Annotated in this window: 50 protein-coding genes (1 of these 50 running past the window's edge); 16 read left to right on the plus strand and 34 right to left on the minus strand. The window is 58.6% G+C overall.

Annotated features, from left to right (window positions below; all coding sequences use genetic code 11):
* Positions 1–506 precede the first annotated feature (506 nt).
* A complete protein-coding gene (locus C7534_RS12870; RefSeq protein WP_109786100.1) occupies positions 507–1,241 on the minus strand; it encodes an XRE family transcriptional regulator in 735 nt (244 codons plus the stop codon).
* A gap of 212 nt (positions 1,242–1,453) precedes the next feature.
* Here C7534_RS12870 and mutS point away from each other — a divergent pair, with 212 nt between their 5' ends.
* Positions 1,454–4,021: a DNA mismatch repair protein MutS gene (gene mutS, locus C7534_RS12875; RefSeq protein WP_177412242.1), complete on the plus strand. Its 2,568-nt coding sequence runs from the start codon at positions 1,454–1,456 to the stop codon at positions 4,019–4,021.
* Between the two features lie 142 nt (positions 4,022–4,163).
* Entirely contained in the window at positions 4,164–4,502 is a 339-nt protein-coding gene (fdxA, locus tag C7534_RS12880) for a ferredoxin FdxA (RefSeq protein WP_109785998.1), read from the plus strand.
* 463 nt (positions 4,503–4,965) lie between these two features.
* Here fdxA and rpoS read toward each other — a convergent pair whose 3' ends face one another.
* From rpoS to C7534_RS12920, 8 genes are all read right to left on the minus strand, one after another.
* Positions 4,966–5,973, minus strand: coding sequence for an RNA polymerase sigma factor RpoS (rpoS, locus tag C7534_RS12885; protein ID WP_059407844.1), 1,008 nt, complete (start codon positions 5,971–5,973; stop codon positions 4,966–4,968).
* 106 nt (positions 5,974–6,079) lie between these two features.
* Positions 6,080–6,937: a peptidoglycan DD-metalloendopeptidase family protein gene (locus C7534_RS12890; protein ID WP_109785999.1), complete on the minus strand. Its 858-nt coding sequence runs from the start codon at positions 6,935–6,937 to the stop codon at positions 6,080–6,082.
* Between the two features lie 211 nt (positions 6,938–7,148).
* A complete protein-coding gene (locus tag C7534_RS12895; protein WP_175649021.1) occupies positions 7,149–7,784 on the minus strand; it encodes a protein-L-isoaspartate(D-aspartate) O-methyltransferase in 636 nt (211 codons plus the stop codon).
* 41 nt (positions 7,785–7,825) lie between these two features.
* Entirely contained in the window at positions 7,826–8,575 is a 750-nt protein-coding gene (gene surE / locus C7534_RS12900) for a 5'/3'-nucleotidase SurE (protein WP_046029231.1), read from the minus strand.
* The gene (truD, locus tag C7534_RS12905) at positions 8,563–9,621 is read right to left on the minus strand and encodes a tRNA pseudouridine(13) synthase TruD (protein ID WP_109786000.1); all 1,059 of its coding nucleotides are present in this window, start codon (positions 9,619–9,621) and stop codon (positions 8,563–8,565) included. The genes surE and truD overlap by 13 nt, the downstream gene beginning before the upstream one ends.
* Positions 9,618–10,091 carry a 2-C-methyl-D-erythritol 2,4-cyclodiphosphate synthase gene (gene ispF, locus C7534_RS12910; RefSeq protein WP_109786001.1) on the minus strand — a complete coding sequence of 158 codons (474 nt, stop codon included), beginning with the start codon at positions 10,089–10,091 and terminating at the stop codon, positions 9,618–9,620. The genes truD and ispF overlap by 4 nt, the downstream gene beginning before the upstream one ends.
* Positions 10,092–10,144: 53 nt before the next feature.
* Positions 10,145–10,990: an S-formylglutathione hydrolase gene (gene fghA, locus C7534_RS12915; protein ID WP_109786002.1), complete on the minus strand. Its 846-nt coding sequence runs from the start codon at positions 10,988–10,990 to the stop codon at positions 10,145–10,147.
* An 8-nt stretch (positions 10,991–10,998) separates the two neighbouring features.
* Positions 10,999–12,111 (minus strand): S-(hydroxymethyl)glutathione dehydrogenase/class III alcohol dehydrogenase, encoded by a 1,113-nt coding sequence (locus C7534_RS12920; RefSeq protein ID WP_027924991.1) that lies wholly within the window; start codon positions 12,109–12,111, stop codon positions 10,999–11,001.
* Positions 12,112–12,218: 107 nt separating this feature from the next.
* Between C7534_RS12920 and C7534_RS12925 the strand changes: the two genes are divergently transcribed.
* Positions 12,219–13,115 (plus strand): LysR substrate-binding domain-containing protein, encoded by an 897-nt coding sequence (locus tag C7534_RS12925; RefSeq protein WP_046029220.1) that lies wholly within the window; start codon positions 12,219–12,221, stop codon positions 13,113–13,115.
* On the opposite strand, the gene ispD is transcribed toward C7534_RS12925, so the two are convergent.
* The 23 genes from ispD to rpsB all read right to left on the minus strand — a co-directional run bounded on the left by ispD (position 13,112) and on the right by rpsB (position 39,243).
* Positions 13,112–13,819 (minus strand): 2-C-methyl-D-erythritol 4-phosphate cytidylyltransferase, encoded by a 708-nt coding sequence (ispD, locus tag C7534_RS12930; RefSeq protein ID WP_046029218.1) that lies wholly within the window; start codon positions 13,817–13,819, stop codon positions 13,112–13,114. The two genes, C7534_RS12925 and ispD, sit on opposite strands and share 4 nt — an antisense overlap.
* Positions 13,816–14,094, minus strand: a complete 279-nt coding sequence (gene ftsB / locus C7534_RS12935; protein WP_109786003.1) for a cell division protein FtsB — start codon at positions 14,092–14,094, stop codon at positions 13,816–13,818. The genes ispD and ftsB overlap by 4 nt, the downstream gene beginning before the upstream one ends.
* A 171-nt stretch (positions 14,095–14,265) precedes the next feature.
* The gene (gene eno, locus C7534_RS12940; protein ID WP_046029212.1) at positions 14,266–15,555 is read right to left on the minus strand and encodes a phosphopyruvate hydratase; all 1,290 of its coding nucleotides are present in this window, start codon (positions 15,553–15,555) and stop codon (positions 14,266–14,268) included.
* Between the two features lie 163 nt (positions 15,556–15,718).
* Positions 15,719–16,564: a 3-deoxy-8-phosphooctulonate synthase gene (gene kdsA / locus C7534_RS12945; protein WP_046029210.1), complete on the minus strand. Its 846-nt coding sequence runs from the start codon at positions 16,562–16,564 to the stop codon at positions 15,719–15,721.
* Between the two features lie 5 nt (positions 16,565–16,569).
* Positions 16,570–18,201 (minus strand): CTP synthase, encoded by a 1,632-nt coding sequence (locus C7534_RS12950; RefSeq protein ID WP_046029209.1) that lies wholly within the window; start codon positions 18,199–18,201, stop codon positions 16,570–16,572.
* 274 nt (positions 18,202–18,475) lie between these two features.
* Entirely contained in the window at positions 18,476–19,789 is a 1,314-nt protein-coding gene (gene tilS, locus C7534_RS12955) for a tRNA lysidine(34) synthetase TilS (RefSeq protein WP_109786004.1), read from the minus strand.
* Between the two features lie 123 nt (positions 19,790–19,912).
* Complete coding sequence (locus C7534_RS12960; protein WP_109786005.1) at positions 19,913–20,860, minus strand: acetyl-CoA carboxylase carboxyltransferase subunit alpha; 948 nt, start codon at positions 20,858–20,860, stop codon at positions 19,913–19,915.
* 152 nt (positions 20,861–21,012) lie between these two features.
* Positions 21,013–24,534, minus strand: a complete 3,522-nt coding sequence (gene dnaE / locus C7534_RS12965) for a DNA polymerase III subunit alpha (RefSeq protein ID WP_109786006.1) — start codon at positions 24,532–24,534, stop codon at positions 21,013–21,015.
* Positions 24,535–24,610: 76 nt separating this feature from the next.
* Complete coding sequence (rnhB, locus tag C7534_RS12970; protein ID WP_046029204.1) at positions 24,611–25,252, minus strand: ribonuclease HII; 642 nt, start codon at positions 25,250–25,252, stop codon at positions 24,611–24,613.
* Positions 25,249–26,379, minus strand: a complete 1,131-nt coding sequence (gene lpxB / locus C7534_RS12975; RefSeq protein ID WP_046029202.1) for a lipid-A-disaccharide synthase — start codon at positions 26,377–26,379, stop codon at positions 25,249–25,251. Before lpxB ends, rnhB begins: the two co-directional genes overlap by 4 nt.
* Before the next feature lie 2 nt (positions 26,380–26,381).
* Positions 26,382–27,158 (minus strand): acyl-ACP--UDP-N-acetylglucosamine O-acyltransferase, encoded by a 777-nt coding sequence (gene lpxA / locus C7534_RS12980; protein ID WP_046029200.1) that lies wholly within the window; start codon positions 27,156–27,158, stop codon positions 26,382–26,384.
* The gene (gene fabZ / locus C7534_RS12985) at positions 27,155–27,595 is read right to left on the minus strand and encodes a 3-hydroxyacyl-ACP dehydratase FabZ (RefSeq protein WP_007907157.1); all 441 of its coding nucleotides are present in this window, start codon (positions 27,593–27,595) and stop codon (positions 27,155–27,157) included. Before fabZ ends, lpxA begins: the two co-directional genes overlap by 4 nt.
* Positions 27,596–27,703: 108 nt before the next feature.
* On the minus strand, positions 27,704–28,759 hold the full coding sequence (gene lpxD, locus C7534_RS12990) for a UDP-3-O-(3-hydroxymyristoyl)glucosamine N-acyltransferase (RefSeq protein WP_077430792.1): 1,056 nt from the start codon (positions 28,757–28,759) through the stop codon (positions 27,704–27,706).
* Positions 28,760–28,761: 2 nt separating this feature from the next.
* Positions 28,762–29,265, minus strand: a complete 504-nt coding sequence (locus tag C7534_RS12995) for an OmpH family outer membrane protein (protein WP_008028980.1) — start codon at positions 29,263–29,265, stop codon at positions 28,762–28,764.
* Between the two features lie 45 nt (positions 29,266–29,310).
* Positions 29,311–31,701: an outer membrane protein assembly factor BamA gene (gene bamA, locus C7534_RS13000; protein ID WP_109786007.1), complete on the minus strand. Its 2,391-nt coding sequence runs from the start codon at positions 31,699–31,701 to the stop codon at positions 29,311–29,313.
* 74 nt (positions 31,702–31,775) lie between these two features.
* Positions 31,776–33,128 (minus strand): sigma E protease regulator RseP, encoded by a 1,353-nt coding sequence (gene rseP / locus C7534_RS13005; protein ID WP_109786008.1) that lies wholly within the window; start codon positions 33,126–33,128, stop codon positions 31,776–31,778.
* A gap of 53 nt (positions 33,129–33,181) precedes the next feature.
* The gene (gene ispC, locus C7534_RS13010; RefSeq protein ID WP_109786009.1) at positions 33,182–34,372 is read right to left on the minus strand and encodes a 1-deoxy-D-xylulose-5-phosphate reductoisomerase; all 1,191 of its coding nucleotides are present in this window, start codon (positions 34,370–34,372) and stop codon (positions 33,182–33,184) included.
* Positions 34,369–35,175 carry a phosphatidate cytidylyltransferase gene (locus C7534_RS13015; protein WP_109786010.1) on the minus strand — a complete coding sequence of 269 codons (807 nt, stop codon included), beginning with the start codon at positions 35,173–35,175 and terminating at the stop codon, positions 34,369–34,371. The genes ispC and C7534_RS13015 overlap by 4 nt, the downstream gene beginning before the upstream one ends.
* Entirely contained in the window at positions 35,175–35,930 is a 756-nt protein-coding gene (uppS, locus tag C7534_RS13020; RefSeq protein ID WP_046029189.1) for a polyprenyl diphosphate synthase, read from the minus strand. Before uppS ends, C7534_RS13015 begins: the two co-directional genes overlap by 1 nt.
* Before the next feature lie 13 nt (positions 35,931–35,943).
* Positions 35,944–36,501, minus strand: coding sequence for a ribosome recycling factor (frr, locus tag C7534_RS13025; RefSeq protein ID WP_046029188.1), 558 nt, complete (start codon positions 36,499–36,501; stop codon positions 35,944–35,946).
* Positions 36,498–37,241, minus strand: a complete 744-nt coding sequence (gene pyrH, locus C7534_RS13030; protein WP_003172271.1) for a UMP kinase — start codon at positions 37,239–37,241, stop codon at positions 36,498–36,500. Before pyrH ends, frr begins: the two co-directional genes overlap by 4 nt.
* A 209-nt stretch (positions 37,242–37,450) precedes the next feature.
* Positions 37,451–38,314: a translation elongation factor Ts gene (gene tsf, locus C7534_RS13035; protein ID WP_027604480.1), complete on the minus strand. Its 864-nt coding sequence runs from the start codon at positions 38,312–38,314 to the stop codon at positions 37,451–37,453.
* 191 nt (positions 38,315–38,505) lie between these two features.
* Positions 38,506–39,243 (minus strand): 30S ribosomal protein S2, encoded by a 738-nt coding sequence (gene rpsB, locus C7534_RS13040; RefSeq protein WP_003219330.1) that lies wholly within the window; start codon positions 39,241–39,243, stop codon positions 38,506–38,508.
* A gap of 371 nt (positions 39,244–39,614) precedes the next feature.
* On the opposite strand from rpsB, the gene map reads away from it, so the two are divergent.
* From map to C7534_RS13080, 8 genes are all read left to right on the plus strand, one after another.
* Positions 39,615–40,397 carry a type I methionyl aminopeptidase gene (map, locus tag C7534_RS13045; protein ID WP_046029187.1) on the plus strand — a complete coding sequence of 261 codons (783 nt, stop codon included), beginning with the start codon at positions 39,615–39,617 and terminating at the stop codon, positions 40,395–40,397.
* A gap of 45 nt (positions 40,398–40,442) precedes the next feature.
* Entirely contained in the window at positions 40,443–43,145 is a 2,703-nt protein-coding gene (locus tag C7534_RS13050; RefSeq protein WP_046029186.1) for a [protein-PII] uridylyltransferase, read from the plus strand.
* A 153-nt stretch (positions 43,146–43,298) separates the two neighbouring features.
* Entirely contained in the window at positions 43,299–44,498 is a 1,200-nt protein-coding gene (gene dapC, locus C7534_RS13055; RefSeq protein WP_109786011.1) for a succinyldiaminopimelate transaminase, read from the plus strand.
* A 253-nt stretch (positions 44,499–44,751) separates the two neighbouring features.
* A complete protein-coding gene (locus C7534_RS13060; protein WP_109786012.1) occupies positions 44,752–45,492 on the plus strand; it encodes a hypothetical protein in 741 nt (246 codons plus the stop codon).
* Between the two features lie 317 nt (positions 45,493–45,809).
* The gene (locus C7534_RS13065) at positions 45,810–46,172 is read left to right on the plus strand and encodes an ArsC family reductase (RefSeq protein WP_046029180.1); all 363 of its coding nucleotides are present in this window, start codon (positions 45,810–45,812) and stop codon (positions 46,170–46,172) included.
* 33 nt (positions 46,173–46,205) lie between these two features.
* Complete coding sequence (dapD, locus tag C7534_RS13070) at positions 46,206–47,240, plus strand: 2,3,4,5-tetrahydropyridine-2,6-dicarboxylate N-succinyltransferase (protein ID WP_109786014.1); 1,035 nt, start codon at positions 46,206–46,208, stop codon at positions 47,238–47,240.
* 137 nt (positions 47,241–47,377) lie between these two features.
* Positions 47,378–48,583 carry an aminotransferase class V-fold PLP-dependent enzyme gene (locus C7534_RS13075; RefSeq protein ID WP_109786015.1) on the plus strand — a complete coding sequence of 402 codons (1,206 nt, stop codon included), beginning with the start codon at positions 47,378–47,380 and terminating at the stop codon, positions 48,581–48,583.
* A complete protein-coding gene (locus tag C7534_RS13080; RefSeq protein ID WP_109786016.1) occupies positions 48,580–48,990 on the plus strand; it encodes a SufE family protein in 411 nt (136 codons plus the stop codon). Before C7534_RS13075 ends, C7534_RS13080 begins: the two co-directional genes overlap by 4 nt.
* A 91-nt stretch (positions 48,991–49,081) precedes the next feature.
* On the opposite strand, the gene tcdA is transcribed toward C7534_RS13080, so the two are convergent.
* On the minus strand, positions 49,082–49,900 hold the full coding sequence (gene tcdA, locus C7534_RS13085; RefSeq protein WP_109786017.1) for a tRNA cyclic N6-threonylcarbamoyladenosine(37) synthase TcdA: 819 nt from the start codon (positions 49,898–49,900) through the stop codon (positions 49,082–49,084).
* Between the two features lie 212 nt (positions 49,901–50,112).
* Between tcdA and C7534_RS13090 the strand changes: the two genes are divergently transcribed.
* The 4 genes from C7534_RS13090 to C7534_RS13105 all read left to right on the plus strand — a co-directional run bounded on the left by C7534_RS13090 (position 50,113) and on the right by C7534_RS13105 (position 55,315).
* On the plus strand, positions 50,113–52,704 hold the full coding sequence (locus C7534_RS13090) for a glycosyltransferase (RefSeq protein ID WP_059181551.1): 2,592 nt from the start codon (positions 50,113–50,115) through the stop codon (positions 52,702–52,704).
* 197 nt (positions 52,705–52,901) lie between these two features.
* Entirely contained in the window at positions 52,902–54,053 is a 1,152-nt protein-coding gene (dapE, locus tag C7534_RS13095) for a succinyl-diaminopimelate desuccinylase (protein WP_077430794.1), read from the plus strand.
* The gene (locus C7534_RS13100) at positions 54,053–54,862 is read left to right on the plus strand and encodes a putative RNA methyltransferase (RefSeq protein WP_046029165.1); all 810 of its coding nucleotides are present in this window, start codon (positions 54,053–54,055) and stop codon (positions 54,860–54,862) included. Before dapE ends, C7534_RS13100 begins: the two co-directional genes overlap by 1 nt.
* A 75-nt stretch (positions 54,863–54,937) precedes the next feature.
* Entirely contained in the window at positions 54,938–55,315 is a 378-nt protein-coding gene (locus C7534_RS13105) for a hypothetical protein (RefSeq protein ID WP_046029164.1), read from the plus strand.
* Between the two features lie 135 nt (positions 55,316–55,450).
* Here the strand turns inward: C7534_RS13105 and C7534_RS13115 are convergent, their stop codons facing one another.
* Positions 55,451–55,660: a cold-shock protein gene (locus tag C7534_RS13115; RefSeq protein WP_010462862.1), complete on the minus strand. Its 210-nt coding sequence runs from the start codon at positions 55,658–55,660 to the stop codon at positions 55,451–55,453.
* 237 nt (positions 55,661–55,897) lie between these two features.
* Here C7534_RS13115 and plsB point away from each other — a divergent pair, with 237 nt between their 5' ends.
* Positions 55,898–57,671: the 5' portion of a glycerol-3-phosphate 1-O-acyltransferase PlsB gene (gene plsB, locus C7534_RS13120; protein ID WP_046029161.1), read on the plus strand. 710 nt of this gene lie beyond the right edge of the window; only the first 1,774 of its 2,484 coding nucleotides appear in the window; it begins with the start codon at positions 55,898–55,900; its stop codon lies off the right edge, out of view.

Raw genomic sequence — 57,671 nt, forward strand, 5'->3', positions numbered from 1 at the left:
TGTTGAACAGACATAAAAAATCCGATGCCAGAGGTCTGGCATCGGATTTTCGGGGAAGCCCGGCTGGGACTCAAATACTTAAGTGAACAGCATTAGGCGTAGTTCCGGGCTTTTCAGTAATGCGGCCCTTCGTTGACCTTTCGGCGCTACTGGCGCGGTACGAGTCCATTCATATTGTTTTTCCGACCGCGGTCCCTGCCCGCCGGATAACTGCTTCTGGTGCTTTACGCTGCACACCCGGGTCAGTTGCCAACCCTCTGAACCGTTGAGGCCGGTTCATCGCTGCCTTTGTGGTGGAACTAAAGAACTTCGTTTCGAGCTGCTTTGTTGAGCGGCTTGAGACAAAGAATATGCATGGATGCATATACAGTCAATGCACTAATGCATTTATTTATGCATTTTATATGCGCTGCCGCATGAAAACCCCCGCAAACAAAGGCGTTGCCGGTTTTCGATAGGCGAAAAAAAACCCGCCGGGTGGCGGGTTTTATCTGAACGTAGCGAGGTTAGCGGGCGTACATGCCCCACCAGAAGACATGGCCGAGGATGACGATCTGCTCTTCCTGGATTTCCTGGAAGGTGTAGTCCTCGTCCGGATGCTCATCGCGATTGAAGCTGCGCAGGCGAATGCCGGTCGGCAGGCGATATAGCTGCTTCACTCGCAGTTGGCCGTTATGGTTGATCGCATAAAGGTCGCCATCCACGATGTCGCCGATCCCGCACTTGCCCGCGTTCACCCCAACGGTTGCACCATCGCGCAGCACGGGCAACATGCTGTTGCCACGCACCGTCACGCATTTTGCCTGGTCGAATTGCACGCCGTTGTGGCGCAGGCTGCGTTTGCCGAAGCGCAGGCTAGAGCGCTCGCTCTCTTCGATGACGAATCTTCCTGATCCAGCAGCCAATTCAACCTCGCGAAGAAAGGGGACCGACACCTCGTCATCATCGACCGGCGTATCGTCGTCCCACAGACTTATGTCCTTGAGTTCGGAATGTGATTGATCGCGCCCGGCATTGGCGGTCGCCGACACGTCCGTACGGCCGCGCAACTGATCGGTGCTCACGGCGAAGTACTCGGCGATCTTCGAGATGTGTTTATCCGAGGGATCGACGATCTTCCCGCTGAGGATCCGCGAGAGAGTGGATTGAGGCACGCCGGTACGACGGTGAAGCTCCGTGGGGGAGATCCCGTGCTGATCGAGCAGTGCTCTTAAAACGGTAGAAACATTGCGTTTTTGCATAACGCGCATAGTGCTTGTTCTTTTCACTGAAGACAAATGCTGTTTTGCATAAAGCGTGCATATCCAGCGCAAATGTGCCACAGGGCTTTCATGCCTGCGTCGGGCGGACCGCCCATGGTAATCTTGCGCCCATCGCGGAAAAGCCGGGCCAATGCCCCTCCTTTGCCCTACACCTTTCAACGAGTTTTCCTGAATTTCCGATGAATAAAGCCATCTCCGATTTGTCCTCTCACACGCCAATGATGCAGCAGTACTGGCGTCTGAAGAACCAGCACCCTGATCAGTTGATGTTCTACCGCATGGGCGACTTCTACGAGATCTTCTATGAAGACGCAAAGAAAGCCTCCAAGTTGCTGGACATCACCCTGACCGCTCGCGGGCAGTCTGCCGGCCAGGCGATTCCGATGTGTGGGATTCCTTACCATGCAGCGGAAGGTTACCTCGCGAAACTGGTCAAGCTTGGCGAGTCGGTGGTGATTTGTGAGCAGGTGGGTGACCCGGCCACCAGCAAAGGGCCGGTGGATCGTCAGGTAGTGCGGATCATCACGCCGGGCACGGTCAGTGATGAAGCGCTGCTGGATGAGCGTCGGGACAATCTGATCGCCGCGGTGCTGGGTGACGAGCGCCTGTTCGGCCTGGCCGTGCTGGACATCACCAGCGGAAATTTCACGGTGTTGGAAATCAAGGGTTGGGAAAACCTGCTGGCGGAGCTGGAGCGGGTCAATCCGGTCGAGCTGATGATCCCGGACGACTGGCCGAAGGACCTGCCAGCGGAAAAACGTCGTGGGGTTCGTCGCCGTGCGCCGTGGGATTTCGAGCGCGACTCGGCGCTGAAAAGTTTGTGCCAGCAATTTTCGACCCAGGACCTTAAAGGCTTTGGCTGCGAGAACCTGACCCTGGCCATCGGTGCCGCCGGTTGCCTGCTCAGCTACGCCAAGGAAACCCAGCGCACCGCCCTGCCGCACTTGCGCAGCCTGCGCCATGAGCGCCTGGATGACACCGTAGTGCTGGACGGCGCGAGCCGTCGCAACCTGGAACTGGACACCAACCTGGCCGGTGGCCGCGACAACACCCTGCAATCGGTGGTCGATCGCTGCCAGACCGCCATGGGCAGCCGTTTGCTGACCCGCTGGCTGAATCGTCCGCTGCGGGATCTGACCGTATTGCTGGCGCGCCAGACCTCGATCACGTGCCTGCTCGACGGCTACCGCTTTGAAAAGCTGCAACCGCAGCTCAAGGAAATCGGCGACATTGAGCGGATTCTGGCGCGGATCGGCCTGCGCAACGCCCGCCCTCGCGACCTCGCTCGTCTGCGCGATGCACTGGGCGCTTTGCCTGAGTTGCAAGTGGCGATGACCGAGCTGGAAGCACCGCACATCATTCAACTGGCCAAGACCACCAGCACCTACCCGGAACTGGCGGCGCTGCTGGAAAAAGCCATCATCGACAACCCGCCTGCGGTGATCCGTGACGGCGGCGTGTTGAAGACCGGTTACGACAGCGAACTCGACGACCTGCAATCGCTCAGCGAAAACGCCGGGCAGTTCCTGATTGATCTGGAAGCACGCGAGAAAGCCCGCACCGGCCTGTCGCACCTGAAGGTCGGTTACAACCGCATTCATGGCTACTTCATTGAACTGCCAAGCAAGCAAGCCGAATCCGCGCCGGCCGACTACATCCGTCGCCAGACGTTGAAAGGTGCCGAGCGTTTCATCACCCCGGAACTCAAGGCGTTCGAGGACAAGGCGCTGTCGGCCAAGAGCCGTGCCCTGGCCCGCGAGAAAATGCTTTACGAAGCGCTGCTCGAAGACCTGATCGCCCAATTGCCACCGCTGCAGGACACCGCCGCTGCGCTGGCCGAACTGGACGTACTGAGCAACCTGGCCGAACGAGCGCTGAACCTCGACCTGAACTGCCCGCGCTTCGTCGACGAGCCCTGCATGCGTATCACCCAGGGTCGTCACCCGGTGGTCGAGCAAGTGCTGAGCACGCCGTTCGTGGCCAACGACCTGAGCCTCGACGACAACACGCGGATGCTGGTGATCACCGGTCCGAACATGGGCGGTAAATCCACCTACATGCGTCAGACCGCGCTGATCGTGTTGCTGGCGCACATCGGCAGCTTCGTGCCGGCGTCCAGTTGTGAACTGTCGCTGGTGGACCGGATCTTCACCCGGATCGGCTCCAGTGATGACCTGGCGGGCGGCCGTTCGACCTTCATGGTCGAAATGAGCGAAACCGCGAACATTCTGCACAACGCCACCGAACGCAGCCTGGTGCTGATGGACGAAGTCGGGCGCGGCACCAGCACCTTCGATGGCCTGTCCCTGGCATGGGCCGCCGCCGAGCGACTGGCGCACCTGCGGGCTTACACGCTGTTCGCCACCCACTACTTTGAGCTGACAGTGCTACCGGAGGCGCAACCACTGGTGGCCAACGTTCACCTCAATGCTACCGAGCACAACGAACGCATCGTGTTCCTGCACCATGTGCTGCCTGGGCCGGCGAGTCAGAGTTACGGCCTGGCAGTAGCGCAACTGGCCGGTGTGCCGAGCGAAGTGATCGTGCGTGCTCGCGAGCATTTGGGTCGCCTGGAAGCCACCGCCCTGCCCCACGAGGTTGCGCCACCCGTCAAAGGCAAACCGGCCGCGCCACAGCAAAGCGACATGTTCGCCAGCCTGCCGCACCCGGTGCTCGACGAGTTGACTAAGCTCAACCTGGATGACATGACCCCGCGTCGTGCACTCGAAATGCTCTATACACTGAAGAACCGGATCTAACGCACTTGCCTGCAAGCTGTTAGAATCTCGCGCGGTTTGGGATGCTGCTGGCTAATAGCCTGGCCAGCAGACTATCGCTCCCAAACCTGGCGACCCCTACGTGAAGGGGCGCAGCAAGCCGCGCCTGAGGAGAAAATTAGAAATGACCTTCGTCGTCACCGACAACTGCATCAAGTGCAAGTACACCGACTGCGTAGAAGTCTGTCCGGTGGACTGCTTTTACGAAGGCCCGAACTTCCTGGTGATTCACCCGGATGAGTGCATCGACTGCGCATTGTGCGAACCAGAATGCCCTGCCGTGGCCATCTTCTCCGAAGATGAAGTGCCTGCCGGCATGGAGGAGTTCATTCAGCTGAACGTGGAACTGGCCGAAATCTGGCCGAACATCACCGAGAAGAAAGAATCGTTGCCTGATGCAGACGAGTTTGATCGCGTCATCAACAAATCTGTAGGCAGTAAGCTCAAAGACCTCGAACGCTGATTACCCCCGCGTTCCGATAAAAGGCCCCACGAGGGCCTTTTTGCTTTTTTGCAGGCAAAAAAAGGGGCGGTTCGACCCGCCCACATTTTTTCCCTATTCCCTGTATTCCTTTTCATCGTCCTGATGAATCACTTCCTGTGATGTCCTTTCCCTTCATCCTTGAAAGGCGTGTCTGTCCGTCGACACAGTTCAGATAGTAGAGACTTCCTTACCAGGAGCAATCGGCCCGAATCAGGAAAACCTGTTGTCACATGCTCTTAACTTTAAAAAATATGCATACACATCAAATAGATAGATTTGATGCTGTAGGAAAATGGACGACTAGCGCCCTGTAAAAATAACGAACGCTTACGAAAGAGTAAGCAAAGACTTACAACGCAAGACTACAAACTTGCGGCAAACCCCCAGGCAATAAAAAACCCCGAACAAGTCGGGGTCTTTTACTACCGGTCAAGCGTATCGCCTATTGAAACAGCGACTCGCTCGACAGGCCGTTCTTCTCGAGAATCTCCCTAAGACGCTTCAGGCCTTCCACCTGAATCTGTCTGACCCGTTCCCGGGTCAGGCCGATCTCCAGGCCTACGTCTTCAAGCGTGCTGCTCTCGTGCCCCCGCAAGCCGAAGCGACGCACCACCACTTCGCGTTGCTTGTCGGTCAGCTCCGACAGCCATTGATCGATGCTTTGGGACAAATCGTCATCCTGCAGCAGCTCACAAGGGTCGGTTGGACGGTCATCAGTCAGGGTGTCCAGCAGGGTTTTATCCGAATCCGGACCCAGCGAGACGTCGACCGAAGAAACCCGCTCGTTGAGGCCAAGCATGCGCTTGACTTCGCCCACCGGTTTTTCCAGCAGGTTGGCGATTTCTTCGGGTGAGGGTTCATGATCGAGCTTTTGAGTCAGCTCCCGTGCAGCCCGCAGGTACACGTTAAGCTCCTTGACCACATGGATCGGCAACCGGATGGTCCGGGTCTGATTCATGATCGCGCGCTCGATGGTCTGACGAATCCACCAGGTTGCGTAGGTCGAAAAGCGGAAGCCGCGTTCAGGGTCGAACTTCTCCACTGCCCGAATCAAGCCGAGGTTACCCTCTTCGATCAGGTCCAGCAGCGACAGCCCACGATTGACGTAACGCCGGGCGATTTTAACCACCAGCCGCAGGTTGCTTTCAATCATGCGCTTGCGCCCGGCCGGATCGCCACTTTGCGACAGGCGCGCAAAATGAACTTCTTCTTCCGGGGAGAGCAATGGGGAAAAGCCGATTTCATTGAGGTACAACTGCGTGGCATCCAGTGCCCGCGTGTAATCGATGTACTTGTGCTGCTTTAGCGAAGCGGAGTGTTTGGATTTGGCACGAACGGAAGGTGGAGCTGCCCCTTCATCATTCGACATCGAATCCGTCCCGATGCCGGTCTCCATCAGGAGAACCTCATCGTCGATGTCAAACTCCGGCACTTCTTTACTGAGAGCCATTGTTATAGTCCTTTGGTGAGTTCGACCTCAAGCTCAAGCGGCGCCTTTATCCTTGGCAACGCTGGAGCCTGTTCCCTCTACGTGACGGAACAGGCTGGCTAACAAATCAACGACGTGGCAGGAATTGCAGCGGATCTACAGGTTTACCTTGCCGGCGAATCTCAAAATGCAGTTTCACCCGGTCTGTACCCGTTGACCCCATTTCGGCAATTGTCTGTCCGACCTTGACCTGCTGCCCCTCCCGAACCAACAGCCTGCGGTTATGTCCGTAGGCACTAACGTAGGTATCGCTGTGTTTGATGATGACTAATTCGCCGTAGCCCCTTAAGCCACTCCCGGCGTATACCACCGTCCCATCAGACGCAGCTAAAACAGGCTGTCCCAAATCTCCGGCGATATCAATTCCTTTATTCAAACTACCGTTTGAAGAGAATTTTCCAATCAGAATGCCATTAGATGGCCATCCCCAGCCGGTCGGGGCCGGTCCCGCAGGCGGCAATGGAGCGGGTGCCGGCTTGCTGGCGACGGACGGTGCAACCACCGTTGTCGTCGTAGTTGCGCCATTCGCCTGACGTCGGATTATCGTGGTTTTACTCGACGACGAAGGCGCCGAATCGGATGCGTTGGCCACCGCTGTCGGCGTTGATCCGGTGCGACCATCGAAGCGAATTATCTGACCCGGATGGATCGTGTAGGGCGTAGGAATGTTGTTCCGTGCGGCGAGGGCTTTGTAGTCCCAGCCGTAGCGAAAAGCGATCGAGAACAGGGTGTCTTTTGGCCGAACGACATACTGACCCGTGGTCACTGCCGGACGTTGGGGCGTAGCGTTACTGCGATCGACGACACCGACGCTACTCGATTTGGTGCTGGAGCAACCGACCAGCAAGGTGCTCAAGACAAGGCCAGTCACCAGGCGCTGAAAGCTCGTTGTACTCATACGCTGCGCAATGACTGTGAGACTCACCCGCCGCTCCCTATGTGGTGGCTGAAATTGTGGTTTGCCGTGTCCCGGCTCGAGATGTCGCAAGTATAACGGGCCGAACAGGCTTTACCTTTAATGAAGCGAAATCGCGACGCGCACACGTTTGCTGACTGACGATAAATACCGTTTAACCAATCGATGCCGCTGTAAGACACGGCCAATCGAAGAGAATTCAGCGCGCCAGAACAAATGCTCAGGCCAGTGGTCCGTTGAGCAATGGCACGAAACGCACCGCCCCCAAAACCCGCCGGGAAAAGCCTTGTTCTTCGCGGATGATCAGCATCAGCTGTTGCACCTCGCCGGAGCCGACCGGAATCACCAGCCGTCCACCCGGTGCCAACTGATCGAGCAACGCCTGAGGCACATCGGTGGCCACTGCCGTGACGATGATGCCGTTGTAAGGCGCCAGCGCTGGCCAGCCCTCCCAGCCATCGCCCCACCGAAACACCACGTTGCGCAGGTTCAGCTCCACCAGGCGCTCCTTGGCCCGGTCCTGCAAAATCTTGATGCGCTCAACGGAAAATACCCGTTCGACCAACTGCGACAGCACCGCTGTCTGGTAGCCCGAGCCCGTGCCAATTTCCATCACCTTGTCCAAGGGACCTGCCTCCAGCAGCAACTCACTCATGCGAGCCACCATGTAGGGCTGGGAAATGGTCTGGTTGTGCCCGATAGGCAACGCCGTGTCTTCGTAAGCACGATGGGCCAGCGCTTCGTCGACAAACAGGTGACGCGGTGTACGACGGATGACTTCCAGCACCTTGGCATTGGAAACACCTTCTTCATACAGACGCTGAATCAGGCGCTCGCGGGTCCGTTGAGAGGTCATCCCGATGCCGCGACGCAGCATATCGTCTTGTTCACGAGACATTAGCGCAGCCCCTCCAACCAGCCATCGAGACTACTGAAGGCATCATTGAAGGTGCGATCCAGTTGCAGCGGGGTGATAGAAACATAACCCTGCATGACGGCATGGAAATCGGTGCCCGGGCCACCATCCTCAGCATCCCCGGCGGCGGCGATCCAGTAACCGGACTTGCCGCGGGGGTCGACCACTTTCATGGGTGCCGCGGCCCGTGCGCGATGCCCGAGGCGGGTCAGCTGAATACCGCGAATATGGTCCAGCGGCAAATTGGGAATGTTCACATTCAGTACCGTGCGCGGCGGCAGGTCGAGATCGCCATGGGCTTCGACCAGCTTGCGTGCAAAGTAGGCGGCTGTGGGAAGGTTCTCTACTTGTCGTGAGACCAACGAGAAGGCAAACGAAGGGCGCTCAAGGAAACGCCCCTCAAGGGCTGCCGCCACGGTGCCGGAATACAACACGTCATCGCCCAGGTTGGCGCCCAGGTTGATCCCCGAAACAACCATATCCGGTTCGCGCTCCAGCAAGCCGTTCAGGCCCAGGTGCACACAATCGGTGGGAGTGCCGTTCACGCTGATAAAGCCGTTGGCCAGAGTTTGCGGGTGCAACGGACGGTCGAGCGTCAGCGAGCTGCTGGCGCCGCTTTTGTCCTGGTCCGGGGCGATAACCACGCATTCGGTGTAATCCGCCAGCGCAGCATAAAGCGCGGCGAGACCGGGTGCGGTTACCCCATCGTCGTTAGAAATCAGAATACGCATGGGCTGTCCGTCTGCCCCACCGGCACCAGATCAACAAGCTCGCGCACCAATACGGTGGCAAAGCATCCGGCCGGTAGGACGAATTCCAGTTGCAGAATGTCAGGCTCGGGATAATGCCACGTCAACCCACCAATGGGCAGCCGCAGAATGCGACGTTCGTGGCTCATACCGGCGTTAATCAACCAATCACGCAAGTCCGCTTCGCGAGCGGCGATTTCCTGCTCCAGTACATGGACAACGCCGGTCGCCGGCGAGTCACCTTCGCCCCACTGCGGGCCTGTCGGATGCAGATCGAGTATCGCCAGTCGCGGGTCGTTGCATTCGGCCTCACCGGCTGGAAAGAAGCTGCGACTGTCGGTGAAGGCCAGCAGATCGCCGACCTGGGCCTGCTGCCAGGTACCATCGGCGACGCGTGCCGCCAACACCTGATTAAACAAAAAACTGCGCGCCGTAGAGAGCAGACGCGAGCGCACGTTGCGCTGCTCAGGCAACGCTTTGCGCGCGGCCCAGGCACGGGCATCGACCACATTGCCGCCGTCGAAGCCGAAACGTTGGGCACCGAAATAATTGGGAATACCCTGCTTGGCGATCAGTTGCAGTCGCTGTTCAATCGCCGTTTTGTCGCCAGCAAATTGAGTCAGGCGCAAGGTGAAACCATTGGCCGAATGAGCGCCGCGTTGCAGCTTGCGCTTATGCCGACCGGTCTTGAGAATTTTCAGCGTGTCGTTTTCGGCGGCCGACAAATCAGGATCAGCCTTGCCCGGCAGTTGCACGCTGAACCATTGGCGCGTCAGCGCCTGACGGTCCTTGAGCCCGGCATAACTGACGGTGCGCAATGGCACGCCCGCAGCCTTGGCGATACGCCGCGCCGCTTCCTCGGTATTCAGTCCGCGCTTTTCCACCCAGATCCACAAATGCTCGCCATCACCGCTGAGGGGGATATCGAGCACTTCATCGACCTGAAAATCTTCTGCCGTGGCTTTCAGAACCGCGGTGCCAAGCGCCTCACCATAGGCCCGCGGGCCAAGCAATTGCGATTCGTTCATGCGCGCAGCAACAAGGCAACGGAGTGCACGGCAATGCCTTCTTCGCGCCCGACAAAGCCAAGCTTTTCGGTGGTGGTAGCTTTCACGTTCACTTGATCCAGTTCAATTTGAAGATCCGCGGCAATCAGCGCGCGCATCGATTCGATATGCGGGGCCATTTTCGGCGCCTGGGCGACGATGGTGTTATCAACATTGCCGACTTTCCAGCCTTTGGCATGAATCAATGCGACGACATGACGCAACAGCACACGGCTGTCGGCGCCCTTGAAGGTCGGGTCGGTGTCCGGAAAATGCTTGCCGATATCACCCAGCGCGGCCGCGCCGAGCAAGGCATCGCTCAAGGCGTGCAGCAGGACGTCACCGTCGGAGTGAGCGAGCAGCCCGAAGCTGTGTGCAATGCGCACGCCGCCCAGAGTAATGAAATCGCCTTCAGCGAAACGGTGCACATCATAGCCGTGGCCAATACGCATAAAAAAACGCCCCGATTTTTGTCAGGGCGTGATTCTACCTGCTTTGTCGATCATTAGGCGCCTAGTGCACGCCCATGATGTTGCAAGTGATCGCCGATAAAACTGGCGATGAAGAAATAGCTGTGGTCATAGCCCGGTTGCAGGCGCAACGTCAGCGGATAACCGGCCAGTTTGGCCGCCTGTTGCAAGGCTTCAGGCTTGAGCTGGGTGGCAAGAAAATCATCGCGATCGCCTTGATCCACCAGCAGCGGCAACTGCTCGTCAGCCTCGGCAATCAATGCACAGGCATCCCATTCACGCCACTTCGAACGGTCTTCACCCAGGTAACGACTGAAGGCTTTCTGACCCCATGGGCAATCCATGGGATTGTTGATCGGCGAGAACGCCGACACCGATTGATAACGCCCCGGGTTGCGCAGCGCGCAGACCAGCGCGCCATGGCCACCCATGGAGTGCCCGCTGATGCCACGCTTGTCCGATGCAGGGAAATGGGCTTCAACCAATGCCGGCAATTCCTGCACGACGTAGTCATGCATCCGATAGTGCCGCGACCATGGCTCCTGCGTGGCATTCAGATAAAACCCGGCACCCAGTCCGAAGTCCCAGGCCCCCTCCGGATCACCCGGCACATCCGGACCGCGCGGGCTGGTGTCCGGCGCCACAATAATCAGCCCCAACTCGGCGGCCATGCGCATGGCGCCGGCCTTTTGCATGAAGTTCTCGTCGGTGCAGGTCAGGCCGGACAACCAGTACAGCACCGGCAATTTGCCGCCCTGCTCCGCTTGCGGCGGCAGATACACGGCAAACACCATGTCGCAGCCGAGCACATCTGAACGGTGCCGATAGCGCTTGTGCCAGCCGCCGAAGCTTTTCTGGCAGGAGATATTTTCCAGGCTCATGACCGACCTCAGAAATGGATGACGGAACGGATGCTCTTGCCTTCATGCATCAGGTCGAACGCCTTGTTGATATCTTCCAGGCCCATGGTGTGGGTGATGAACGTGTCCAGCGGGATCTCACCGGTCTCGGCCATTTCAACGTAGCTTGGCAACTCGGTACGACCACGCACGCCGCCGAACGCCGAACCGCGCCAGACGCGACCGGTGACCAGCTGGAATGGTCGGGTGGAGATTTCCTGACCGGCACCGGCGACGCCGATGATGACCGACTCACCCCAGCCCTTGTGGCAGCACTCAAGTGCGGCGCGCATCAGTTGCACATTGCCGATGCACTCGAAGGAAAAGTCGACGCCGCCATCGGTCATGTCGACGATGACTTCCTGAATCGGACGGTCGAAGTCTTTCGGGTTCACACAATCGGTTGCACCCAGCTGCTTGGCGATCTCGAATTTGGCCGGGTTGATGTCGATGGCAATGATGCGTGCAGCCTTGGCTTTTACCGCGCCAATCACCGCCGACAGACCAATGCCGCCGAGGCCGAAAATGGCCACGGTGTCACCCGGTTTCACCTTGGCCGTATTGAGCACCGCGCCGATGCCGGTGGTGACACCGCAGCCCAGCAGGCAGACTTTTTCCAGTGGCGCTTCTTTAGCAATTTTGGCGACCGAGATTTCCGGCAACACCGTGTATTCGGAAAACGTCGAAGTGCCCATGTAGTGGAAAATCGGCTGGCCCTTGTAGGAGAAGCGCGAAGTGCCATCCGGCATCAGGCCTTTGCCCTGGGTTGCGCGAATCGCCTGACACAGGTTGGTTTTGCCCGACAGGCAGAATTTGCACTGGCGGCATTCCGGGGTGTACAGCGGGATCACATGATCGCCGACTGCAACCGAGGTCACGCCCTCGCCGATCGCTTCAACCACCGCGCCACCTTCGTGACCGAGGATTGACGGGAAGATACCTTCCGGATCAGCGCCGGACAGCGTGTAGGCATCGGTATGGCAGACGCCGGAAGCAACCACACGCAACAGAACTTCGCCGGCCTTGGGCATGGCGACATCGACTTCGACGATCTCGAGGGGTTTCTTGGCCTCGAAGGCAACGGCAGCGCGCGACTTGATCATGTGGGTTCTCCAGTGAATAAAAACGAGACAATGAGTGTAATACACCGTCGCTCGGTGAATAATCAGGACAAAAGCAAAACATTATTGCTACACAGGGATAATTCTAGGTGTCCGAGAATCGCTGGGAAGGTATCGACGAGTTCGTCGCCGTCGCCGAGTGCAGCCAGTTCACGGCTGCCGCCGAACGACTTGGGGTTTCTTCCTCCCATGTCAGTCGACAAATCGTACGCCTGGAAGAGCGCCTTCAGACACGACTGCTGTATCGCAGCACCCGCCGGGTCACGCTGACCGAAGCCGGGCAAACGTTTCTGCAGCATTGCCAGCGTTTGCAGGATGGTCGCGAAGAAGCGTTGCGCGCGGTCGGCGACTTGACCAGCGAACCCAAGGGCATGCTGCGCATGACCTGCGCCGTGGCGTACGGCGAACGTTTTATCGTGCCGCTGGTGACGCGGTTCATGGGGCTTTATCCACAACTGCGTGTCGACATCGAACTGAGCAATCGCCCGCTCGATCTGGTGCATGAGGGCCTCGACCTGGCGATCCGCCTTGGGCGCTTGCAAGACTCCCGGCTGGTCGCCACTCGCCTGGCACCACGACGCATGTACCTGTGCGCATCGCCGTCCTATCTGGAGCGTTATGGTCGGCCACATAGCCTGTCGGAACTGAGTCGCCACAACTGCCTCATCGGCAGCTCGGACCTGTGGCAACTGGAACAGAACGGGCGGGAGTTTTCGCAGCGGGTCCAGGGAAACTGGCGCTGCAACAGTGGGCAAGCGGTGCTGGATGCAGCGCTGCAAGGCGTAGGGTTGTGTCAGCTACCGGACTATTACGTGCTGGAGCATTTGAAAAGCGGCGCATTGATTTCGTTACTGGACGCGCATCAACCACCGAATACCGCCGTATGGGCGCTTTATCCACAGCAACGGCATCTGTCGCCCAAAGTGCGCAAATTGGTGGATTACTTGAAGGAAGGGTTGGCCGAACGGCCGGAGTACGCGGCTTAGCGGCGATTGGCCCAACGCTGGCGCAGCCATTCAAGGTCTTCGGGACGAGTGACCTTGAGATTGTCGGATCGACCTTCTATCAACCGTGGCGCCATGCCCGCCCATTCCATGGCCGACGCTTCATCGGTGATGACCGCATCAGCGACGAGACTGTCCGCCAATGCCCGATGCAATGCGCCCAGGCGAAACATCTGCGGCGTATAGGCTTGCCAGATCACACTGCGATCCACGGTTTCGACGACACGACCGTGCTTGTCGACCCGCTTGAGGGTATCGCGTGCCGGCACCGCCAGCAGCCCGCCTACCGGATCATCGGCTAATTCACTCAGCAACTTGTCCAGATCATCACGATTCAGATTCGGCCGAGCAGCGTCGTGAACCAGCACCCAGTCTTCATCATCAGCACCCAGCGCATGCAAATGCAGCAAGGCATTGAGTACCGAACCGGAACGCTCGGAGCCACCCTCAACCCGCTGAATACGCGGATCGCAAGCACTTGCAAGGTTCGGCCAATACGGATCATCAACAGCAAGACTGACCACCACCCCCTTCAGGCAGGGATGATCAAGGAAACAGCCGAGGCTGTGTTCGAGAATAGTGCGCCCGCCCAGTTGCAAGTATTGCTTGGGACGGTCTGCGGCCATACGGGCACCTACACCCGCGGCAGGGATCACGGCCCAGAAGGCCGGTAACGAGGTGTTCATTGAGCCAACTGGTAAAGGGTTTCACCGTCCTTGACCATGCCCAACTCATGGCGAGCCCGCTCTTCAACGGTCTCCATGCCTTTTTTCAGCTCGCTGACCTCGGCGTCCATGACCCGATTGCGTTCCAGCAACCCTTCGTTCTCAGTCTGTTGATCCGCGATCTGCTGAGTCAGCTCAGCCACTTGCGCCAGACTGCCATTACCTACCCACAGGCGGTATTGCAGGCCAGCCAGCAACAGGAGCAAAACGAGGAACAACCAATTGGGACTGCGCATCGAATATCAGGTTTCCAGTGAAAAAAGACAGCCATGCAAAAACTTTGAAGCTTCTGATAGCACGAAGCCTGGAAAATCCAGGCTTGTGCTTATAAGGCATCAGATTAGTGGCAAAAACGTCGCTGTAGCGATTTTTCCGACACAATCCGGTGTCTTTTTACCATTTAGCAATTAACCGCGGAACTCGCTGCGGCCATTGTATTTGGCTTTGCCATTCAACTGCTCTTCGATACGCAGCAGTTGGTTGTACTTGGAAACGCGGTCCGAACGGCACAGGGAACCGGTTTTGATCTGACCAGCCGAAGTGCCCACAGCCAGGTCGGCGATGGTCGAATCTTCGGTTTCGCCGGAGCGGTGCGAGATCACAGCCGTGTAACCCGCAGCCTTGGCCATCTGGATGGCTTCCAGGGTTTCGGTCAGGGTGCCGATCTGGTTGAACTTGATCAGGATCGAGTTGGCGATCTTTTTATCGATGCCTTCTTTCAGGATCTTGGTATTGGTCACGAACAGGTCGTCGCCTACCAACTGAGTCTTCTCTCCGATCTTGTCGGTGAGGATTTTCCAGCCTGCCCAGTCGGACTCGTCCAGGCCGTCTTCGATCGAGATGATCGGGTAACGCTCGGTCAGGCCTTTCAGGTAGTCAGCGAAACCTTCAGCGGTGAACACCTGGCCTTCGCCGGACAGGTTGTACTTGCCGTCTTCGTAGAACTCGCTCGCAGCGCAGTCCAGGGCCAGGGTCACGTCGGTGCCCAGTTTGTAACCGGCGTTGGCTACCGCTTCGGAGATCACTTTCAAAGCGTCTTCGTTGGAGGCCAGGTTCGGCGCGAAACCACCTTCGTCACCGACAGCAGTGCTCAGGCCACGAGCCTTCAGAACAGCCTTGAGGTGATGGAAAATCTCGGTGCCCATGCGCAGACCTTCCGAGAAAGACTTGGCGCCAACCGGCTGAACCATGAATTCCTGGATGTCGACGTTGTTATCGGCGTGCTCGCCACCGTTGATGATGTTCATCATCGGAACCGGCATCGAGTAAACACCCGGGGTACCGTTCAGGTTGGCGATGTGAGCGTACAGCGGCAGGTCCTGGTCCTGTGCTGCTGCCTTGGCCGCGGCCAGGGAAACGGCGAGGATCGCGTTAGCGCCCAGGGAGCCTTTGTTTTCGGTACCGTCGAGCTTGATCATCGCGTGATCCAGCGCTTTCTGGTCGCTTGGGTCCATGCCTTTCAACAGATCGCGGATCGGACCGTTGATGTTGGCCACGGCCTTCAGAACGCCTTTGCCCAGGTAACGGCTCTTGTCGCCATCACGCAGCTCGAGTGCTTCACGCGAGCCAGTGGAAGCACCGGACGGCGCGCAGGCGCTGCCGATGATGCCGTTATCGAGAAGCACGTCCGCTTCCACGGTGGGATTGCCACGGGAGTCGAGAACTTCACGACCTTTGATGTCGACGATTTTTGCCATTGTTGTAAACACTCCAAAGTTGACGAAAACGCTGTAGGAGCACGGCTTGCCGGCGATGGAGCCCTCAAGGACGCCATCGCTGGCAAGCCATGCTCCTACAAGAGCAGTGCGGCCAGCGGGCCAGAGCATAAATTCGTGCGGTACTTTACCGGAGAATTGAGGTTTACGCGGTTTCTACCGTCGGAAAACTCTTCACCAGTTCGTCCAACGCTTTGAGCTGGGCCAGGAATGGCTCCAGTTTGTCCAGACGCAAGGCGCAAGGGCCGTCGCATTTGGCGTTGTCCGGGTCCGGGTGGGCTTCGAGGAACAGGCCGGCCAGCGACTGGCTCATGCCAGCCTTGGCCAGATCCGTCACCTGGGCACGACGACCACCGGCGGAATCGGAACGACCACCGGGCATTTGCAGCGCGTGAGTCACGTCGAAGAACACCGGGTATTCGAATTGCTTCATGATACCGAAGCCGAGCATGTCGACGACCAGGTTGTTGTAGCCGAAGCTCGAACCGCGCTCGCAAAGGATCAACTGATCGTTGCCCGCTTCCACGCACTTGCTGAGGATGTGTTTCATCTCATGCGGTGCGAGGAACTGGGCTTTCTTGATGTTGATCACCGCACCAGTCTTGGCCATCGCGACCACGAGGTCGGTCTGGCGCGACAGGAAGGCCGGCAGCTGGATGATGTCGCAGACTTCAGCGACGATCGCGGCCTGATCAGGCTCGTGGACGTCGGTGATGATCGGCACACCGAAGGCTTGCTTGATGTCCTGGAAAATCCGCATGCCCTCTTCCAGGCCGGGGCCACGGTAAGAGGTCACGGAGGAACGGTTGGCCTTGTCAAAGCTGGCCTTGAACACATAAGGGATGCCGAGTTTTTCGGTGACCTTTACGTACTCTTCGCAGACCTGCATCGCCATGTCGCGGCTTTCCAGCACGTTCATGCCACCGAAAAGCACCATTGGCTTGTCGTTGGCAATCTCGATATCGCCTACGCGGATGATCTTCTGCGCCATCGGATTTACGCCTTCTTCTGGTGTTGAATCAACGCTGCTTTAACGAAACCGCTGAACAACGGGTGACCGTCACGCGGTGTCGAGGTGAACTCAGGGTGGAACTGGCAAGCGACGAACCATGGATGATCCGGAGCCTCAACCACTTCAACCAGCGCACCATCACCGGAACGACCGGAGATTTTCAGGCCGGCTTCCATGATTTGCGGCAGCAGGTTGTTGTTCACTTCATAGCGGTGACGGTGACGCTCGACGATGACGTCTTTGGCGTAGCAGTCATGTACCAGCGAACCCGGCTCCAGCAGGCAATCCTGAGCGCCGAGGCGCATGGTGCCGCCCAGATCGGACGATTCGGTACGGGTTTCGACCGCGCCGGTAGCATCTTCCCACTCGGTGATCAGGCCCACGACCGGATGGCCGCTGGCGCGATCGAATTCGGTTGAGTTGGCGTCTTTCCAGCCCAGCACGTTACGAGCGAACTCGATCACGGCCACTTGCATGCCCAGGCAGATGCCCAGGTACGGAACCTTGTTTTCGCGAGCGTATTGAACGGCGGTGATCTTGCCTTCCACGCCACGCAGACCGAAGCCGCCCGGTACGAGGATCGCGTCAACACCTTCGAGCAACGCAGTGCCCTGGTTTTCGATGTCTTCGGAATCGATGTAGCGCAGGTTGACCTTGGTGCGGTTGCTGATGCCGGCGTGACTCATCGCTTCGATCAGCGACTTGTAGGCGTCCAGCAGCTCCATGTACTTGCCGACCATCGCGATGGTGACTTCGTGTTCCGGGTTCAGCTTGGCGTCAACCACCGCTTCCCACTCGGACAGGTCAGCGCTGCCGCATTGCAGGCCGAAACGCTCGACCACGAAATCATCCAGGCCCTGGGAGTGCAGGATGCCCGGGATCTTGTAGATGGTGTCGGCGTCTTCCAGCGCGATCACCGCACGTTCTTCAACGTTGGTGAATTGCGCGATCTTGCGGCGCGAAGAGATGTCGATCGGGTGATCGGAGCGGCAAACCAGTACGTCTGGCTGCAGGCCAATGGAACGCAATTCCTTGACCGAGTGCTGGGTCGGCTTGGTTTTGGTTTCGCCGGCAGTGGCAATGTACGGCACCAGCGTCAGGTGCATCAGCATCGCGCGCTTGGCGCCGACTTCGAAACGCAATTGGCGGATCGCTTCCAGGAACGGTTGCGATTCGATGTCACCCACGGTGCCACCGATCTCGACCATCGCCACGTCGGCATCGCCGGCGCCCTTGATGATCCGGCGCTTGATTTCGTCGGTGATGTGCGGAATCACCTGGATGGTTGCACCCAGGTAGTCACCACGGCGCTCTTTGCGCAGCACGTGCTCGTAGACACGGCCAGTGGTGAAGTTGTTGTTCTGGGTCATGGTCGTGCGGATGAACCGCTCGTAGTGGCCCAGGTCCAGGTCGGTCTCGGCGCCGTCGTGGGTGACGAACACTTCACCGTGCTGGAACGGGCTCATCGTGCCCGGGTCAACGTTGATGTACGGGTCCAGCTTCAGCATGGTGACCTTAAGTCCCCGCGCCTCCAGGATGGCCGCCAATGAAGCCGATGCAATGCCTTTCCCCAATGAAGAAACAACACCGCCCGTGACGAATATGTAGCGCGTCATGAAAAACCCTAGAAGTCTGCGTTAAAGCGGTCCGAGCCGCCGGGGAAAGCGAAGGAAGGCCGAAGCCCCCGATCACCTGCATTAATCACAGTGCACCTTTCAAAAAAACCGCCGCGTTGGGACAGACCGGCAGATGAAACACCGGTACGTTGCTCGCTACACATTTTTTGGAATCGCCCAGCAAAGACTGCTTGGTAATCGGCAACTCCTGCAATTCAGGCGAATCCACAGAAGTTGTATCAAGAAGGGAGCGTAGTCTACCGGAAAGCCCCTTTCAGCTCAAACCTTGATCTTCGCTCGGCGGTTGCCAATGCAAATGCCAGCCATCTTGCCCACTGCCATTCAAGCCCCGTACGTTGGCCACTGCCAGCAATTGCCCCTCGCGGTAGACCAGCGGCAATCTGCCACGGATGAAGCCCGGAACCCCGCGTTCATTGAACAAACGCTTGAGATCGCGATGACCGCGATCGGGCAAATTCATGACCTCGCCTCCCTGACGATAGCGGATTTGCAGCGAGCCATCGGGGATTTGCCCGGTGAGTGTGAGCACGCCGTTATCCGGCAATTCCAGCGGTGTCGAAGGATCCGGCCAATCCACGGCAGGCGGCGAATTGCGGAGCCAACAGCCCGAGAGCCACCAGATACGTCCAGCCGAACGATGCACTTCGCCATCGGCCAGCCGCCAGACCGGACGGGCATCACCGGTGGCATCACGCAAATTCTCCCAACCCGACCAATGGTCACTGTCCGGCAACCGCGTCAGTGCTGTGAGCCAGTGGCTCAGCGCGTTACGCTGGCGAGCGGCAGAGTGCCTTGCAAGGCAAGCCAGCTCCAGAGATTGCACGCCCAACCAGTCGAACTCATGGGCTGTTGCCGCTTCGACCAGATCAATTTCTGCCAACTCATCCAGCAAAGCCTGCGCTTCACTCAAGTGAGCAGCGCTACGTGCCATCGTCACCGCCGCTTGCGGCCAGCGCTCGGTCAATACCGGAAACACCTGATGCCGCAGGTAGTTGCGGGAGAACTGGCGATCCTGGTTCGAAGGATCTTCGATCCAGCTCAGCCGGTGTTCGGTTGCGTAGGCTTCAAGTTCGGCGCGTGAGACATCCAGCAGCGGGCGCAGAAGATGTCCACGGCCCAAGACCCGCTCACGCGGCATTCCCGACAAACCTCTCACCCCGGCTCCGCGCAACAGTCGGAACAACAGGGTTTCAGCCTGATCGTCACGGTGCTGGGCGGTCAGCAGAATGTCCTCGGCATGAATCACCGCGCTGAACGCCCCATAACGAGCCTCACGGGCGGCGCGCTCGATACTGGCGCCAGGTTGAACCTGAACGCGAACCACCTGTAGCGACACACCGAGCGCATCACAGACCGACTGACAATGCTCCGGCCAGGCATCCGCCGCCGCTTGCAGGCCGTGATGAACATGAATGGCGCTGAGCGCCGGCAGGGATTCGATTTTTGCCAGGTCGGCGAGAAGGTGCAGCAGGACGGTGGAGTCGAGACCACCGGAGAAGGCGATGTGCCAGGTTGTGGCGTTGCGCCATGGAGCGAGTTGTTTGAGAAGCGTTGCACAAAGTGTCATTGACGCACCAAAACCTGTAGGAGCCGAGCTTGCTCGCGATGAACGTTAACGCGGTCGGCCTGTTAAACCGAGGCGTCCCAATCGCGGGCAAGCCTTGCTCCTACATGATGGAGGAGCGATCGATCAGAGACCGTAGCTCATCAGTCGCTCGTAACGACGGGCCAGCAGCGCATCATTGTCGAACTTCTTCAGCATCGCCAGTTGCGAGCTCAGCTCGGCACGGATCGACGCAGCCGCAGCAGCCGGGTCACGGTGTGCGCCGCCCAATGGCTCGCCGATCACCTTATCCACAATGCCCAGGCCTTTCAGGCGCTCGGCAGTGATGCCCATCGCTTCAGCGGCGTCCGGGGCTTTCTCGGCGGTTTTCCACAGAATCGATGCACAACCTTCCGGCGAAATCACCGCGTAGGTCGAGTACTGCAGCATGTTCAACTGATCGCAAACACCAATCGCCAAAGCACCACCGGAACCACCTTCACCGATCACGGTGGCGATGATTGGGGTTTTCAGACGCGACATGACACGCAGGTTCCAGGCGATCGCTTCGCTCTGGTTACGCTCTTCAGCGTCAATACCAGGGTAAGCGCCCGGGGTGTCAATGAAGGTCAGGATCGGCATTTTGAAACGCTCGGCCATTTCCATCAGGCGGCACGCCTTGCGGTAGCCTTCAGGACGCGGCATGCCGAAGTTGCGGCGAACCTTCTCGCGCACTTCGCGGCCTTTCTGGTGACCGATGATCATGACCGGCTGGTCGTCCAGACGGGCGATACCGCCAACGATGGCAGCGTCATCGGAGAAATGACGGTCACCGTGCAACTCATCGAACTCGGTGAAAATGTGTTCGATGTAGTCCAGGGTATACGGACGTTTCGGGTGACGCGCCAGGCGTGCGATCTGCCAGCTGGTCAGCTTGCCGAAGATGTCTTCGGTCAGCGTGCTGCTTTTGTCCTGCAGGCGGGAGATCTCATCGCCGATATTCAGCGAATTGTCGTTACCGACCAAGCGCAACTCTTCGATCTTGGCTTGCAGGTCGGCGATCGGCTGTTCGAAATCTAGAAAATTCGGGTTCATAGGCGTCCGTCTTGGGTCGACGTCCAAGAGAGCTTGGGCCGGCCGGTTGTCTATTCGCGCCCTACCTTAAGGGAGAGGCGCGTTCAGGTCGAGATTAAAAATTCGGGTCGAGATCAGGGCACGTTCCAAGGGGGACGAATGGCACCTGACCGTCAACGGTATTGGAGGAAGACGTTGTCTCGCCCGAACTGGTCACGCAAGGCTTGAATCAACGCATCCGCCGGATCGATTCGCCAGGTCTCGCCAAACTGCAGCAAGGCCTTAGCATCGGGGCTCGTGTACTCCATGGTGATCGGGCACGCACCGCGGTGACGCTTGAACAACTCACCCAGCCAGCGTAGCTGATCACCCTTCAAATCCTTGGTTTGCAGCTTCAGGCGCAGGCTCTCGGCGAGGTTGGTGCGCGCATCTTCCATGCTCATCACCCGCTTGACCCGCAGCTTCAGGCCACCGGAGAAGTCGTCATTACTGACCTCTCCCTCGACCACCACCATCGCGTCGGTCTGCAACAGCGACTGCGCCGTATGGAACGCCTCGGCAAACAACGACGCCTCGATCCGACCGGAGCGGTCATCGAGGGTGATGAAGCCCATCTTGTCGCCTTTTTTGTTCTTCATAACCCGCAGGGCGATGATCATGCCGGCGACCGTTTGGGTATCGCGCGCAGGCTTCAAATCGATGATGCGCTGACGGGCAAAGCGACGGATTTCACCTTCGTATTCGTCAATCGGGTGGCCGGTCAGGTACAGGCCCAGGGTGTCTTTCTCCCCTTTCAACCGCTCCTTGAGGGTCAGTTCCTTGGACTTGCGATGACTGGCGTAGACGTCCGCGTCTTCTTCGACAAACAGACCGCCAAACAGGTCGGCATGGCCGCTGTCCTGGGTGCGCGCGGTTTGTTCGGCGGCTTTGATCGCCCCTTCCATCGCGGCCAGCAAGATCGCACGATTCTGGTCGATGCTCGCCTGATAAGCCTTCGGTTCGTCATGGAAACAAGGCCCCAGACGATCCAGCGCGCCACTGCGGATCAAACCGTCCAGGGTGCGCTTGTTGATACGCTTGAGATCGACACGGGCACAGAAGTCGAACAGATCCTTGAACGGACCGTCCTGGCGCGCCTCGGTGATCGCTTCCACCGGACCTTCGCCCACGCCCTTGATCGCGCCGAGGCCGTAAATAATCCGGCCTTCGTCATTCACCGTGAACTTGAACTCGGAGGCATTCACATCCGGCGCGTCGAGACGCAGCTTCATGGTGCGAATTTCTTCGATCAAGGTCACAACCTTGTCGGTGTTGTGCATGTCCGCCGACAGCACCGCTGCCATGAATGGCGCCGGGTAATGCGTTTTCAGCCACGCCGTCTGGTACGACACCAGGCCATACGCCGCGGAGTGGGATTTGTTGAAGCCGTAGCCGGCGAATTTTTCTACCAGGTCGAAAATGTTACCGGCAAGGTCAGCGTCGATGTTGTTGGTCGCGCAACCTTCAATGAAACCGCCGCGCTGCTTGGCCATTTCTTCCGGTTTTTTCTTACCCATGGCACGACGCAGCATGTCCGCACCGCCGAGGGTGTAACCGGCCATGACCTGGGCAATCTGCATCACCTGTTCCTGATACAGGATGATGCCGTAAGTCGGCGCCAGTACGGGCTTGAGGCCTTCGTACTGGTAATCCGAGTGCGGGTACGCGAGCTCGGCGCGGCCGTGCTTACGGTTGATAAAGTCGTCCACCATGCCCGATTGCAGCGGGCCCGGACGGAACAGGGCCACCAGTGCGATCAAGTCTTCCAGGCAGTCGGGCTTGAGCTTTTTGATCAGCTCTTTCATGCCGCGCGACTCAAGCTGGAACACCGCCGTGGTTTCGGCTTTTTGCAGCAGTGTGTAGGTCGGCTTGTCGTCCAGCGGAATGAACGCGATGTCCAGCGGCGGTTCGTCGACCTTCGCGCGGTCGCGATTGATGGTCTTCAACGCCCAATCGATAACGGTCAGGGTCCGCAGGCCGAGGAAGTCGAACTTCACCAGGCCGGCCGCTTCAACGTCATCCTTGTCGAACTGGGTCACCAGACCGTCTCCGGCCTCATCGCAATAAATCGGCGAGAAGTCCGTCAGTTTGGTCGGCGCGATCACCACACCACCGGCGTGTTTACCGACGTTTCGCACGACGCCTTCCAGCTTGCGGGCCATTTCCCAGATTTCGGCGGCTTCTTCATCGACCTTGATGAAGTCACGCAGGATCTCTTCCTGCTCATACGCCTTTTCCAGGGTCATGCCGACTTCGAACGGAATCATCTTCGACAGACGATCCGCCAGTCCGTAGGACTTGCCCTGCACCCGCGCCACGTCCCGGACCACGGCTTTTGCAGCCATGGAACCGAAGGTGATGATCTGGCTTACGGCGTTGCGACCGTACTTGTCGGCCACGTATTCAATTACCCGATCACGACCGTCCATGCAGAAGTCGACGTCGAAGTCGGGCATCGATACCCGTTCCGGGTTAAGGAAACGTTCGAACAGCAGGTCATATTCGAGCGGATCGAGGTCCGTGATCTTCTGTACATAGGCCACCAGCGACCCGGCGCCCGAACCCCGGCCGGGACCTACCGGGACGCCGTTGCTCTTGGCCCACTGAATGAAGTCCATAACGATCAGGAAGTAACCGGGGAACCCCATCTGGATGATGATATCCAGCTCGAAATTCAACCGGTCGACGTAGACCTGACGCTTGGCCTCGTAGTCTTCGGTGGTGTCCTTGGGCAGCAGAACGGTCAGCCGTTCTTCCAGGCCATCAAAGGACACCTTGCGGAAATACTCGTCGATGGTCATGCCATCGGGAATCGGGAAGTTGGGCAGAAAGTGTTTGCCCAATTTCACTTCGATGTTGCAGCGCTTGGCGATCTCGACTGTGTTTACCAGTGCCTCGGGCAGGTCACTGAACAACTCGGCCATTTCCTCGGCGCTTTTGAGGTATTGCTGATCGCTGTAATTCTTCGAACGGCGCGGATCGTCGAGGGCGCGGCCCTCACCGATGCAAACGCGGGTTTCGTGAGCGGCGAAGTCTTCCTGCTTGATGAAGCGCACATCGTTGGTCGCGACCAGTGGCGCACCGATTTTGTCGGCCAGGGCCACGGCACCGTGCAACTGCTCTTCATCGTTGGGGCGATTGGTGCGCTGGATTTCCAGATAAAAACGGTCCGGAAACACCGCCATCCATTCGCGTGCCAGGTTTTCCGCTTCAGCCGGGTTGCCACTGAGCATGGCCAGGCCAATTTCGCCCTCTTTCGCCGCTGAGAGCATGATCAAGCCTTCGCTGGCTTCGGCGACCCATTCGCGCTCGATGATCACCGAGCCATTGCGCTGGCCGTCGATGAAACCACGGGAAATCAGTTCAGTCAGGTTGCGATAGCCGACAGCGTTCATGGCCAGCAGGCTGATCCGGCTAAGGGCGTTGTCCGGATCCTTGTTCGACAGCCACAAGTCGGCGCCACAGATCGGCTTGATCCCGGCCCCCATGGAGGCTTTGTAGAATTTGACCAGGGAACACATGTTGTTCTGGTCGGTGACCGCTACGGCAGGCATGTTCATGCCGACCAGGGTCTTAACCAGCGGTTTGATCCGCACCAGACCGTCGACCAGGGAATATTCAGTGTGCAGGCGTAGGTGAACGAATGAAGCCGGCATAGTGATCCTGTCTAGAAACGTGAAGACAACAAGGCCCGGATTGTACCGGGCCTTGAGTAAAACATCAGCCTTGCGACTAACTCTCGATCAGACTTTCCCGCGCCTCGTACGCCAGGCGCACCGGGGCGAACGAGCGGCGGTGAATCGGCGTTGGCCCCAAGCGGGCCAGCGCTTCCAGATGAACGGGGGTCGGATAGCCTTTGTGCCCGCCGATGCCGTAACCCGGGTAAATCAGTTCGAACGCGGCCATTTCGCGGTCGCGGCTGACCTTGGCCAGAATCGATGCCGCGGCAATGGCTGGCACCTTGCCGTCGCCCTGCACCACCGCTTCAGCGCGCATCGACAGTTTCGGGCAACGATTGCCGTCGATCATGGCCAGTTTCGGCTGGATGTGCAGACCTTCGACCGCGCGCTGCATCGCCAGCATGGTGGCGTGCAGGATGTTCAGCTCGTCGATTTCCTCGACTTCGGCCCGGGCGATGCACCAGCTCAGGGCTTTTTCGCAGATTTCGTCGAAGAGCTTTTCGCGACGGGCTTCGGTGAGTTTTTTCGAATCATTCAGACCGAGGATCGGACGGTTCGGATCGAGGATCACCGCAGCCGTGACCACTGCACCGCAGAGCGGGCCGCGACCGACTTCGTCGACACCGGCCACGAGGTCTTCGACTTCGGCGACCAGGGTGAAGTCCAGGCCCATCTGTGTGCTGGTTTTGCTCATTGTGTTTTGCCGATCAAGTTCAGTACTGCATCCGCCGCCTGATTGGAGGCGTCCAGACGCAAGGTACGGTGAATTTCGTCGAAGCCGCGAGTCTGTTCCTCGCCGCCTTCGATCAGAGGGAACAGCGTTTGCGCCAGCGCTTCGACTGTCGCGTCGTCTTGCAGCAACTCAGGCACCAACAGGCGCTGGGCCAAGAGGTTCGGCAAGGACACGTAAGGGCTTTTCACCATCCGCTTGAGGATCCAGAACGTCAGCGGCGCCAGACGATAAGCCACCACCATCGGTCGCTTGTAGAGCAACGCTTCCAGCGTAGCGGTCCCGGAGGCAATCAGCACCGCATCACAAGCGGCCAGGGCCAGATGGGATTTGCCGTCAAGCAAGGTCAGCGGCAGATCGCGACCGGCCAACAGCTCTTCAAGCTGCGCGCGCCGTTCAGGGTTGGCGCATGGCATGACAAAGCGCACACCTGGGCGCATGGCCCGCAAACGCTGGGCAGTATCAAGGAACAAGGCGCCGAGACGGCCCACTTCACCGCCACGACTGCCGGGCATCAACGCGACCAGAGGTCCCTCTGGCAATCCGAGCTCAGCCCGCGCGGCAGCCCTATCGGCCTCCAGCGGGATCGCATCGGCCAGGGAGTGCCCGACAAAACGCACCGGCACGCCCTTCTCTTCATAGAATTTCGCTTCGAACGGAAACAGCGTCAGCATCAGGTCGCAGCCTTCGCGGATCTTCAGCACGCGCTTCTGACGCCATGCCCACACCGACGGGCTGACGTAATGCACGGTCTTGATCCCGGCCTGACGCAGCTTGAGTTCGATATTGAGGTTGAAGTCCGGAGCATCGATACCGATGAACACGTCCGGCTTCTCAGCGATCAGGTCGGCGATCAGCTTCTTGCGACGCGCCAGCAGCTCACGCAACCGTCCCAGCACTTCCACCAGGCCCATGACCGAAAGCCGTTCCATGGGGAAGTATGAGGTCAGCCCCTCGGCCTGCATCAACGGACCACCGACACCGATGAATTCCACCGCCGGATGTCGAGCCTTGAGTGCGCGCATGAGGCCTGCGCCCAGAATATCGCCGGAAGCCTCTCCCGCTACCAGCGCAATACGCAGATTAGCCATGATTAACGAGTAATGCCGCGGGTCGAAGACTGGATGGAATCACGGAACACCGCGACTTCCGGGAACTGATCCGAAGGTTCGGCCAGTTCGGCAAGCGCTTGCTCGACGGTCAGGCCCTGGCGATAAACCACCTTATAGGCGCGGCGCAGCGCGTGGATCGCGTCTTCACTGAAACCACGGCGACGCATGCCTTCGAAGTTCATGCTGCGGGCTTCAGCGGGGTTGCCAAACACGGTGACGTACGCTGGAACGTCCTTGCCGATGGCTGTACCCATACCGGAAAAGCTGTGGGCACCAATGTGGCAATACTGGTGAACCAAGGTAAAACCGGAGAGGATCGCCCAGTCTTCAACGTGTACATGGCCAGCCAACGCGGTGTTGTTGACCAGGATGCAGTGGTTGCCGATGACGCTGTCGTGGCCGATGTGGGCATAGGCCATGATCAGGTTGTGATCACCCAGGGTCGTTTCCGAACGGTCTTGAACGGTCCCGCGGTGAATCGTCACGCCTTCACGGATGACGTTGTGGTCACCGATGACCAGACGGGTTTCTTCGCCTTTGTATTTCAGATCGGGCGTGTCCTCACCTACCGAAGAAAACTGGTAGATGCGGTTGTGCTTACCGATACGGGTCGGGCCTTTGAGAATCACGTGCGGCCCGATCACTGTCCCCTCGCCGATTTCCACACCTGCGCCGACGATCGACCATGGGCCGACCTCAACGTCGTCGGCCAGTACAGCCGTCGGATCGATGATTGCGCGAGGGTCAATCAAACTCATAGTTTGCGTTCCGCACAGATGATTTCAGCAGAGCAGACTGGCTTGCCGTCGACCGAAGCCTGGCATTCGAACTTCCAGATCTGACGCTTGCAGCTCAGGAACTTGGCTTCAAGGATCAACTGATCGCCCGGCAGCACAGGCTGGCGGAAGCGCAGCTTGTCGGAGCCGACGAAGTAGTAAAGGGTGCCGTCCGCCGGTTTCACGTCGAGCATTTTGAAACCAAGGATCCCGGCAGCCTGAGCCATCGCTTCGATGATCAATACGCCCGGCATGATTGGATGCGCAGGGAAGTGACCATTGAAGAACGGTTCGTTGATGCTGACATTCTTGTAGGCGCGAATGCGCTTGCCTTCCACATCCAGATCCACAACCCGGTCCACCAGCAGGAACGGGTAACGGTGAGGCAGGTATTCGCGAATCTCGTTGATGTCCATCATTTCGGGGGGAAGCCTATGTAAAGATTGGGAACGCACGAGTGACGCGCGCTCCTCTAGCAAATCAAGGAGGCAGTCTAACGGCTGTGCACACTTGATATGGAAATGGTATCAGCCATCTGAAGAAGCATTACCGTCAGGGGTCACTTCCCCTACGTGCTTTTCCAGTTGTCGCAGTCGCCGCGCGATGTCATCGAGCTGACGGATGCGTGCCGCGCTTTTGCGCCACTCGGCAGCCGGTTGCATGGCTGTACCGGAAGAATAGGCGCCCTTTTCGGTAATCGAGTGGGTCACCATGGTCATCCCGGTGATGAAAACGTTGTCGCAAATTTCGATGTGCCCCACCAGCCCCACACCACCTGCGAGCATGCAATGCTTGCCGATCTTGGTGCTGCCGGAGATCCCCACACAAGCGGCCATGGCGGTGTGATCACCGATCTGCACGTTGTGGGCAATCTGGATCTGGTTGTCGAGCTTCACACCATTACCGAGAACGGTATCGGCCAACGCACCGCGGTCGATGGCGGTATTCACGCCAATCTCCACATCGTCACCGACCAACACGCCACCGATCTGGGCGATTTTCTGCCAGACACCTTTTTCGTTGGCAAAACCGAAACCTTCGCCACCGAGCACGGCACCCGACTGAATGACCACTCGCTTGCCGATGCGCACGTCGTGATACAGCGTGACGCGCGGGGCCAGCCAGCCGCCTTCGCCGATTTCGCAACGCGCACCGATGAAGCAATGAGCGCCGATGGTCACGCCCGCCGCAATACGCGCACCGCTTTCGATCACCGCAAAGGCACCAATACTCGCCGCTGGATCAACCACTGCATCCGCGGCCACTACCGCTGTCGGGTGAACACCTGCGGGCGCCTTGGGCTTGGGATCGAACAAATGGGAAATACGCGCGTAGGCCAGGTACGGATCCGGCACTACCAGCGCATCACCGGAAAACCCTTCGGCATCAGCGGCCTTCAGCAACAGCGCTGCGGCCCGGCAGTCGGCCAGGTATTTACGGTATTGAGGATTTGCGAGAAAGCTCAACTGAGCTGGGCCAGCCTCTTGCAAAGTGGCTAGCCCAGTAATTTCTTTCTCCGGGTCGCCACGTAGCGTGGCGCCGAGGAACTCGGCCAACTGGCCGAGCTTAATAGTCGCTGTCATGGTTACTTCAGCTGATTCATGCGCTCGATAACCTGGCGAGTGATGTCGTACTGAGGCTTGACATCAATCACTGCGCCACGCTCGAAGACCAGGTCAAAAGCACCTTTCTTGATGACTTCTTCCACAGCGCTGTCCAGTTTCGGCTTGAGCTGCTTCAGCATTTCACGGTCGGCAACGGCTTTGGCTTCGTTCAGTTCCTTGGACTGGAACTGGAAGTCACGGGCCTTTTGCTTGAACTCGAGTTCAAGGCGCTCACGCTCACCTTGTTGCATCTTGTCGCCACCGGCCATCAGACGATCCTGAATACCTTTGGCGCTGCTTTCCAGCGTCTTGAGCTTGGTCAGTTGCGGGCCAAATTTCTTCTCGGCATCCACGGCATATTTCTTGGCCGCGTCGGATTCCAGCAGAGCCATCTGATAGTTCAGAACGGCGATTTTCATGTCGGCAAAAGCCGGACCTGCTACCAGTACGGTCGCCAGGAGAACCAATTGAGTCAACTTACGCACGATGTACTCCTACAAAATCCATTGTCGTTATTTTGGGACAGACGCTTAGAACGTCTGGCCAAGAGAGAATTGGAACACCTGGGTTTCAGCGTTATCCGGTTCTTTTACTGGCATGGCCAATGCAAAGCTCAGAGGACCCAGCGCGGTGACCCATGTCACACCCACACCGACGGAACTGGCCAGGTTGCTCAGACTGATATCGTTGCACTGCGTATTGGACTTCACATTAGCGTTAGTGTTGGAAGTCTGCTGGCACTTGGAGTCGAAGACGTTACCCACATCCCAGAATACCGAGGTACGCAGCGAGCGCTGATCTTTGACGAATGGCAGCGGGAACAGAATCTCCGCACCACCTTGAATCAGGACGTTACCGCCAAATGGCAGTGGATCCTGATCCGGGTCAGCAAGCGTGCCCGGGTTGCCAGTGACGCCTTGACCGCGGCTCGGAGTACTACGCGGCCCCAATGTGCTGTCCTTGAAGCCACGAACCGAGTTGAAACCACCAGCATAGTAGTTTTCATAGAATGGCAAGTCATCGGTCGAACCGTAACCGTCGCCATAACCCAATTCAGTGTGCAGGCGCATGGTGTAGTTCTCGCTCAGCGGCTGGAACAACTGGCCACGGTAGTCGAGCTTGTAGAACGACAGGTCGCTACCCGGCACGGTCACTTCCGCTGTCAAGCTTTGAGAATGACCACGGGTCGCCAGCACACCTTTGTTCAGGGTGGACTCGGACCAACCGGCCGATGCCTTGAAGTTCAGGTACTGGTCGCCTTCGGTGTTTACGAAGTCGAAGATTTCATCGACGGTGTACTGACCGGTCTTGATCTTGTCTTGCTGTGCAGTCAGGCCAAAGGTCAGACGCGAAGTCTCACTGATCGGGTAACCGACACTTACGCCGGCACCCAGGCTATCTACGGCATAGCTCGCTACGTCGACATCAAGGTCTTTGTAGTCGGTGGTGCGATAGAAAGCGTTGTAACCCAGGCTCACGCCATCGGCTGTCCAGTACGGGTCGACATAACCGAAGTTATAGCGGCTCTGGTATTCGCTTTTGGTCAAGCCGATGCTGACCTTGTTACCGGTACCCAGAAAGTTGTTCTGAGTGATGGAACCACCGAGGATCAGGCCGGCACTTTGAGCGAAACCAACGCTGGCAGTGATCGAACCGGAAGCCTGTTCTTCAACGCTGTAGTTCACATCAACCTGGTCATCGACACCTGGCACAGCAGGTGTTTCGACGTTCACTTCCTTAAAGAAGCCCAGACGCTCAAGACGAGTCTTGGATTGGTCGATCAGGTAGGTCGAAGCCCAGCCGCCTTCCATCTGACGCATTTCACGGCGCAGCACTTCGTCTTCAGACTTGGTGTTGCCACGGAAGTTGATACGGTTCACGTAAGCACGCTTGCCTGGATCGACCGCGAAAGTAATGTCGACGGTGTGGTCGTCTTCATGCGGCTGAGGCACACCGCTTACGTTGGCGAAGGTATAGCCCTCGTTACCCAGACGGCGAGTAATCAGCTCCGACGTGGTGGTCATCAGCTTGCGCGAGAACACCTGACCTTTCTGCACCAGCAGCAGGGATTTGATCTGGTCTTCAGGGACTTTCAGGTCGCCGCTCAACTTGACGTCACGAACGGTGTACTTATCGCCTTCGTTGACGTTGACGGTGATGTAGACGTGTTTCTTGTCCGGAGTAATCGATACCTGAGTCGAAGCGATATCCATATTGATATAGCCGCGGTCCAGGTAGTAGGAACGCAGGCGCTCCAAGTCACCGGAAAGTTTTTCCCGCGCGTACTTGTCGTCGTTCTTGAAGAAAGACAGCCAGTTGGTGGTCTTCAGTTCGAACAGGTCGATCAGGTCTGCTTCAGGGAAGACGGTGTTACCCACCACGTTGATGTGCTGGATGGCAGCGACGGTGCCTTCGTTGATGTTGACCTTCAATCCGACACGGTTACGCGGCTGCGGGACCACCTCGGTGTCGACGGTGGCCGAGTAGCGGCCCTGAGCGACGTATTGGCGTTGCAGCTCGTTACGCACACCTTCAAGGGTGGCGCGCTGGAAGATTTCACCTTCGGCCAGACCGGACTGCTTGAGGCCCTTCATCAGGTCTTCAGTAGAGATCGCCTTGTTACCTTCGATCTCGATACTGGCGACCGATGGACGCTCGACTACCGTGATGACCAGGACGGTGCCATCGCGGCCCAGCTGGATATCTTGAAAGAAACCGGTTTTGAACAACGCACGAGTGGATTCCACCAGGCGACGATCGTCCGCCTGTTCGCCGACGTTCAACGGCAAAGCACCAAAGACGCTACCCGCGGAGACCCGCTGGAGGCCATTGACGCGAATATCAGAGATAGTGAAGGACTCGGCGTGAACTTCGGCGATCATCAATACGGTGAGAACCGCAGTTAGCAGCAGACGTTTCATGAAGTCCTTTCTTATTCCAACTGGCAATAAACAAACTGCCGCAAAATGCGGCAGATTCGCAATTCAGCGAAGTGTTACAGACGGCCCAAATCATTGACCAGAGCAAGCAACATCACCCCGACCACCAAACTGATACCGATCTGTATCCCCCAACCCTGCACCCGATCTGACAAGGGGCGACCACGCGCCCACTCGATCAGATAAAACAACAAATGCCCCCCATCCAGTACAGGAATGGGCAACAAATTCAGAACTCCCAGGCTAATACTCAGATATGCAAGGAAATTCAGGAAATCAGCTACGCCCGACTGGGCAGAAGCGCCCGCCACTTTAGCAATGGTTATCGGTCCACTCAAGTTTTTTACCGAGAGCTCACCGAACAACATTTTCTTGAGTGAATCGAGGGTCAGCACGCTCATGGTCCAAGTGCGTCGCGCGCCCTCTCCAATCGCAGCCAATGGACCGTAACTGACTTCTCGAACCATCTCTGGCGGCCAATCGACCGCTTTCACTCCGGCCCCCATGTAACCGGTAGGTGCCTTGCTCTCGCCGCGAGAGGCCAACGTCACAGGGACGTCGATTTGAGCACCATCGCGCTCGATGCGCAGCATGATTTTGGTATCTGGATGCATACGCACGGTGTCGACCACTTGCTGCCAGTCATCCAGCGCCTTGCCGTCAAGGGCAAGCAAGCGATCACCGGTTTTCAGGCCCGCAGCCTGTGCCGGCCCCTTCGGATCGAGTTCGGCGAGCACTGGCGGTAACGCCGGGCGCCAAGGACGAATGCCCAGCGAACGAATCGGATCTGGCTCGTCGGCACCTTTAAGCCACTTATCCAGCACCAGCTCACGTGGGGAATCCGTCGTGGAACCCTGCTCACGCACCAATAATTGAAGGGTTCCGCTCTCACCAAGACGACGAACCAATTGCAGATTCACCGCAGCCCAACCGGACGTTGGTTCGCCATCAATGGCAATGATTTCCTGACCTGCGCTCAAACCAGACCGGGCGGCAACGCTGCCAGACTCGACCGCACCAATGACGGGCCGTACCTGCTCGCTGCCGAGCATGGCCAACACCCAGAAAAACACCATTGCCAACAAGAAGTTGGCGATCGGGCCTGCCGCCACGATCGCAATACGCTGACGGACAGATTTGCGATTGAAAGAATGTTCGAGCTGATCGACCGGCACTTCGCCTTCACGCTCATCGAGCATCTTCACGTAGCCACCCAATGGAATGGCAGCCACTACAAACTCAGTACCTTTCTTGTCGTGCCAGCGCAGCAGCGGCATACCGAAGCCTACGGAGAAACGCAGCACTTTGACCCCACAGCGACGTGCGACCCAGAAATGGCCGAATTCGTGGAAGGTAACCAGCACACCCAAAGCCACCAGGGTGCCGAAAATCATATAGAGCGCGCTCATCTACTTTCTCCGCAATTCTATCCGGTGCTGCATGGGCCAACATATGGCAGCACTTACCGCCCGTGACGACTCAACCATTGCCCGGCCAGCACTCGCGCTTTCTCGTCAGCCGTAAACACGGCCTCGAGATCGCCCACTGCGACGACAGGCTCGAGGTTCAACACTTCTTCGATAATACTCGCGATTTCCAGGTAGCGGACCCGCCCGTCGAGAAAGGCTGCAACAGCCACTTCATTCGCTGCATTCAGCATCGCTGGCGCGCTGTTGCCAGCCTCGGCTGCCTGGCGCGCAAGGCGCAGGCAAGGGAAACGCTCTTCATCGGGCGCCTGGAAATCCAGACGCGCAATAGCGAACAGATCCAGCGGTGCCACGCCGGAGTCAATACGTTCTGGCCAGGCCAGGGCATTGGCGATCGGGGTGCGCATGTCCGGATTGCCCAACTGAGCCAGCACCGAACCATCGATATAGTCGACCAGGGAATGGATCACGCTCTGAGGGTGAATAACCACTTCAACCTGGGACGGCTTGGCGTCGAACAGCCAGCAGGCTTCGATCAACTCGAGCCCTTTGTTCATCATGCTCGCCGAATCGACCGAAATCTTGCGTCCCATGGACCAGTTCGGGTGCGCACAGGCTTGCTCAGGGGAAACATGTGCCAATTCGGCCATCGGCGTCTGTCGGAACGGACCACCAGAGGCTGTCAGCAGAATCCGGCGTACGCCGACCACGCCAAGCCCACGGGCGAAATCCTGCGGCATGCACTGGAAAATCGCGTTGTGCTCGCTGTCGATCGGCAGCAATACCGAACCGCTTTTGTGCACGGCTTGCATGAACAGCGCCCCGGACATCACCAGCGCTTCTTTGTTAGCCAGCAGGATTTTCTTGCCGGCTTCAACTGCTGCCAGGGTCGGGCGCAAACCCGCAGCACCCACGATGGCCGCCATGACGGCATCGACTTCAGGATCGGAGGCCACCTGACACAACCCCTCCTCGCCCACCAATACCCGGGTCGACAGGCCGGCAGCGCGCAAGTCGTCCTGCAAGCCACGAGCAGGGCCCGCCTCAGGCACGACGGCGAATCGCGGGGTGTGGCGCACACACAGCGCCAGCAATTCACTCAAACGAGTAAAACCGCTCAAGGCAAAGACTTGATAACGCTCGGGATGGCGAGCAATGACATCCAGAGTGCTCAGACCAATCGAACCGGTCGCCCCCAGAACAGTAATCTGCTGAGGGCGACTCACGGTGCAGCCATCCACAACAATACGGCGAATACCGGGATCGCTGCCGTCAGGCTATCGATTCGGTCAAGGACACCGCCATGCCCTGGCAGCAGGTTACTGCTGTCCTTGATGCCTGATTGACGTTTGAACATGCTCTCGGTGAGGTCACCCACCACCGAAATGAAGACGATGACTGCAGCACCGACCAACCCCATGAGCATCTGGGCGAAACTCCAGTCGCGCACCAGGCCGACGATCGCTGTGATCACCAGGCTCAGCACCAGGCCACCGTAAACGCCTTCCCAGCTCTTGCCGGGACTGACCTGTGGCGCCAGCTTGCGCTTGCCAAAGGCACGGCCGGAAAAATACGCACCAATATCCGCGCCCCATACCAGCACCATCACGGCCATGATCAACCAGTTACCCAAGGGTTCCTGCTTGATCTGGACCAGACCTTGCCAGGCCGGCAACAGGATCAGCAAACCGATCACCAGCTTGCAGGCGGCACTGGCCCAGTGTTCGCTGGAACGCGGGTAGGTCAGCACCAGATACGTCGCCACGCCCCACCAGAGCACTGAAGCGCCCAGAACCCAAGGCGCAAGCCCCGGCAGGATGTGCATGACAAACAGCATCAATGCGACCACGACGGCATAGGCAACGCGAACCGGCTGAGCGGTGAAACCGGCCAGCCTGGCCCACTCCCAGGCACCGAGCGTCACTACTAGCCCGATAAACAGCGCAAAGCCGGAACCTTCGAGCAGGAAAAAACCGCACAAAGCGATCGGCAGCAGGATCAGCGCAGTAATGATTCGTTGTTTAAGCATTAAAACCGGGCTCCAGCCTCGACCTGCTCGCTCGTTTTACCGAAGCGGCGCTGGCGAGAAGCGAAATCGGCCAGCGCGTTTCGCATGGCGTCGTGTTTGAAGTCCGGCCAGAACAGGTCGGAGAAGTACAACTCGGCGTAGGCCAACTGCCACAGCAGGAAGTTACTGATGCGGTGCTCGCCACCGGTACGGATGCACAAGTCCGGCAACGGCAGATCACCGGTGGCCAGACAGGTCTGCAGCAATTCAGGGGTGATGTCTTCCGGGCGCAGATGCCCGGCCTGAACTTCCCGCGCCAGACGCTGGGCAGCCTGCGCGATATCCCACTGACCGCCGTAGTTGGCGGCGATTTGCAAGACAAAGCGGTTGGCCCCGACGGTCATCGCTTCCGCTTCACGCATGGCTGCTTGAAGTTCGGGGTGAAAACGCGAGCGATCGCCGATGATGCGCAGACTGATATTGTTGTCGTTGAGGCGCTTGGCCTCACGACGCAACGCTTTGAAGAACAAATCCATCAAGGCACTGACCTCATCAGCCGGGCGCTGCCAGTTTTCACTGGAGAAGGCGAACAGGGTCAACACCTCGACCTTGGCCTCAGCGCACACCTCGATTACCGCACGCACCGCGTCCACACCCGCTTTATGCCCGGCAACACCCGGCATAAAGCGCTTCTTCGCCCAGCGATTATTACCATCCATGATGATCGCGACATGGCGCGGCACCGCGGACGGTACAGTCTGCTTGGTCTTATCCATGAAAACTCGACCCTTATACGGCCATCAGGTCTTTTTCTTTCTCTGCCAGCTTCGCGTCGATTTCAGCCACGAATTTCTTGGTCAGATCATCAATCTCGCCGGTGGCACGACGCTCTTCGTCTTCACTGATTTCTTTTTCCTTGACCAGGTCCTTGAGCTGACTGTTCGCATCACGACGGATGTTGCGCACTGCAACACGGGCGTCTTCAGCGACATCGCGAGCCTGCTTGGTGAAACCGCGGCGGGTTTCTTCAGTCAGGGCCGGCATGCTGATCAGCAGCAATTCACCCAGGTTGGTCGGGTTCAGGTTCAGACCGGCACTGCCAATGGCTTTGTCGACAGCACCCAGCATGTTGCGCTCAAAGGCAACGACTTGCAGGGTACGGGCGTCTTTGACAGTAATGTTCGCCACTTGCTTGATCGGCGTGTCGGAACCGTAGTAAGGAACCATCACACCCTCCAGAATGCTTGGGTGCGCCTGGCCCGTACGGATACGGCCAAAGTTGTGCGCCAGCGATTCCACGGATTTTTGCATACGCTCTTTAGCGTCTTTCTTGATTTCGTTGATCATTGTTGGCCTTCCTCGATCAGGGTCCCTTCAGCGCCGCCATGCACGATGTTCAGCAAGGCGCCGGGCTTGTTCATGTTAAAGACGCGCAACGGCATCTTGTGGTCGCGACACAGGCAAATAGCCGTCAGATCCATCACGCCCAGCTTGCGATCCAGCACTTCATCGTAAGTCAGATGATCGAACTTCTCGGCATGCGGGTCTTTGAACGGGTCAGCGGTGTAGACGCCATCGACCTTGGTCGCCTTGAGCACGACATCGGCGTCGATTTCGATCGCTCGCAAGCAAGCTGCCGAATCCGTGGTGAAAAACGGATTACCGGTACCGGCCGCGAAAATCACGACCTCTTTGGCGTTCAGATGGCGCATGGCTTTGCGGCGATCATAGTGATCGGTCACGCCTACCATGGAAATGGCCGACATCACGATGGCCGAGATATTGGCACGCTCCAGCGCATCGCGCATGGCCAGGGCGTTCATCACAGTGGCCAGCATGCCCATGTGGTCGCCAGTTACCCGATCCATGCCGGCCGCGCTCAGCGCCGCACCGCGGAACAGGTTACCACCACCGATCACCAGACCGACCTGAACACCGATGCCGACCAATTGGCCGACTTCCAGCGCCATGCGATCCAGAACTTTCGGATCGATCCCGAACTCTTCCGAGCCCATCAGGGCCTCGCCGCTAAGCTTGAGTAGAATGCGTTTATAGCGAGCCTGATAACCACTGCCCTGCTGAGCCATTGCGAATCTCTCCTGCGGCGTATTTTAAAAATTCTTTGCGAGCTGTTTACAGCTGCGCTCACTCTAGCTTGGCGCTGCTTCAGCGCCATCGGAACATGGCTTTGTAAGCCAGTTCCAAAGGGAAACCAATTAAAAATTGGTGCCCCATCTGAAAAGAGGCTGCGCGCGCAAGCGGGCAGCCTCTTCAGGGCGACAGTTAAAAAACCGTCTTACTGCTTGGCAGCAGCCAGTTGAGCGGCAACTTCTTCAGCGAAGTTGTCGACTGGCTTCTCGATGCCTTCGCCTACCTTGAAGTAGGTGAAAGAAACGATTTCAGCACCGGCTTTCTTGGCCAGCTCGCCGACCTTGATTTCAGGGTTCTTGACGAACGCCTGCTCAACCAGGCTGGCTTCGGCCAGGAACTTGCTGATACGGCCTTTGACCATGTTTTCAACGATGTTTTCTGGCTTGCCTTTGATTTTTTCTTCGTTCAGCTGCAGGAACACAGCTTTTTCACGCTCGATCGCTTCGGCAGAAACTTCCGAAGGCAGCAGGAACTCTGGGTTGCTGGCCGCTACGTGCATAGCGATGTCTTTGGCCAGTTCAACGTTGCCGCCTTTCAGGACAACTGCAACACCGATCTTGTTGCCGTGCAGGTAACCACCAACAACATCACCTTCAACGCGTACCAGGCGACGGATGTTGACGTTTTCGCCAACCTTGCCAACCAATACCAGGCGATCAGCTTCTTGAGCGGCGATCAGCGGAGCGACGTCAGTCAGTTTGTCGGCGAACGCTTTTTCAACGCTAGCAGCAACAAATGCCTTGAAGTCGTCCTGCAGGGCCAGGAAGTCAGTCTGCGAGTTTACTTCCAGCAGAACAGCAGATTTGCCGTCTTCTTTCAGAGCGATAGCGCCTTCTGCAGCCACGTTGCCTGCTTTCTTGGCAGCCTTGATTGCGCCGGAAGCACGCATATCATCAATGGCTTTTTCGATGTCGCCGTCAGCCTTTTCCAGGGCTTTCTTGCAATCCATCATGCCTTCGCCGGTACGCTCACGCAGTTCTTTAACCAACGCTGCAGTAATTGCTGCCATTTTCAAAATCCTCTTGGATAGGTTTTCAACCATTCCACCCGATCGAACGGGCGATCAATTCTTCCCGAACCACCGTTGTAAGCCGCTGCACGTTACAGCTCTGCAAGTGCGGGGCCGACAAACGGTTTTCGAGGTGGCAAAAAGGGGGCCAAGCCCCCTTTTTGCTTACTGAGTCAACGCCAAGGCGTCAATTACTCAGCTGCTGCTACCGGAGCTTCTTCAACGAACTGCTCGGTGCCGCCAGCAACGTGGTTGCGACCGCGGATTACAGCGTCAGCCATCGAACCCATGTACAGCTGGATAGCGCGGATTGCGTCATCGTTGCCTGGGATGATGTAGTCAACGCCTTCCGGGCTGCTGTTGGTATCGACTACGCCGATAACCGGGATGCCCAGCTTGTTGGCTTCGGTGATCGCGATGCGCTCGTGATCAACGTCGATAACGAACAGTGCGTCTGGCAGACCGCCCATGTCCTTGATACCACCCAGGGAACGATCGAGCTTCTCAAGATCGCGAGTGCGCATCAGCGCTTCTTTCTTGGTCAGCTTGGCGAAAGTACCGTCTTCGGCTTGCACTTCAAGGTCACGCAGACGCTTGATGGAAGCACGGATGGTTTTGAAGTTGGTCAGCATGCCGCCCAACCAGCGGTGATCGACGTACGGCGAACCGCAACGTGCTGCTTCTTCAGCAACGATCTTGCCAGCGGAACGCTTGGTGCCGACGAACAGAATCTTGTTTTTGCCCTGGGCCAGACGCTCTACGAAAGTCAGAGCTTCGTTGAACATTGGCAGGGTTTTTTCAAGGTTGATGATGTGGATCTTGTTACGCGCGCCGAAAATGTATTTACCCATTTTCGGGTTCCAGTAACGGGTTTGGTGACCGAAGTGCACACCGGCCTTCAGCATATCGCGCATGTTGACTTGGGACATGATAGTTCCTTAATAAGTCGGGTTTGGCCTCCACGTATCCCAATGACCAACCAGCAGCATCAGCTGAAGGCACCCAGGTCATCGTGTCGACACGTGTGTGGATTTAAGCCTTTCGGGGTATCCCCGGAAAGCGGCGCATTTTATACCACAAGGCTCGCAAAAACGGAACCCGGATTCTCAAATCCGGACGCGCGTCTTAAATCGCCCCTTGGAATCATCAAGAATGCGCCTATCTATAGAGAGATGCTAAGCACTGAGGCTCAGATTTGCGCTGATCGTCTGATAGAATCAGGTTTTTCAGGGCTGCGCAGATCAATCGCACACCGCCCATTTCGTTTTGACAAGCGCCATTGAGCGCAGAGAGAGCCTGTATGACCGTCACCCTCAAAACCCCAGAGGACATCGCAAAAATGCGCATCGCCGGCAAACTGGCCGCCGATGTGCTGGAAATGATTGCCGAACATGTCAAACCGGGCATTACCACCGAAGAGCTGGATCGCATCTGCCACGACTACATCGTCAACGAACAGAAAGCCATTCCTGCGCCGCTCAACTACAAGGGTTACCCGAAGTCGATCTGCACTTCGATCAACCACGTTGTCTGCCACGGCATTCCGAACGAGAAGCCGCTGAAGGATGGCGACACGCTGAACATCGACGTCACCGTCATCAAGGACGGTTATCACGGTGATACCAGCCGCATGTTCCACGTCGGCACCGTGCCGGTCTGGGCCGAGCGCCTGTCGCAAGTGACCCAGGAATGCATGTACAAGGCGATTGAAATCGTCAAACCCGGCTGCCGCCTTGGCGACATCGGCGAAATCATCCAGAAGCACGCGGAAAAGAACGGTTTCTCGGTGGTTCGCGAGTTCTGCGGTCACGGTATCGGCAAAGTGTTCCACGAAGAGCCGCAGATCCTGCATTACGGCCGCGCCGGCACCGGCATGGAACTCAAGGCGGGCATGACCTTCACCATCGAACCGATGATCAACCAGGGCAAGGCCGACACCAAAGTGCTGGGCGATGGCTGGACCGCGATCACCAAGGACCGCAAGCTGTCGGCCCAGTGGGAGCACACCCTGCTGGTTACCGAAACCGGTTACGAGATCTTCACCCTGCGCGCCGACGACACCATCGCGCGCGTTTCGGCCTGATCCGTTCCGCAAAGCTCTCAGCCTTATAGACAGGAAAGCCAATCGATGCCGCAGGTGGATCCCGAACTCTTCGACCGCGGCCAGTTCCAGGCTGAACTGGCCCTGAAGGCAAGCCCGATTTCAGCCTTCAAGAAGGCGATCCGCCAGGCCCGCGAGGTGCTCGACGGGCGCTTTCGCAGCGGCCGCGACATTCGCCGGCTGATCGAGGACCGCGCCTGGTTCGTCGATAACATCCTGCAAAAGGCCTGGGAGCAGTTTAACTGGAGTGAAGACGCCGACATCGCGCTGGTCGCGGTCGGTGGCTATGGTCGCGGTGAACTGCACCCTTATTCCGACATCGATTTGCTGATCCTTCTGGACAGCGCCGACCACGAAGTTTTCCGCGATTCCATCGAACGTTTTCTGACCTTGCTCTGGGACATCGGCCTGGAAGTCGGTCAGAGCGTGCGCTCGGTGGACGAGTGCGCCGTTGAGGCCCGCGCCGACCTGACGGTGGTCACCAACCTGATGGAAAGCCGCACCATCTGTGGCCCTGAGCGCCTGCGCCAGCGCATGCTGGATGTCACCAGCACCGCGCACATGTGGCCGAGCAAGGACTTCTTCCTGGCCAAGCGCGCCGAGCAGAAGGCCCGCCACCACAAATACAACGACACCGAATACAACCTGGAACCCAACGTCAAAGGCTCGCCGGGCGGATTGCGGGACATCCAGACGATTCTCTGGGTAGCCCGTCGTGAATACGGCACCCTGAACCTGCGTGCACTGGCTGGCGAAGGTTTTCTGGTAGAGAGTGAAAACGCCCTGCTCGCCTCGTCCCAGGAATTCCTGTGGAAGGTCCGTTACGCGCTGCACATGCTCGCCGGTCGCTCCGAGGATCGCTTGCTGTTCGATCACCAGCGTTCGATTGCCGGGCTGCTGGGCTTCGTTGGCGATGACGCCAAGCAAGCCATCGAAAACTTCATGCAGCAGTATTACCGGGTGGTCATGAGCATTGCGCAGCTCAGCGACCTGATCATTCAGCACTTCGAAGAAGTCATCCTCGCCCCGGACGATGAAGCGCCGCCGCAGCCCATCAACTCGCGGTTCCAGCTGCACGACGGTTATATCGAGGCACGCAACGACAACGTGTTCCGTCGTACGCCGTTCGCCATGCTGGAAATCTTCGTGTTGATGGCCCAGCAACCGGAAATCAAAGGCGTGCGCGCCGATACCATCCGTCTGCTGCGCGAGAACCGTCACCTGATCGACGACGAATTCCGTAACGACATTCGTAACACCAGCCTGTTTATCGAGCTGTTCAAGTGCAAGATCGGCATCCACCGCAACCTGCGCCGGATGAACCGTTACGGCATTCTCGGGCGCTATCTGCCGGAGTTCGGCTTGATCGTCGGGCAGATGCAGCACGACCTGTTCCATATCTATACGGTCGACGCGCACACCCTGAACCTGATCAAACACCTGCGTAAGTTGCAGTACAGCCAGGTATCGGAAAAATTCCCGCTGGCCGCCAAGCTCATGGCCAAGCTGCCCAAGCCCGAGCTGATCTACATGGCCGGGCTCTACCACGACATCGGCAAGGGCCGCCATGGCGACCACTCGGAAATCGGCGCGGTGGATGCAGAGGCTTTCTGCCAACGCCATCAGTTGCCGGTGTGGGACAGCCGCCTGATCGTCTGGCTGGTGCAAAACCACCTGGCGATGTCGACCACCGCCCAGCGCAAGGACTTGTCCGACCCGCAGGTGATCCACGATTTCGCACAGGCCGTCGGTGACGAAACCCGCCTCGATTATCTGTACGTGCTGACCGTAGCCGACATCAACGCGACCAATCCGACCCTGTGGAACTCGTGGCGCGCCAGCCTGTTGCGCCAACTGTATACCGAGACCAAGCGCGCCCTGCGCCGCGGCCTGGAAAATCCGGTGGATCGTGAAATGCAGATCCGTCAGACCCAGAGCGCCGCCCTGGACATCCTTGTGCGCGGCGGAAACGATCCGGACGATGTCGAACAGCTGTGGTCACAACTAGGCGATGACTATTTCCTGCGCCACACCGCTGGCGACGTCGCCTGGCACACCGACGCGATCTTGCAACAACCTGCCGACGGCGGGCCGCTGGTGCTGATCAAGGAAACCACGCAGCGCGAGTTCGAGGGCGGCACTCAGATCTTCATTTATGCGCCGGACCAACACGATTTCTTCGCCGTGACCGTGGCGGCGATGGACCAGCTCAACTTGAACATTCACGACGCCCGGGTCATCACCTCCAGCAGCCAGTTCACCCTCGACACCTATATTGTGCTCGACACCGACGGCGACTCGATTGGTGATAACCCGGCGCGGGTCAAACAGATCCGTGATGGACTGACCGAAGCCCTGCGCAACCCGGACGACTACCCGACCATCATTCAGCGCCGGGTGCCGCGCCAGCTCAAGCATTTTGCCTTTGCGCCCCAGGTTACGATTCACAACGACGCTCAACGTCCGGTGACCGTGCTGGAACTCACCGCCCCCGACCGTCCAGGCCTGTTGGCGCGGATCGGCACGATCTTCCTGGAGTTCGACCTGTCGCTGCAAAACGCCAAGATTGCCACGCTGGGCGAGCGGGTGGAGGACGTGTTCTTCATTACCGACGCCAATAACCAGCAGTTGTCTGACCCGCTGCTGTGCAGCCGCTTGCAGGATGCAATCGTTGAACAACTGAGCGTCAGCCACGAACCCGATATCAAACTGTCACGACTCAGTATCTGAATTAACCAACTTTCCCTGTGGGAAAACGCTTATGTAGGAGCCGGGCTTGCCCGCGATAGCATCACCTCGGTGCACCTGACAAACCGAGGCGCCTGCATCGCGGGCAAGCCCGGCTCCTACAAAAGCCAGCGCCCACATTGAACGAGGCCCCCGATGAACAACGCTCTGACCCAGTTGCAGCCCTACCCGTTCGAGAAGCTCCGCGCCCTGCTCGGCAGCGTCACGCCAAACCCGGACAAGCGCCCTATCGCGTTGTCCATCGGCGAGCCGAAACACCGCTCGCCAAGCTTTGTCGCCGAAGCCCTGGCCAGCAATCTGGATCAGATGGCCGTGTACCCGACCACCCTCGGCATCCCGGCCCTGCGCGAAGCCATCGCCGCATGGTGCGAACGGCGTTTCAGCGTTCCGGGCGGCTGGCTCGACCCGGCGCGCAACGTGCTGCCGGTCAACGGCACCCGTGAAGCGTTGTTCGCCTTCACCCAAACCGTGGTCAACCGTGGCGAAGACGCGTTGGTGGTCAGCCCGAACCCGTTCTATCAGATCTACGAAGGTGCTGCGTTCCTCGCCGGCGCCAAGCCGCATTACCTGCCATGCCTTGACGAAAACGGCTTCAACCCGGACTTCGACGCCGTTTCGCCCGACATCTGGAAGCGCTGCCAGATCCTGTTCCTGTGCTCCCCGGGCAACCCGACCGGCGCACTGATTCCGGTCGAGACGCTGAAAAAGCTGATCGCTCTGGCCGACGAATACGACTTCGTAATCGCCGCTGACGAGTGCTACAGCGAACTGTACTTTGACGAGCAAACGCCGCCGGCCGGCCTGCTCAGCGCTTGCGTGGAACTGGGTCGCAAGGATTTCAAGCGCTGCGTGGTGTTCCATAGCCTGTCCAAACGCTCCAACCTGCCGGGCCTGCGCTCGGGTTTCGTGGCGGGCGATGCCGACATCCTCAAGGGCTTTTTGCTGTATCGCACCTACCACGGTTGCGCGATGCCGGTTCAAACCCAACTGGCCAGCGTGGCCGCGTGGAATGACGAAGTGCACGTGCGCGCCAACCGTGTGCTGTATCGCGAGAAATATGATGCCGTGCTGGAAATCCTCAGCCCGGTGATGGACGTACAGCGCCCGGACGGCGGCTTCTACTTGTGGCCGAATGTTGAAGGCGATGACGAAGCGTTCTGCCGTGACCTGTTTGTCGAAGAACATGTAACGGTGGTGCCGGGTTCTTATCTATCCCGTAACGTCGATGGGGCCAATCCGGGCGCGGGTCGAGTGCGCATGGCACTGGTTGCGCCGTTGGCGGAATGTGTTGAAGCGGCAGAACGCATTCGAAACTTTGTAACTCGCAACAAGTAATAAGCAACAGGCCTGTACCGTGCAACGCGGTGCAGGTCTTATTTGCAAAAGCAACTAACACATAGCAACTTTACGCCACGCCACATACACCACTAATCTCCAAGCCGAACAAAACAGAACCGCTCACCCGCAAGTGCCGACAAGGCATTCACAACGCTTTATTTGCGGCCATGTAAATTTTACCCCCCCTTACAACAACACCTTCTTCAAAATAAAACAGATACATTAATTTAATGACAACAAGGATGTTCACATGAACAACGCACATAATTGCGTCGCCAAACAGCCAGACAACATGCAAGCCTCTTACGACGTCGCGGTCTCCGAGAACCCTGCCAATCGCCCCACCTCGGCATCGGGTCGGCAAAAGCGCGCCGTCGGCAGCCACAAAAAATTCTGGGCCCCCGGCCGCACGTTGCGCATTGCGTTTCTGAACGGCGATCAAGCGTTCAAGGATGGCGTCAAGGCGGCTGCCAGCAACTGGCTGCCCTATATCAACCTCAAATTCGACTTCGTCGACGGTGAAGTCGGCGATATCCGTATTCGCACTGAACCGGCAACCTACTGGTCCAACATCGGTACCGACGCTCTGCTGACAGTAGAAGGCCCAACCATGGTGATATCGGACTGGATGCTTCAGCCTCGGCTTTTCGCCCACTACGTCATGCACGAATTTGGTCATGCATTGGGCGCCCAGCACGAGCACTTGCACCCTGAATCGAATATTCCGTGGAACAAGCCTGCGGTCTATCAAGACCACGGGGTACCTGAAGACGCCGATGAAAATTACTTTGGACGAAAGACCGTTGATGATCGCTATTTCAACTTGCTCGACCCCAGCGAAGTCAACTATTCGCCCTATGATCCAAAGTCGATCATGCACTACGAAATCCGTCAGGCCTGGACCCACGGCGACTTTAAAATATTCCTGAACTTGGCAATCAGTGAAAAGGACAAGGCGTTCATGGCCGAGGCTTATCCTTACCCTGAATAAACAAGTGACGGACACTGTTGATTAGTTGAAAGTTATTTGACCTGACCCGGTTTCGCCTCACTTAAATCCAATCCCCCCTAATACTTCCCTGAGTACGTCATCGCCCATCGGGTGATGACGACTGAGGCGATGCAATCGACAGCATTGAAGTGCCATATTAGCCGCTTAGACTGCAGGCTGGCCGTTACTTCAATGACGCACACCCCCCCTGATCGTCATGACGAACGGACAAACCCGACCACAGCCGACGCGAAACCGTCCGGTCATGGCATAATCCGTCACCTTCGATTCCCAGCACCTGCAAAGGGGGCAATTCCTTGACCGTTTCAAGTAAAACGTTGCACCTTTTCGGCATCAAAGCCTGCGACACCATGAAAAAGGCGCGCACCTGGCTCGATGAACACGCTGCCAGCTATGACTTCCATGATTACAAAGCGGTCGGCATCGACCGTGAACACCTGACCCAATGGTGCGATGAGCACGGTTGGGAAGTGGTGTTGAACCGTGCAGGCACGACCTTTCGCAAGCTCGACGACGAACGCAAAGCCGATCTCGACCAGTCGAAAGCCATCGAACTGATGCTCGCACAACCCTCGATGATCAAGCGCCCGGTGCTTGATCTCGGTGACCGAACCCTGATTGGCTTCAAGCCAGATATCTACGCGGCAGCGCTCAAGTAAGCCAGCCCGTTCAATTTTGTTAGAGGTATTCACATGTCCAATTCCCTGTTCAGCCTGGCCTTCGGTGTCGGCACCCAAAACCGTCAAGGCGCATGGCTGGAAGTGTTCTACGCCGCCCCTGTCCTGAATCCATCGGCTGAAGTCATCGCCGCCATCGCGCCTGTTCTTGGCTACACCGAAGGCAATCAGGCCATCGCGTTCAGCACCGCCCAGGCTTCGCAACTGGCCGAGGCACTCAAAGGCGTCGACGCTGCCCAGGCGGCACTGCTGACCCGTCTGGCCGAGAGCCACAAGCCGCTGGTCGCGACGATTCTGGCCGAAGACGTTCAACTGACTTCCACGCCTGAGGCTTACCTCAAGCTGCACTTGCTGTCCCACCGCCTGGTCAAGCCACATGGCCTGAACCTGGCCGGTGTGTTCCCGTTGCTGCCGAACGTGGCATGGACCAGCCAGGGCGCGATCGACCTGGCCGAGCTGGCCGAGCATCAACTGGAAGCCCGTCTGCGCGGCGAGCTGCTGGAAGTGTTCTCGGTGGACAAGTTCCCGAAAATGACCGACTACGTGGTACCCGCCGGCGTACGTATCGCTGACGCGGCACGTATCCGCCTGGGCGCCTACGTGGGCGAAGGCACCACCGTGATGCACGAAGGTTTCGTCAACTTCAACGCCGGCACCGAAGGCCCGGGCATGATCGAAGGTCGTGTTTCGGCAGGCGTATTCGTCGGCAAGGGTTCGGACCTGGGCGGCGGTTGCTCGACCATGGGCACCCTGTCGGGTGGCGGCAACATCGTGATCAAGGTCGGCGAAGGCTGCCTGATCGGCGCGAACGCCGGTATCGGTATCCCGTTGGGCGACCGCAACACCGTGGAGTCTGGCCTGTACGTGACCGCCGGCACCAAAGTGGCGCTGCTGGACGAAAACAACAAGCTGGTCAAAGTCGTCAAGGCGCGTGAACTGGCCGGTCAACCTGACCTGTTGTTCCGTCGCAATTCGGAGACCGGCGCCGTGGAATGCAAAACCCACAAATCGGCCATCGAACTGAACGAAGCGCTGCACGCTCACAACTAAGCTTCGTCACGATCACCTGTGTAGGAGCAGAGCTTGCTCGCGATGGGGCCCTTAAGGCCGCCAAAAAGCTTCGCGAGCAAGCTCTGCTCCTACATGGTCAGGCGTCTACCCGCCCATGTTTACCAGGGCCGAATAACATGATGATCCCCTCTCCCTGGCGCGCCGATTTTCCGGCCATCGCCGCTTTGCAACGGCAAGACCAGACCTATCTGGACAACGCCGCCACCATGCAAAAACCTCAAGCCCTGCTGGATGCCCTGACGCATTACTACGCCAACGGCGCGGCCAACGTGCATCGGGCGCAACACTTGCCCGGCGCCCATGCCACCCAGGCGTTCGAGGCCAGCCGCAGCAAAGTCGCGCAATGGCTGAATGCCGGCGATTGCGGGCAGATTATTTTTACCCACGGCGCGACGTCAGCGCTGAACCTCCTGGCGTACGGCCTGGAACATCTTTTCCAACCGGGCGATGAGCTGGTCATCAGCGCTCTGGAGCATCACGCCAACCTGCTGCCATGGCAGCAACTGGCACACCGCCGCGAGCTGAAACTGGTGATCCTGCCGCTGGATGCCGACGGTTTGATCGACCTTGAGGCCGCCGCACGCCTGATCGGTCCGCAAACCCGTTTGCTGGCCGTCAGTCAGTTGTCGAACGTGCTCGGCGCCTGGCAGCCGTTGCCCGCCCTATTGGCGATGGCCAAGGCACACGACGCGTTGACCGTGGTCGATGGCGCTCAAGGCGTGGTGCATGGTCGGCATGACGTGCAAGCACTGGGTTGCGACTTCTATGTGTTTTCCAGCCACAAGCTCTATGGCCCCGATGGCCTGGGCGTGCTGTTCGGGCGCAACGAGGCGCTCAAGCATCTGCGTCATTGGCAGTTCGGCGGCGAAATGGTGCTGGACGCGGATTACCATGGCGCACGCTTTCGCCCTGCCCCACTGGGTTTCGAGGCGGGAACGCCGCCGATTGCCAGTGTGATTGGTCTGGGCGCGACGCTGGACTACCTCGCCGGGCTCGATCAGGACGCCGTTAACGCCCACGAAACGGCGTTGCATGACTATTTGCTAAAAGGACTTGAAGCCCGAAACGGCATTCGCCTGCTGGGCAAACCGCAATTGGCGCTGGCCAGTTTTGTCGTCGAGGGTGTGCATAACTCGGATCTGGCGCATTTGCTGACCGAACAGGGGATTGCCGTGCGTGCGGGTCATCACTGCGCCATGCCGCTGCTCAAGAGCTTCGAGTTGGCCGGGGCGATCCGGGTGTCGCTGGCGCTGTACAACGATTCCGAAGACCTGGAGCGGTTCTTTGAAGCGCTGGATCAGGCGCTGGAGTTGCTGCGATGAACTTGCCTGCCGAGGCTGTGACGGCGCTGGACACGTTCCAGAACGCTGCCGGCTGGGAACAACGGGCGCGCCTGTTGATGCAATGGGGCGACCGCCTGCCGGCGCTGAGCGATGTGGATAAGGTGGATACCAACCGGGTGCATGGCTGTGAAAGCCAGGTGTGGCTGGTGGGTTCACTGAATGACGGTCACTGGCAGTTCGCGGCGAGCAGCGATGCCCGGTTGATTCGCGGGTTGGTGGCGTTGCTGCTGGCGCGGGTCAACGGATTGTCGGCGGCCGATTTACGGCAGGTGGATTTGCCGGACTGGTTCAATCAACTCGGGCTTTCGCGGCAGCTTTCACCTTCGCGCAGTAATGGCCTCAACGCCGTGCTTCAGCGGATGAATGAGTTGGCCTCACTCCCGTAGGAGCAAAGCTTGCTCGCGATGACATCAACGCGATCTACCTGAAGGACCGCGTCGCCTGCATCGCGAGCAAGCTTTGCTCCTACGGTTGTTACTACGCCGTAGGTTTGATGCGGTCCGAAGGCCGCCGAACCCCCGCCACAATCTTATCCACAGCCTTGGTCGCCGCGACCATGCCGAACGTCGCCGTCACCATCATCACCGCGCCAAACCCGCCGGCACAGTCCAGCTTCACGCCATCACCGACAAAACTCTTCTGCAGACAAATGCTGCCATCCGGTTTCGGGTAGCGCAGTTGCTCGGTGGAGAACACACACGGCACGCTGTAATGACGGGTCACGGTGCGGGAGAAGCCATAATCGCGGCGCAAGGTGGAACGCACTTTCGACGCCAGCGGATCGTTGAACGTACGGTTCAAATCGCACACCTGAATCAACGTCGGATCAATCTGCCCACCTGCCCCGCCAGTGGTGATGATCTGGATCTTGCGGCGCTTGCACCAGGCAATCAGCGCTGCCTTGGCGTTAACGCTGTCGATGCAATCGATCACGCAGTCGATGTTCGGCGTGATGTACTCGGCCATGGTCTCGCGGGTGACGAAATCCGCCACGGCGTGCACCGTGCAGTCCGGGTTGATTCCGCGCAGACGCTCGGCCATCACCTCAACCTTGGGTTTGCCGACCGTGCTGTCCAGCGCGTGCAACTGGCGATTGACGTTGCTGACGCAGACGTCGTCCAGGTCGAACAGCGAAATCTCGCCCACCCCACACCGGGCGACAGCTTCCGCCGCCCAGGAACCGACGCCACCGACGCCGACAATCGCCACATGCGCCGCGCGCAGGCGCGCCAGGCCTTCGATGCCATACAAACGGGCGATGCCGGCAAACCGCGGATCTTCTGCACTCATGACCATTACCCCAAAAACCGGCGCGCATTATAGGGCTTCGCTGCGCCAAGTTCTGAATTTCAATCTACAAGTGTAAGAACTTATGTGAAAGCAAATTGCCCAATGTCCGGCAATTCCCTGTCCGCTGTACGAAAAGAGAATGCCCGGTGTAGGATGCGCGCCCCTTGGCGACCGCCAACCGTTCCTCCGTTCCACAGTCTTTGGAACCTGAAATAGCTATGTCATCCCGCAAATTTGGACTCAACCTGGTCGTGGTGCTCGCCATCGCAGCCTTGTTTACCGGCTTCTGGGCGCTAATCAACCGCCCGGTTACCGCCCCCAACTGGCCTGAACAGATCTCCGGCTTCTCGTACTCGCCGTTCCAGCAAGGCCAGTACCCACAGAAAGAGCAGTACCCGACCGACGATCAAATGCGTCGCGACCTGGAGATCATGAGCAAGCTGACGGACAACATCCGTACTTACTCGGTCGACGGCACCCTGGAAGACATTCCCAAGCTCGCAGAAGAATTCGGCCTGCGCGTGACCCTGGGGATCTGGATCAGCCCGGACCAGGAACGCAACGAGCGCGAGATCACCCGCGCCATCGAAATCGCCAACACCTCCCGCAGCGTGGTTCGCGTGGTTGTAGGCAACGAGGCGATCTTCCGTAAGGAAATTACCGCTGCGGAACTGAGCGTGATCCTCGATCGCGTCCGCGCCGCCGTGAAAGTGCCGGTGACCACGTCCGAACAGTGGCACGTCTGGGAAGAGCACCCGGAACTGGCCAAACACGTCGACCTGATCGCCGCCCACGTTCTGCCTTATTGGGAATTCATCCCGGTGGACAAGGCCGGCCAGTTCGTCCTCGACCGCGCCCGCGACCTGAAAAAGATGTTCCCGAAAAAACCGCTGCTGCTCTCGGAGGTTGGCTGGCCGAGCAACGGCCGCATGCGTGGCGGCACCGATGCCAGCCCGGCGGATCAGGCGATCTACCTGCGTACCTTGGTCAACAAACTCAATCGCCAGGGTTTCAACTACTTCGTGATCGAAGCGTTTGACCAGCCGTGGAAGGCCAGCGACGAAGGTTCGGTGGGCGCGTATTGGGGCGTGTTCAACGCCGCGCGCCAGCAGAAGTTCAACTTCGAAGGCCCCGTGGTCGCGATCCCGCAATGGCGCGTGCTGGCAATCGGCTCGGCCGTGCTGGCCTTGCTGTCCTTGACCTTGCTGATGATCGACGGCTCGGCCCTGCGCCAACGTGGCCGCACGTTCCTGACCTTTATCGCGTTCCTTTGCGGTTCGGTTCTGGTCTGGATCGGTTACGACTACAGTCAGCAATACAGCACTTGGTTCAGCCTGACGGTCGGTTTCCTCCTGGCACTCGGCGCGCTCGGGGTCTTTATCGTTCTGCTGACCGAGGCGCATGAACTGGCCGAAGCGGTCTGGACCCACAAGCGCCGACGTGAATTCCTGCCGGTGGTGGGCGATTCGGACTACAGACCAAAAGTCTCGATCCACGTCCCTTGCTACAACGAGCCGCCGGAGATGGTCAAACAGACCCTCAATGCCCTGGCCAACCTCGACTATCCGGACTTCGAAGTCCTGATCATCGACAACAACACCAAGGACCCGGCGGTCTGGGAACCGGTGCGCGATTATTGCGAAACCCTCGGCCCGCGCTTCAAGTTCTTCCACGTTGCACCGCTGGCCGGCTTCAAGGGTGGTGCACTGAATTACCTGATCCCGCACACCGCCAAGGATGCCGAAGTGATTGCGGTGATCGACTCGGACTACTGCGTCGACCCGAACTGGCTCAAGCACATGGTGCCGCACTTCGCCGATCCGAAAATCGCCGTGGTGCAGTCGCCGCAGGATTACCGCGACCAGAACGAAAGCACCTTCAAGAAGCTTTGCTACGCGGAATACAAAGGCTTCTTCCACATCGGCATGGTCACCCGTAACGACCGTGACGCGATCATCCAGCACGGCACCATGACCATGACCCGGCGCTCGGTGCTCGAAGAGCTCGGCTGGGCCGATTGGTGCATCTGTGAAGACGCCGAGTTGGGTCTGCGTGTCTTCGAAAAAGGCCTGTCGGCGGCGTATTACCACACCAGCTACGGCAAAGGCCTGATGCCCGATACCTTTATCGACTTCAAGAAACAGCGTTTCCGCTGGGCCTACGGGGCGATTCAGATCATCAAGCGTCACACCGCCAGCCTGCTGCGCGGCAAGGACACCGAACTGACCCGTGGCCAGCGTTACCACTTCCTCGCGGGCTGGTTGCCGTGGGTCGCGGACGGCATGAACATCTTCTTCACCGTGGGCGCCCTGTTGTGGTCGGCGGCGATGATCATCGTGCCGCAACGGGTCGATCCACCGTTGCTGATTTTCGCGATCCCGCCATTGGCGCTGTTCGTGTTCAAGGTCGGCAAGATCATCTTCCTGTATCGCCGCGCCGTCGGCGTGAACTTGAAAGATGCGTTCTGCGCGGCTCTGGCCGGGCTGGCGTTGTCGCACACCATCGCCAAAGCGGTGCTGTACGGCTTCTTCACCAGCAGCATTCCGTTCTTCCGCACCCCGAAAAACGCCGACAACCACGGCTTCTGGGTGGCGATTTCGGAGGCGCGTGAAGAGGTGTTCATCATGCTGCTGTTGTGGGGCGCGGCACTGGGGATCTTCCTGGTGAACGGCTTGCCGAGCAACGACATGCGCTTCTGGGTGACCATGTTGCTGGTGCAGTCGCTGCCGTACCTGGCGGCGCTGATCATGGCGTTCTTGTCTTCGCTGCCCAAACCGGCCGCCGAGCCTGAGCCGGCGCCAGCCGTCTAAAACTGTACAGATGCACTAAACGGCGGCCAATGGTCGCCGTTTTGCTTTAAGATAACCGCCATTTTGCGCGCCCAGCACCAATTCCTGTAGGAGCAAAGCTTGCTCGCGATTGATGCGACTCGGTGTAACAGAAAGACCTCATCATCGTTCATCGCGAGCAAGCTTTGCTCCTACACAATTAGCTTCCGGAGTTTTCCATGACGGCCCACGCCGACCTTTCGCCGACCCTTCAACTCGCCATCGACCTGATCCGCCGCCCGTCCGTGACGCCGGTCGACGCCGATTGCCAGAAGCAGATGATGCAGCGCCTGGGCGATGCCGGTTTCATGCTGGAACCGATGCGCATCGAAGATGTGGATAACTTCTGGGCGACCCACGGCAAACACGACGGCCCGGTGCTGTGCTTCGCCGGTCACACCGACGTGGTCCCGACCGGCCCGGTGACCGCCTGGCAGATCGACCCGTTCAACGCGCTGATCGACGAACACGGCATGCTCTGTGGCCGTGGCGCAGCTGACATGAAAGGCAGCCTGGCCTCGATGACCGTGGCCGCCGAGCGTTTTGTCGCCGACTACCCGGATCACAAGGGCAAGGTCGCATTCCTGATCACCAGTGACGAAGAAGGCCCGGCGCACCACGGCACCAAGGCAGTGATTGAACGCCTCGCGGCGCGCAAGGAACGTCTGGACTGGTGCATCGTTGGCGAGCCGTCGAGCACCACCCTGGTGGGCGATGTGGTCAAGAACGGTCGTCGCGGTTCCCTCGGCGCCAAATTGACCGTGCGCGGTGTGCAAGGTCACGTGGCCTATCCGCACCTGGCGAAGAACCCGATCCACCTCGCCGCCCCTGCCCTGGCCGAACTGGCCGCCGAGCACTGGGACCACGGCAACGATTTCTTCCCGCCGACTAGCTTCCAGATCTCCAACGTCAATTCCGGCACCGGCGCGACCAACGTCATCCCGGGTGATCTGGTGGCGGTGTTCAACTTCCGCTTCTCCACCGAGTCCACCGTCGAAGGCCTGCAAAAGCGCGTGGCCGACATTCTCGACAAGCATGGCCTGGACTGGCACATCGACTGGGCGTTGTCCGGCCTGCCGTTCCTCACCGAACCGGGTGCGTTGCTGGATGCCGTGGCGTCGAGCATCAAGGACATCACCGGTCGCGAAACCAAGGCTTCCACCAGTGGCGGCACCTCTGACGGTCGTTTCATTGCGACGATGGGCACGCAAGTGGTTGAACTGGGCCCGGTCAACGCGACCATCCACCAGGTCAACGAACGCGTACTGGCAGCTGACCTCGATGTGTTGACCGAGATCTACTACCAGACCCTGATCAAGTTGCTCGCCTGATGCTCGCGTGCCCGATATGCAGTGAACCGCTGAATGCGGTGGACAACGGCGTGGCCTGCCCCGCCGGGCATCGTTTCGACCGCGCGCGACAGGGTTACCTGAACCTGTTGCCAGTGCAGCATAAAAACAGCCGCGACCCTGGGGATAACCTGGCCATGGTTGAAGCCCGCCGCGACTTCTTGAACGCCGGCCATTACGCGCCGGTGGCCAAGCGCCTGGCGGAACTGGCAGCCGGCTATGCACCGCAGCGCTGGCTGGACATCGGCTGTGGCGAGGGTTACTACACCGCGCAAATCGCCGAGGCTTTACCGAACGCCGACGGTTACGCGCTGGATATCTCTCGCGAAGCGGTCAAACGAGCGTGCAAGCGTAACCCGCAGCTGACCTGGTTGATCGCCAGCATGGCACGGGTGCCATTGGCCTCGGGCAGTTGCCAGTTTCTGGCGAGCGTCTTCAGCCCTCTGGACTGGGAAGAAGCCAAACGCCTGCTCAGCCCCGGTGGCGGTTTGATGAAAGTCGGGCCGACCAGCGGTCACCTGATGGAGTTGCGCGAACGGCTGTACGACGAAGTCCGTGAGTACACCGATGACAAGCATCTGGCCCTGGTGCCGGAAGGCATGGCGCTGCAACACAGCGAAACCCTTGAATTCAAACTGACCCTGGAAAGTGGTCAGGATCGCGCCAACCTGTTGGCGATGACCCCTCACGGTTGGCGCGCCAGTGCCGAACGCCGCACAGCGGTGATCGAGCAGGTCGAGCCGTTCGAGGTCACCGTGTCGATGCGCTACGATTATTTCGTACTTCAATAATTTTTGGTCTTGAGCAACGGCTTGAGGCCGGCTAAATCCGCGAATGGATTTTTCAGACCCGCAGTGAGGACATCCATGCGCCAACCCGATATCGAGATTTACCTGAAAGACGCCGACGTTGACCACAAAGCCATTTCGGCCTGGCTCGGCGCGGCTTTAGGCCCGTGCACCGACTGGGTCCAGAAAGGCCAGACCTACAAGTGCAAGGCCGGCAACGTGCCCGTCACCTGGCTGCCCAAAGCCGTGGGCAAGTGGAACAGCCTGTTTCTGGACAGCGACCAGACCCCGTGGGAAGACGACATCGCCTGCGCCCGCGCAGCCTTTGCCGCGCTGAACGTGGAAGTACGTTGCGCGCCGGGGACGTGGGTCGAGGAAGAAGGCGAAGAGACAGCGGATCGCTGGATGCGCATCAGCGCTGATGGTGAAGAAGAAATCACCTGGAAAACCGCTTAACAACGACACGCATAACCTGTGGGAGCGGGCTTGCCCGCGAAGGCGGCGGCACATCCAGAATAGATGTGACTGACAAACCGCTTTCGCGGGGAAGCCCGCTCCCACAGTGTTTTTTGGTGATCCAAAGAGTGCGAGTTACAGCCCCACCACATCCTCAGCCTGCAAACCCTTCTCGCCGGTCACCACGGCATATTCAACCTGCTGACCTTCAGCCAGCGAACGGTGCCCTTCGCCACGAATCGCGCGGTAGTGCACGAACACGTCCACCCCGTCCTCGCGTTGAATAAAGCCGTAGCCCTTGGCGTCGTTGAACCACTTCACGTTGCCGGTTTCGCGTGTTGCCATTTGTTCATACTCCCTTTTTATTATTGATCGGGCTTTTCGCAGGAAAGCCTTCAGGAACGTCAATCTGCGCGCGACGTCCCAGCAAGGGCTTCGACGGCAGACGGCCGAGTATATGACAGGCAGCGAAACTCTCAACTCAACTTTACTTAGGCGCTTTTTTGCCGATTTTCGACGAATCCGGCACACTGTCGCCCTCCCGAGCAAACGCTCGGTTTTACTCACTCACGCAGAAGCCGTATGACCCGCTCCCCGTTCCGCCGTCTTGTGTTTGGCACCCTGCGTCGACTGTTGTACCTCTGGGTTCGCTCGGAGACGATCAACCAGTCGTCGTTCACCCTCAACCTCGACCGCAGTCGTCCGGTGTTCTACGTCCTGCAAAACCCTTCGCTGACCGACCTCGCCGTGGTCGACACCGAATGCAGCAAGGCTGGCCTGCCCCGCCCGGTATTGCCGGTTTCAGTAGGTAACCTGCTGGAACCCGCCGCGTTCTTTTACCTGACGCCAGAGCCCGACTGGCTCGGTCGACAGGACAAACGCGGCGCGCCGCCAACCCTGACCCGCCTGGTCAGCGCCCTGAGCCAGAATGGCGCCGAAGACGCGCAGATCATTCCGGTCAGCGTGTTCTGGGGTCAGTCGCCGGACAGCGAATCGAGCCCGTGGAAATTGCTCTTCGCCGACAGTTGGGCCGTCACCGGTCGCCTGCGCCGCTTGCTGAGCATCATCGTGCTGGGGCGCAAGACGCGTGTGCAATTCTCTGCGCCGATTCACCTGCGCGAGCTGATCGATCACAACAAGGGCCACGAGCGCACCGTGCGCATGGCCCAGCGGATCCTGCGGGTGCACTTCCGCAATCTCAAAGCCGCCGTCATCGGCCCGGACATTTCGCACCGACGCAATTTGGTCAAAGGTTTGCTCAACCAGCCACTGGTCAAGCAAGCGATCCTCGATGAAGCCGAGCGCGAGAACATCTCCCCGGAGAAAGCCAAGGCCCAGGCCTTGCGTTACGGCAACGAAATCGCCTCGGACTACACCTACACCGCAATCCGCTTCATGGAAGTGGTGCTGAGCTGGTTCTGGAACAAGATCTACGACGGCATCAAGGTCAACAACATCGAAGGCGTGCAAAAAGTCGCCCCGGGTTACGAAGTGATCTACGTACCCTGCCACCGCAGCCACATCGACTACCTGCTGCTGTCCTATCTGCTGTTCCGCAATGGCCTGACCCCGCCGCACATCGCTGCCGGGATCAACCTCAACATGCCGGGGATCGGCGGCCTGCTGCGTCGCGGCGGTGCGTTCTTCATGCGCCGTACTTTCAAAGGCAACCCGCTGTACACCTCGGTGTTCAACGAATACCTGCACACCTTGTTTACCAAAGGCTTCCCGGTCGAGTACTTCGTCGAGGGCGGCCGTTCGCGAACCGGGCGCATGCTGCAACCGAAAACCGGGATGCTGGCGATTACCCTGCGCAGCTTCCTGCGTTCGTCGCGCATGCCCATCGTGTTTGTGCCGGTGTACATCGGTTACGAGCGCGTATTGGAAGGCCGGACCTACCTCGGCGAACTGCGTGGTGCGACCAAGAAGAAAGAGTCGATTTTCGATATTTTCAAAGTCATCGGCGCGCTCAAGCAGCGCTTCGGCCAAGTGGCGGTGAACTTCGGCGAGCCGATCAAACTGGCGGAATTCCTCGACAGCGAACAGCCGGACTGGCGCCAACAGGAGCTCGGCCCGCAATTCAAACCGGCCTGGCTCAACGAAACCACCAACCGTTTGGGCGAGAAAGTTGCGCAGCATCTGAACGAAGCCGCAGCGATCAATCCCGTGAACCTGGTGGCCCTGGCGTTGCTGTCCACCAGCCGATTGGCGCTGGATGATCGCGCCATGGCGCGAGTGCTGGACCTGTACCTCGCACTGTTGCGCAAGGTTCCCTACTCGCCGCACACCACACTGCCGGAAGGCGATGGTCGCGCACTGATCGAACACGTGAAGGACATGGACTTGCTGTCCGAGC

The organism is Pseudomonas sp. OV226, from assembly GCF_003148705.1.
Taxonomy (GTDB): domain Bacteria; phylum Pseudomonadota; class Gammaproteobacteria; order Pseudomonadales; family Pseudomonadaceae; genus Aquipseudomonas.

What these genes read in the sequence shown, in the direction of transcription:
- C7534_RS12870 (WP_109786100.1), bottom strand. Translation starts at nt 1,241, where the DNA reads ATGCAAAAACGCAATGTTTCTACCGTTTTAAGAGCACTGCTCGATCAG.
- fdxA (WP_109785998.1), top strand. Translation starts at nt 4,164, where the DNA reads ATGACCTTCGTCGTCACCGACAACTGCATCAAGTGCAAGTACACCGAC.
- rpoS (WP_059407844.1), bottom strand. Translation starts at nt 5,973, where the DNA reads ATGGCTCTCAGTAAAGAAGTGCCGGAGTTTGACATCGACGATGAGGTT.
- C7534_RS12895 (WP_175649021.1), bottom strand. Translation starts at nt 7,784, where the DNA reads ATGACCTCTCAACGGACCCGCGAGCGCCTGATTCAGCGTCTGTATGAA.
- surE (WP_046029231.1), bottom strand. Translation starts at nt 8,575, where the DNA reads ATGCGTATTCTGATTTCTAACGACGATGGGGTAACCGCACCCGGTCTC.
- truD (WP_109786000.1), bottom strand. Translation starts at nt 9,621, where the DNA reads ATGAACGAATCGCAATTGCTTGGCCCGCGGGCCTATGGTGAGGCGCTT.
- ispF (WP_109786001.1), bottom strand. Translation starts at nt 10,091, where the DNA reads ATGCGTATTGGCCACGGCTATGATGTGCACCGTTTCGCTGAAGGCGAT.
- fghA (WP_109786002.1), bottom strand. Translation starts at nt 10,990, where the DNA reads ATGAGCCTGGAAAATATCTCCTGCCAGAAAAGCTTCGGCGGCTGGCAC.
- C7534_RS12920 (WP_027924991.1), bottom strand. Translation starts at nt 12,111, where the DNA reads ATGATCAAGTCGCGCGCTGCCGTTGCCTTCGAGGCCAAGAAACCCCTC.
- ispD (WP_046029218.1), bottom strand. Translation starts at nt 13,819, where the DNA reads ATGAACACCTCGTTACCGGCCTTCTGGGCCGTGATCCCTGCCGCGGGT.
- ftsB (WP_109786003.1), bottom strand. Translation starts at nt 14,094, where the DNA reads ATGCGCAGTCCCAATTGGTTGTTCCTCGTTTTGCTCCTGTTGCTGGCT.
- eno (WP_046029212.1), bottom strand. Translation starts at nt 15,555, where the DNA reads ATGGCAAAAATCGTCGACATCAAAGGTCGTGAAGTTCTCGACTCCCGT.
- kdsA (WP_046029210.1), bottom strand. Translation starts at nt 16,564, where the DNA reads ATGGCGCAGAAGATCATCCGCGTAGGCGATATCGAGATTGCCAACGAC.
- C7534_RS12950 (WP_046029209.1), bottom strand. Translation starts at nt 18,201, where the DNA reads ATGACGCGCTACATATTCGTCACGGGCGGTGTTGTTTCTTCATTGGGG.
- tilS (WP_109786004.1), bottom strand. Translation starts at nt 19,789, where the DNA reads ATGACACTTTGTGCAACGCTTCTCAAACAACTCGCTCCATGGCGCAAC.
- C7534_RS12960 (WP_109786005.1), bottom strand. Translation starts at nt 20,860, where the DNA reads ATGAACCCGAATTTTCTAGATTTCGAACAGCCGATCGCCGACCTGCAA.
- dnaE (WP_109786006.1), bottom strand. Translation starts at nt 24,534, where the DNA reads ATGCCGGCTTCATTCGTTCACCTACGCCTGCACACTGAATATTCCCTG.
- rnhB (WP_046029204.1), bottom strand. Translation starts at nt 25,252, where the DNA reads ATGAGCAAAACCAGCACACAGATGGGCCTGGACTTCACCCTGGTCGCC.
- lpxB (WP_046029202.1), bottom strand. Translation starts at nt 26,379, where the DNA reads ATGGCTAATCTGCGTATTGCGCTGGTAGCGGGAGAGGCTTCCGGCGAT.
- lpxA (WP_046029200.1), bottom strand. Translation starts at nt 27,158, where the DNA reads ATGAGTTTGATTGACCCTCGCGCAATCATCGATCCGACGGCTGTACTG.
- fabZ (WP_007907157.1), bottom strand. Translation starts at nt 27,595, where the DNA reads ATGATGGACATCAACGAGATTCGCGAATACCTGCCTCACCGTTACCCG.
- lpxD (WP_077430792.1), bottom strand. Translation starts at nt 28,759, where the DNA reads ATGACAGCGACTATTAAGCTCGGCCAGTTGGCCGAGTTCCTCGGCGCC.
- bamA (WP_109786007.1), bottom strand. Translation starts at nt 31,701, where the DNA reads ATGAAACGTCTGCTGCTAACTGCGGTTCTCACCGTATTGATGATCGCC.
- rseP (WP_109786008.1), bottom strand. Translation starts at nt 33,128, where the DNA reads ATGAGCGCGCTCTATATGATTTTCGGCACCCTGGTGGCTTTGGGTGTG.
- C7534_RS13015 (WP_109786010.1), bottom strand. Translation starts at nt 35,175, where the DNA reads ATGCTTAAACAACGAATCATTACTGCGCTGATCCTGCTGCCGATCGCT.
- uppS (WP_046029189.1), bottom strand. Translation starts at nt 35,930, where the DNA reads ATGGATAAGACCAAGCAGACTGTACCGTCCGCGGTGCCGCGCCATGTC.
- frr (WP_046029188.1), bottom strand. Translation starts at nt 36,501, where the DNA reads ATGATCAACGAAATCAAGAAAGACGCTAAAGAGCGTATGCAAAAATCC.
- pyrH (WP_003172271.1), bottom strand. Translation starts at nt 37,241, where the DNA reads ATGGCTCAGCAGGGCAGTGGTTATCAGGCTCGCTATAAACGCATTCTA.
- tsf (WP_027604480.1), bottom strand. Translation starts at nt 38,314, where the DNA reads ATGGCAGCAATTACTGCAGCGTTGGTTAAAGAACTGCGTGAGCGTACC.
- rpsB (WP_003219330.1), bottom strand. Translation starts at nt 39,243, where the DNA reads ATGTCCCAAGTCAACATGCGCGATATGCTGAAGGCCGGTGTGCACTTC.
- map (WP_046029187.1), top strand. Translation starts at nt 39,615, where the DNA reads ATGACCGTCACCCTCAAAACCCCAGAGGACATCGCAAAAATGCGCATC.
- C7534_RS13050 (WP_046029186.1), top strand. Translation starts at nt 40,443, where the DNA reads ATGCCGCAGGTGGATCCCGAACTCTTCGACCGCGGCCAGTTCCAGGCT.
- dapC (WP_109786011.1), top strand. Translation starts at nt 43,299, where the DNA reads ATGAACAACGCTCTGACCCAGTTGCAGCCCTACCCGTTCGAGAAGCTC.
- C7534_RS13060 (WP_109786012.1), top strand. Translation starts at nt 44,752, where the DNA reads ATGAACAACGCACATAATTGCGTCGCCAAACAGCCAGACAACATGCAA.
- dapD (WP_109786014.1), top strand. Translation starts at nt 46,206, where the DNA reads ATGTCCAATTCCCTGTTCAGCCTGGCCTTCGGTGTCGGCACCCAAAAC.
- C7534_RS13075 (WP_109786015.1), top strand. Translation starts at nt 47,378, where the DNA reads ATGATGATCCCCTCTCCCTGGCGCGCCGATTTTCCGGCCATCGCCGCT.
- C7534_RS13080 (WP_109786016.1), top strand. Translation starts at nt 48,580, where the DNA reads ATGAACTTGCCTGCCGAGGCTGTGACGGCGCTGGACACGTTCCAGAAC.
- tcdA (WP_109786017.1), bottom strand. Translation starts at nt 49,900, where the DNA reads ATGGTCATGAGTGCAGAAGATCCGCGGTTTGCCGGCATCGCCCGTTTG.
- C7534_RS13090 (WP_059181551.1), top strand. Translation starts at nt 50,113, where the DNA reads ATGTCATCCCGCAAATTTGGACTCAACCTGGTCGTGGTGCTCGCCATC.
- dapE (WP_077430794.1), top strand. Translation starts at nt 52,902, where the DNA reads ATGACGGCCCACGCCGACCTTTCGCCGACCCTTCAACTCGCCATCGAC.
- C7534_RS13100 (WP_046029165.1), top strand. Translation starts at nt 54,053, where the DNA reads ATGCTCGCGTGCCCGATATGCAGTGAACCGCTGAATGCGGTGGACAAC.
- C7534_RS13105 (WP_046029164.1), top strand. Translation starts at nt 54,938, where the DNA reads ATGCGCCAACCCGATATCGAGATTTACCTGAAAGACGCCGACGTTGAC.
- C7534_RS13115 (WP_010462862.1), bottom strand. Translation starts at nt 55,660, where the DNA reads ATGGCAACACGCGAAACCGGCAACGTGAAGTGGTTCAACGACGCCAAG.